Source organism: Pseudomonas sp. TNT2022 ID1044, from assembly GCF_028656895.1.
In the GTDB taxonomy this organism is placed as follows: Bacteria; Pseudomonadota; Gammaproteobacteria; order Pseudomonadales; family Pseudomonadaceae; genus Aquipseudomonas; species Aquipseudomonas reinekei.
Genome location: NZ_JAMDHB010000008.1, coordinates 113243 through 167172, shown reverse-complemented (window position 1 = coordinate 167172; position 53930 = coordinate 113243). Strand labels below are relative to the sequence as shown.

Annotated in this window: 63 protein-coding genes and 1 pseudogene (2 of these 64 running past the window's edge); 45 read left to right on the top strand and 19 right to left on the bottom strand. The window is 59.8% G+C overall.

Translation table 11 applies throughout. The annotated features are described in order from the left end of the window. From rpsC to bfr, 23 genes are all read left to right on the top strand, one after another. Nucleotides 1-327, top strand: partial view of a 30S ribosomal protein S3 gene (gene rpsC, locus M5G20_RS12690; protein ID WP_003176422.1) — the final stretch only. The gene continues 360 nt to the left of window position 1, outside the view; only the last 327 of its 687 coding nucleotides appear in the window; its start codon lies beyond the left edge, outside the window; the stop codon is at nucleotides 325-327. A gap of 12 nt (nucleotides 328-339) precedes the next feature. Then, nucleotides 340-753: a 50S ribosomal protein L16 gene (gene rplP / locus M5G20_RS12685; RefSeq protein ID WP_003228729.1), complete on the top strand. Its 414-nt coding sequence runs from the start codon at nucleotides 340-342 to the stop codon at nucleotides 751-753. Continuing rightward, nucleotides 753-944, top strand: a complete 192-nt coding sequence (gene rpmC / locus M5G20_RS12680; RefSeq protein WP_002555481.1) for a 50S ribosomal protein L29 — start codon at nucleotides 753-755, stop codon at nucleotides 942-944. Before rplP ends, rpmC begins: the two co-directional genes overlap by 1 nt. Before the next feature lie 2 nt (nucleotides 945-946). Then, the gene (gene rpsQ, locus M5G20_RS12675) at nucleotides 947-1213 is read left to right on the top strand and encodes a 30S ribosomal protein S17 (RefSeq protein WP_003176419.1); all 267 of its coding nucleotides are present in this window, start codon (nucleotides 947-949) and stop codon (nucleotides 1211-1213) included. Nucleotides 1214-1236: 23 nt separating this feature from the next. Next, a complete protein-coding gene (gene rplN / locus M5G20_RS12670; RefSeq protein ID WP_002555479.1) occupies nucleotides 1237-1605 on the top strand; it encodes a 50S ribosomal protein L14 in 369 nt (122 codons plus the stop codon). Nucleotides 1606-1616: 11 nt separating this feature from the next. Then, nucleotides 1617-1931, top strand: coding sequence for a 50S ribosomal protein L24 (gene rplX, locus M5G20_RS12665; protein ID WP_003186046.1), 315 nt, complete (start codon nucleotides 1617-1619; stop codon nucleotides 1929-1931). A 20-nt stretch (nucleotides 1932-1951) separates the two neighbouring features. Then, complete coding sequence (rplE, locus tag M5G20_RS12660) at nucleotides 1952-2491, top strand: 50S ribosomal protein L5 (RefSeq protein WP_003210069.1); 540 nt, start codon at nucleotides 1952-1954, stop codon at nucleotides 2489-2491. A gap of 13 nt (nucleotides 2492-2504) precedes the next feature. Then, nucleotides 2505-2810 (top strand): 30S ribosomal protein S14, encoded by a 306-nt coding sequence (rpsN, locus tag M5G20_RS12655; RefSeq protein ID WP_003176414.1) that lies wholly within the window; start codon nucleotides 2505-2507, stop codon nucleotides 2808-2810. A 210-nt stretch (nucleotides 2811-3020) separates the two neighbouring features. Then, nucleotides 3021-3413, top strand: a complete 393-nt coding sequence (gene rpsH, locus M5G20_RS12650; RefSeq protein WP_017848802.1) for a 30S ribosomal protein S8 — start codon at nucleotides 3021-3023, stop codon at nucleotides 3411-3413. Between the two features lie 12 nt (nucleotides 3414-3425). After that, nucleotides 3426-3959 carry a 50S ribosomal protein L6 gene (gene rplF, locus M5G20_RS12645; RefSeq protein WP_003176412.1) on the top strand — a complete coding sequence of 178 codons (534 nt, stop codon included), beginning with the start codon at nucleotides 3426-3428 and terminating at the stop codon, nucleotides 3957-3959. 10 nt (nucleotides 3960-3969) lie between these two features. Then, complete coding sequence (gene rplR / locus M5G20_RS12640; RefSeq protein ID WP_003186037.1) at nucleotides 3970-4320, top strand: 50S ribosomal protein L18; 351 nt, start codon at nucleotides 3970-3972, stop codon at nucleotides 4318-4320. A gap of 3 nt (nucleotides 4321-4323) precedes the next feature. Continuing rightward, nucleotides 4324-4824: a 30S ribosomal protein S5 gene (rpsE, locus tag M5G20_RS12635; protein WP_003186035.1), complete on the top strand. Its 501-nt coding sequence runs from the start codon at nucleotides 4324-4326 to the stop codon at nucleotides 4822-4824. A gap of 2 nt (nucleotides 4825-4826) precedes the next feature. Then, nucleotides 4827-5003 carry a 50S ribosomal protein L30 gene (rpmD, locus tag M5G20_RS12630; RefSeq protein WP_003176408.1) on the top strand — a complete coding sequence of 59 codons (177 nt, stop codon included), beginning with the start codon at nucleotides 4827-4829 and terminating at the stop codon, nucleotides 5001-5003. 3 nt (nucleotides 5004-5006) lie between these two features. After that, entirely contained in the window at nucleotides 5007-5444 is a 438-nt protein-coding gene (gene rplO, locus M5G20_RS12625; RefSeq protein ID WP_003228720.1) for a 50S ribosomal protein L15, read from the top strand. Next, nucleotides 5445-6773 carry a preprotein translocase subunit SecY gene (secY, locus tag M5G20_RS12620; protein WP_015097035.1) on the top strand — a complete coding sequence of 443 codons (1329 nt, stop codon included), beginning with the start codon at nucleotides 5445-5447 and terminating at the stop codon, nucleotides 6771-6773. A 27-nt stretch (nucleotides 6774-6800) separates the two neighbouring features. Further along, nucleotides 6801-6917, top strand: coding sequence for a 50S ribosomal protein L36 (gene rpmJ / locus M5G20_RS12615; protein ID WP_002555468.1), 117 nt, complete (start codon nucleotides 6801-6803; stop codon nucleotides 6915-6917). A gap of 130 nt (nucleotides 6918-7047) precedes the next feature. Then, complete coding sequence (rpsM, locus tag M5G20_RS12610; RefSeq protein WP_009045849.1) at nucleotides 7048-7404, top strand: 30S ribosomal protein S13; 357 nt, start codon at nucleotides 7048-7050, stop codon at nucleotides 7402-7404. A gap of 30 nt (nucleotides 7405-7434) precedes the next feature. Continuing rightward, complete coding sequence (rpsK, locus tag M5G20_RS12605; protein ID WP_002555466.1) at nucleotides 7435-7824, top strand: 30S ribosomal protein S11; 390 nt, start codon at nucleotides 7435-7437, stop codon at nucleotides 7822-7824. 18 nt (nucleotides 7825-7842) lie between these two features. Beyond that, complete coding sequence (rpsD, locus tag M5G20_RS12600; protein ID WP_003176404.1) at nucleotides 7843-8463, top strand: 30S ribosomal protein S4; 621 nt, start codon at nucleotides 7843-7845, stop codon at nucleotides 8461-8463. A 22-nt stretch (nucleotides 8464-8485) separates the two neighbouring features. Further along, the gene (locus tag M5G20_RS12595) at nucleotides 8486-9487 is read left to right on the top strand and encodes a DNA-directed RNA polymerase subunit alpha (protein WP_007970428.1); all 1002 of its coding nucleotides are present in this window, start codon (nucleotides 8486-8488) and stop codon (nucleotides 9485-9487) included. A gap of 42 nt (nucleotides 9488-9529) precedes the next feature. After that, nucleotides 9530-9916, top strand: coding sequence for a 50S ribosomal protein L17 (gene rplQ, locus M5G20_RS12590; RefSeq protein WP_007970429.1), 387 nt, complete (start codon nucleotides 9530-9532; stop codon nucleotides 9914-9916). Nucleotides 9917-10125: 209 nt separating this feature from the next. Further along, a complete protein-coding gene (locus tag M5G20_RS12585; protein WP_273919369.1) occupies nucleotides 10126-11580 on the top strand; it encodes a catalase in 1455 nt (484 codons plus the stop codon). A gap of 149 nt (nucleotides 11581-11729) precedes the next feature. Further along, entirely contained in the window at nucleotides 11730-12194 is a 465-nt protein-coding gene (gene bfr / locus M5G20_RS12580; protein WP_025109504.1) for a bacterioferritin, read from the top strand. Between the two features lie 65 nt (nucleotides 12195-12259). On the opposite strand, the gene uvrA is transcribed toward bfr, so the two are convergent. Beyond that, the gene (uvrA, locus tag M5G20_RS12575) at nucleotides 12260-15094 is read right to left on the bottom strand and encodes an excinuclease ABC subunit UvrA (RefSeq protein ID WP_150734588.1); all 2835 of its coding nucleotides are present in this window, start codon (nucleotides 15092-15094) and stop codon (nucleotides 12260-12262) included. Between the two features lie 191 nt (nucleotides 15095-15285). Here uvrA and M5G20_RS12570 point away from each other — a divergent pair, with 191 nt between their 5' ends. The 3 genes from M5G20_RS12570 (at nucleotide 15286) to M5G20_RS12560 (ending at nucleotide 18231) form a co-directional block, all read left to right on the top strand. Then, the gene (locus M5G20_RS12570; protein WP_273919368.1) at nucleotides 15286-16683 is read left to right on the top strand and encodes an MFS transporter; all 1398 of its coding nucleotides are present in this window, start codon (nucleotides 15286-15288) and stop codon (nucleotides 16681-16683) included. A gap of 9 nt (nucleotides 16684-16692) precedes the next feature. Continuing rightward, entirely contained in the window at nucleotides 16693-17208 is a 516-nt protein-coding gene (locus M5G20_RS12565) for a single-stranded DNA-binding protein (RefSeq protein WP_273919367.1), read from the top strand. Nucleotides 17209-17364: 156 nt separating this feature from the next. Continuing rightward, complete coding sequence (locus M5G20_RS12560; protein ID WP_273919366.1) at nucleotides 17365-18231, top strand: helix-turn-helix transcriptional regulator; 867 nt, start codon at nucleotides 17365-17367, stop codon at nucleotides 18229-18231. A 35-nt stretch (nucleotides 18232-18266) separates the two neighbouring features. Here the strand turns inward: M5G20_RS12560 and M5G20_RS12555 are convergent, their stop codons facing one another. Together M5G20_RS12555 and M5G20_RS12550 are read right to left on the bottom strand one after the other, a co-directional pair. Continuing rightward, the gene (locus tag M5G20_RS12555) at nucleotides 18267-18764 is read right to left on the bottom strand and encodes a YkgB family protein (RefSeq protein ID WP_273919365.1); all 498 of its coding nucleotides are present in this window, start codon (nucleotides 18762-18764) and stop codon (nucleotides 18267-18269) included. 225 nt (nucleotides 18765-18989) lie between these two features. Next, on the bottom strand, nucleotides 18990-19538 hold the full coding sequence (locus M5G20_RS12550; RefSeq protein WP_273919364.1) for a cysteine hydrolase family protein: 549 nt from the start codon (nucleotides 19536-19538) through the stop codon (nucleotides 18990-18992). A 102-nt stretch (nucleotides 19539-19640) separates the two neighbouring features. On the opposite strand from M5G20_RS12550, the gene M5G20_RS12545 reads away from it, so the two are divergent. The 3 genes from M5G20_RS12545 (at nucleotide 19641) to M5G20_RS12535 (ending at nucleotide 22699) form a co-directional block, all read left to right on the top strand. Further along, the gene (locus tag M5G20_RS12545) at nucleotides 19641-20633 is read left to right on the top strand and encodes a GlxA family transcriptional regulator (RefSeq protein WP_273919363.1); all 993 of its coding nucleotides are present in this window, start codon (nucleotides 19641-19643) and stop codon (nucleotides 20631-20633) included. Between the two features lie 232 nt (nucleotides 20634-20865). Then, nucleotides 20866-21951 carry a DUF3182 family protein gene (locus M5G20_RS12540; protein ID WP_273919376.1) on the top strand — a complete coding sequence of 362 codons (1086 nt, stop codon included), beginning with the start codon at nucleotides 20866-20868 and terminating at the stop codon, nucleotides 21949-21951. Continuing rightward, a complete protein-coding gene (locus M5G20_RS12535) occupies nucleotides 21941-22699 on the top strand; it encodes an alpha/beta hydrolase family protein (protein ID WP_212626442.1) in 759 nt (252 codons plus the stop codon). Before M5G20_RS12540 ends, M5G20_RS12535 begins: the two co-directional genes overlap by 11 nt. A 45-nt stretch (nucleotides 22700-22744) precedes the next feature. On the opposite strand, the gene M5G20_RS12530 is transcribed toward M5G20_RS12535, so the two are convergent. The 5 genes and pseudogenes from M5G20_RS12530 to M5G20_RS12510 form a co-directional block, all read right to left on the bottom strand. Next, on the bottom strand, nucleotides 22745-23731 hold the full coding sequence (locus tag M5G20_RS12530; protein ID WP_273919362.1) for a lysylphosphatidylglycerol synthase domain-containing protein: 987 nt from the start codon (nucleotides 23729-23731) through the stop codon (nucleotides 22745-22747). Next, nucleotides 23718-25010: a cardiolipin synthase ClsB gene (gene clsB / locus M5G20_RS12525; RefSeq protein WP_273919361.1), complete on the bottom strand. Its 1293-nt coding sequence runs from the start codon at nucleotides 25008-25010 to the stop codon at nucleotides 23718-23720. The genes M5G20_RS12530 and clsB overlap by 14 nt, the downstream gene beginning before the upstream one ends. After that, entirely contained in the window at nucleotides 25007-25804 is a 798-nt protein-coding gene (locus M5G20_RS12520) for an endonuclease/exonuclease/phosphatase family protein (protein WP_273919360.1), read from the bottom strand. Before M5G20_RS12520 ends, clsB begins: the two co-directional genes overlap by 4 nt. A 41-nt stretch (nucleotides 25805-25845) precedes the next feature. Then, nucleotides 25846-25938: pseudogene (locus M5G20_RS12515) on the bottom strand (DUF72 domain-containing protein); the annotation flags it as partial. A 242-nt stretch (nucleotides 25939-26180) separates the two neighbouring features. Beyond that, entirely contained in the window at nucleotides 26181-30485 is a 4305-nt protein-coding gene (locus M5G20_RS12510; RefSeq protein WP_273919359.1) for a DEAD/DEAH box helicase, read from the bottom strand. Nucleotides 30486-30796: 311 nt separating this feature from the next. On the opposite strand from M5G20_RS12510, the gene M5G20_RS12505 reads away from it, so the two are divergent. Together M5G20_RS12505 and M5G20_RS12500 are read left to right on the top strand one after the other, a co-directional pair. Then, nucleotides 30797-31681 carry a sugar nucleotide-binding protein gene (locus M5G20_RS12505; RefSeq protein ID WP_273919358.1) on the top strand — a complete coding sequence of 295 codons (885 nt, stop codon included), beginning with the start codon at nucleotides 30797-30799 and terminating at the stop codon, nucleotides 31679-31681. Next, nucleotides 31674-32603, top strand: coding sequence for an NAD-dependent epimerase/dehydratase family protein (locus tag M5G20_RS12500; RefSeq protein ID WP_273919357.1), 930 nt, complete (start codon nucleotides 31674-31676; stop codon nucleotides 32601-32603). The genes M5G20_RS12505 and M5G20_RS12500 overlap by 8 nt, the downstream gene beginning before the upstream one ends. A gap of 86 nt (nucleotides 32604-32689) precedes the next feature. Here the strand turns inward: M5G20_RS12500 and M5G20_RS12495 are convergent, their stop codons facing one another. The 5 genes from M5G20_RS12495 to M5G20_RS12475 form a co-directional block, all read right to left on the bottom strand. After that, on the bottom strand, nucleotides 32690-33388 hold the full coding sequence (locus tag M5G20_RS12495) for an OmpW/AlkL family protein (protein ID WP_273919356.1): 699 nt from the start codon (nucleotides 33386-33388) through the stop codon (nucleotides 32690-32692). 221 nt (nucleotides 33389-33609) lie between these two features. Beyond that, nucleotides 33610-34128: a DUF3299 domain-containing protein gene (locus M5G20_RS12490; RefSeq protein ID WP_273919355.1), complete on the bottom strand. Its 519-nt coding sequence runs from the start codon at nucleotides 34126-34128 to the stop codon at nucleotides 33610-33612. 11 nt (nucleotides 34129-34139) lie between these two features. Beyond that, a complete protein-coding gene (locus M5G20_RS12485; RefSeq protein ID WP_273919354.1) occupies nucleotides 34140-35405 on the bottom strand; it encodes an ABC transporter permease in 1266 nt (421 codons plus the stop codon). 1 nt (nucleotide 35406) lies between these two features. After that, nucleotides 35407-36117 (bottom strand): ABC transporter ATP-binding protein, encoded by a 711-nt coding sequence (locus tag M5G20_RS12480; protein WP_273919353.1) that lies wholly within the window; start codon nucleotides 36115-36117, stop codon nucleotides 35407-35409. Nucleotides 36118-36192: 75 nt separating this feature from the next. After that, nucleotides 36193-36783: a DUF2796 domain-containing protein gene (locus M5G20_RS12475; RefSeq protein ID WP_273919352.1), complete on the bottom strand. Its 591-nt coding sequence runs from the start codon at nucleotides 36781-36783 to the stop codon at nucleotides 36193-36195. A gap of 134 nt (nucleotides 36784-36917) precedes the next feature. Between M5G20_RS12475 and M5G20_RS12470 the strand changes: the two genes are divergently transcribed. Continuing rightward, nucleotides 36918-37256 (top strand): hypothetical protein, encoded by a 339-nt coding sequence (locus M5G20_RS12470; protein ID WP_150734608.1) that lies wholly within the window; start codon nucleotides 36918-36920, stop codon nucleotides 37254-37256. Nucleotides 37257-37279: 23 nt separating this feature from the next. Here M5G20_RS12470 and trxA read toward each other — a convergent pair whose 3' ends face one another. The 3 genes from trxA to M5G20_RS12455 all read right to left on the bottom strand — a co-directional run bounded on the left by trxA (nucleotide 37280) and on the right by M5G20_RS12455 (nucleotide 39439). After that, a complete protein-coding gene (trxA, locus tag M5G20_RS12465; RefSeq protein WP_273919351.1) occupies nucleotides 37280-38152 on the bottom strand; it encodes a thioredoxin in 873 nt (290 codons plus the stop codon). 169 nt (nucleotides 38153-38321) lie between these two features. Then, nucleotides 38322-38978, bottom strand: a complete 657-nt coding sequence (locus M5G20_RS12460) for a class I SAM-dependent methyltransferase (RefSeq protein ID WP_273919350.1) — start codon at nucleotides 38976-38978, stop codon at nucleotides 38322-38324. Further along, a complete protein-coding gene (locus M5G20_RS12455) occupies nucleotides 38975-39439 on the bottom strand; it encodes a hypothetical protein (protein ID WP_273919349.1) in 465 nt (154 codons plus the stop codon). The genes M5G20_RS12460 and M5G20_RS12455 overlap by 4 nt, the downstream gene beginning before the upstream one ends. A 127-nt stretch (nucleotides 39440-39566) precedes the next feature. Here M5G20_RS12455 and nrdR point away from each other — a divergent pair, with 127 nt between their 5' ends. The 13 genes from nrdR (at nucleotide 39567) to M5G20_RS12390 (ending at nucleotide 49703) form a co-directional block, all read left to right on the top strand. Continuing rightward, nucleotides 39567-40031, top strand: a complete 465-nt coding sequence (nrdR, locus tag M5G20_RS12450; RefSeq protein ID WP_003228656.1) for a transcriptional regulator NrdR — start codon at nucleotides 39567-39569, stop codon at nucleotides 40029-40031. Next, complete coding sequence (ribD, locus tag M5G20_RS12445; RefSeq protein WP_273919348.1) at nucleotides 40028-41161, top strand: bifunctional diaminohydroxyphosphoribosylaminopyrimidine deaminase/5-amino-6-(5-phosphoribosylamino)uracil reductase RibD; 1134 nt, start codon at nucleotides 40028-40030, stop codon at nucleotides 41159-41161. Before nrdR ends, ribD begins: the two co-directional genes overlap by 4 nt. Nucleotides 41162-41208: 47 nt before the next feature. After that, nucleotides 41209-41871, top strand: a complete 663-nt coding sequence (locus M5G20_RS12440) for a riboflavin synthase (protein WP_273919347.1) — start codon at nucleotides 41209-41211, stop codon at nucleotides 41869-41871. A 30-nt stretch (nucleotides 41872-41901) separates the two neighbouring features. Then, the gene (gene ribBA / locus M5G20_RS12435) at nucleotides 41902-42993 is read left to right on the top strand and encodes a bifunctional 3,4-dihydroxy-2-butanone-4-phosphate synthase/GTP cyclohydrolase II (RefSeq protein WP_273919346.1); all 1092 of its coding nucleotides are present in this window, start codon (nucleotides 41902-41904) and stop codon (nucleotides 42991-42993) included. Between the two features lie 91 nt (nucleotides 42994-43084). Next, a complete protein-coding gene (gene ribH / locus M5G20_RS12430) occupies nucleotides 43085-43561 on the top strand; it encodes a 6,7-dimethyl-8-ribityllumazine synthase (protein WP_003228649.1) in 477 nt (158 codons plus the stop codon). Next, complete coding sequence (gene nusB / locus M5G20_RS12425; protein WP_003185935.1) at nucleotides 43558-44058, top strand: transcription antitermination factor NusB; 501 nt, start codon at nucleotides 43558-43560, stop codon at nucleotides 44056-44058. The genes ribH and nusB overlap by 4 nt, the downstream gene beginning before the upstream one ends. Before the next feature lie 18 nt (nucleotides 44059-44076). Beyond that, nucleotides 44077-45042, top strand: coding sequence for a thiamine-phosphate kinase (thiL, locus tag M5G20_RS12420; protein WP_273919345.1), 966 nt, complete (start codon nucleotides 44077-44079; stop codon nucleotides 45040-45042). Beyond that, nucleotides 45039-45542: a phosphatidylglycerophosphatase A family protein gene (locus M5G20_RS12415; RefSeq protein WP_273919344.1), complete on the top strand. Its 504-nt coding sequence runs from the start codon at nucleotides 45039-45041 to the stop codon at nucleotides 45540-45542. Before thiL ends, M5G20_RS12415 begins: the two co-directional genes overlap by 4 nt. Nucleotides 45543-45565: 23 nt before the next feature. Continuing rightward, the gene (locus M5G20_RS12410) at nucleotides 45566-46306 is read left to right on the top strand and encodes a substrate-binding periplasmic protein (RefSeq protein WP_273919343.1); all 741 of its coding nucleotides are present in this window, start codon (nucleotides 45566-45568) and stop codon (nucleotides 46304-46306) included. 166 nt (nucleotides 46307-46472) lie between these two features. Continuing rightward, entirely contained in the window at nucleotides 46473-47090 is a 618-nt protein-coding gene (ribA, locus tag M5G20_RS12405; RefSeq protein WP_075948644.1) for a GTP cyclohydrolase II, read from the top strand. After that, a complete protein-coding gene (locus M5G20_RS12400) occupies nucleotides 47087-47506 on the top strand; it encodes an MFS transporter (protein WP_150734617.1) in 420 nt (139 codons plus the stop codon). Before ribA ends, M5G20_RS12400 begins: the two co-directional genes overlap by 4 nt. Further along, entirely contained in the window at nucleotides 47506-48306 is an 801-nt protein-coding gene (locus M5G20_RS12395) for a cobalamin-binding protein (protein ID WP_273919342.1), read from the top strand. The genes M5G20_RS12400 and M5G20_RS12395 overlap by 1 nt, the downstream gene beginning before the upstream one ends. A 215-nt stretch (nucleotides 48307-48521) precedes the next feature. Next, on the top strand, nucleotides 48522-49703 hold the full coding sequence (locus M5G20_RS12390) for a pyridoxal phosphate-dependent aminotransferase (RefSeq protein ID WP_273919341.1): 1182 nt from the start codon (nucleotides 48522-48524) through the stop codon (nucleotides 49701-49703). Between the two features lie 70 nt (nucleotides 49704-49773). Here M5G20_RS12390 and M5G20_RS12385 read toward each other — a convergent pair whose 3' ends face one another. From M5G20_RS12385 to ispA, 3 genes are all read right to left on the bottom strand, one after another. Further along, nucleotides 49774-51657, bottom strand: coding sequence for a TonB-dependent receptor domain-containing protein (locus M5G20_RS12385; RefSeq protein WP_273919340.1), 1884 nt, complete (start codon nucleotides 51655-51657; stop codon nucleotides 49774-49776). 114 nt (nucleotides 51658-51771) lie between these two features. Next, nucleotides 51772-53670: a 1-deoxy-D-xylulose-5-phosphate synthase gene (gene dxs / locus M5G20_RS12380; RefSeq protein WP_273919339.1), complete on the bottom strand. Its 1899-nt coding sequence runs from the start codon at nucleotides 53668-53670 to the stop codon at nucleotides 51772-51774. A 91-nt stretch (nucleotides 53671-53761) separates the two neighbouring features. Continuing rightward, nucleotides 53762-53930, bottom strand: the 3' portion of a protein-coding gene (gene ispA, locus M5G20_RS12375; protein ID WP_273919338.1) for a (2E,6E)-farnesyl diphosphate synthase. Its footprint extends 719 nt past the window's final position; only the last 169 of its 888 coding nucleotides appear in the window; its start codon lies beyond the right edge, outside the window; the stop codon is at nucleotides 53762-53764.

The window sequence follows — 53930 nt, the reverse complement described above, 5'->3', positions numbered from 1 at the left end:
GCTCAGCAGCTGGAGCGTCGCGTAATGTTCCGTCGCGCTATGAAGCGCGCTGTACAGAACGCCATGCGCATTGGTGCCAAAGGCATCAAAATCCAAGTGAGCGGTCGTCTCGGCGGTGCTGAAATCGCACGTACTGAATGGTATCGCGAAGGTCGTGTGCCACTGCACACCCTGCGTGCCGACATCGACTATGCCAACTACGAAGCTCACACCACTTACGGTGTGATCGGTGTAAAGGTTTGGATCTTCAAAGGCGAAGTAATTGGTGGTCGCCAAGAAGAACTGAAACCACAAGCACCAGCGCCTCGTAAAAAAGCTGCTAAGTAAGGGGTACGCCAAATGTTGCAACCAAAGCGTACGAAGTTCCGCAAGCAAATGACTGGTCACAACCGTGGCCTGGCATTGCGCGGTAGCAAAGTCAGCTTCGGCGAGTTCGCGCTGAAGTCTGTTGCTCGTGGTCGTCTCACCGCTCGTCAGATCGAGTCAGCGCGTCGTGCTCTGACCCGTCACGTAAAACGTGGCGGCAAGATCTGGATCCGTGTATTCCCGGACAAGCCGATTTCCAAAAAGCCTCTCGAGGTTCGTATGGGTAAAGGTAAGGGTAACGTGGAATACTGGGTTGCCCAGATTCAGCCAGGCAAAGTCCTGTATGAAATCGAGGGTGTTTCTGAAGAGCTGGCGCGTGAGGCTTTCGCCCTGGCTGCTGCAAAGCTGCCGCTCGCCACCTCCTTTGTTAAACGGACGGTGATGTGATGAAAGCGAATGAACTTCGTGAAAAATCCGCACAGCAGCTGAACGAGCAACTGCTCGGCCTGCTGCGCGACCAGTTCAATCTGCGTATGCAGAAAGCAACTGGCCAGTTGGGGCAGTCTCATCTGCTCTCGCAAGTTAAGCGTGACATCGCTCGCGTGAAGACTGTGCTCAACCAGCAGGCAGGTAAGTAATCATGGCTGAAGCCGAAAAAACTGTCCGTACGCTGACTGGCCGTGTTGTCAGCGACAAGATGGACAAAACCATCACCGTTCTGATCGAGCGTCGCGTTAAGCACCCGATCTACGGTAAATACGTTAAGCGTTCGACTAAGCTGCACGCGCACGACGAAACCAATCAGTGCCACATCGGCGACAAAGTCACTATTCGTGAAACTCGTCCTTTGGCCAAGACCAAGTCTTGGGCGCTGGTTGATGTTCTCGAACGCGCTGTGGAAGTCTAAGGACTAGGGGTCGGAGAAATTATATGATTCAGACTCAATCCATGCTCGATGTGGCCGATAACAGCGGCGCTCGCCGTGTTATGTGCATCAAGGTGCTGGGTGGCTCCCATCGTCGTTACGCTGGTATCGGTGACATCATCAAAGTTACCGTCAAGGAAGCAATTCCTCGCGGTAAAGTGAAAAAAGGCCAAGTGATGACTGCTGTTGTAGTCCGCACTCGTCACGGCGTACGCCGTGCTGATGGCTCCATTATCCGCTTTGATGGCAACGCTGCTGTTCTTCTGAACAACAAGCAAGAGCCGATCGGCACCCGTATCTTTGGGCCAGTGACCCGTGAACTTCGTACTGAGAAGTTCATGAAGATCGTCTCGCTCGCCCCAGAAGTGCTGTAAGGAGATCCGACATGCAAAAGATTCGTCGTGACGACGAGATCATCGTGATCGCCGGCAAAGACAAAGGTAAGCGCGGTAAGGTGCTGAAGGTTCTTGCTGACAACCGTCTGGTTGTTGGTGGTCTGAACCTGGTCAAGCGCCATACCAAGCCTAACCCGATGTCGGGCGTACAAGGCGGTATCGTCGAGAAAGAAGCGCCACTGCACGCTTCCAACGTCGCCATCTTCAACGGCGAAACCAACAAGGCTGACCGCGTTGGTTTCAAAGTAGAAGACGGTAAGAAAATTCGTGTCTTCAAGTCGACCCAAAAAGCGGTTGATGCTTGAACACTGCTAGGTAGAAGACCATGGCACGACTAAAAGAGATTTACCGGAAGGAAATCGCTCCGAAACTTAAGGAAGAACTTAAGCTTTCGAACGTGATGGAAGTTCCGCGCGTTACCAAAATCACCCTGAACATGGGTCTGGGCGAAGCGATCGGCGACAAAAAAGTCATCGAGCACGCTGTTGCTGACCTGGAAAAGATCACCGGCCAGAAAGTCGTTGTGACCTACGCTCGTAAATCCATCGCTGGCTTTAAAGTCCGTGAAGGTTGGCCGATCGGCGTCAAAGTGACTCTGCGCCGTGAGCGTATGTACGAATTCCTGGATCGTCTGCTGTCGATCTCCCTGCCTCGGGTTCGCGACTTCCGCGGCCTGAATGCCAAGTCCTTCGATGGTCGTGGTAACTACAGCATGGGCGTAAAAGAGCAGATCATCTTCCCGGAAATCGACTACGACAAGATCGATGCTCTCCGCGGTCTGGACATTACCCTGACCACCACTGCCAAGAACGATGATGAAGGCCGCGCTCTGCTGCGTGCGTTCAAATTCCCGTTCCGCAACTGATTGGAGTAGGACCATGGCCAAGATGAGCATGAAAAACCGCGAGCTGAAGCGTCAGCTCACGGTTGCCAAGTACGCCAAAAAGCGTGCAGCACTGAAAGCAATCATCGTTGATCTGAACGCAAGTCCAGAAGCGCGTTGGGAAGCTACAGTAGCCCTGCAGAAGCAGCCACGTGACGCAAGCGCTTCGCGCATGCGTAACCGCTGCCGCCTGACCGGTCGTCCACACGGCGTTTACCGCAAGTTCGGCCTTGGCCGTAACAAACTGCGTGAAGCGGCAATGCGTGGTGACGTACCAGGTCTGGTTAAAGCCAGCTGGTAAGTACTGTCAAAGTCTCGGTGTTCAGGTTCGCAAGATCCTGACCGCCGGTGGCCTTGAATCTGAATCAAGCCCCTTTTGGGGCTTGATTCATTTCTGGGGTGTGTCTAGAATACCCGGCTCGCCTGAGCCCGTGTTTTTATACGCTCGGAGATTCTCGGCGACACGTAGTAGCCGCAAGGCTAATTTTTCTGTATTAGGAGCGTCTAGCCCATGAGTATGCAGGACCCGTTAGCGGACATGCTAACTCGAATCCGTAATGCCCAGATGGCTGAAAAGTCCGTCGTAAGCATGCCATCTTCTACTTTGAAGGTAGCTGTTGCCAAAGTCCTGAAGGACGAAGGTTACATTGCGGGTTATCAGATCAGCAGCGAAATCAAACCACTGCTGTCTATCGAGCTGAAATATTTCGAAGGCCGTCCGGTTATCGAAGAAGTGAAGCGCGTTAGCCGTCCAGGCCTGCGTCAGTACAAGTCCGTCGAAGATCTGCCGAAAGTTCGTGGCGGTCTCGGTGTGTCTATCGTCTCCACCAACAAGGGTGTGATGACTGATCGTGCTGCGCGCGCTGCCGGTGTCGGCGGCGAAGTTCTTTGCACTGTGTTCTAAGGGGGGATAAGCATGTCTCGCGTCGCTAAGAACCCCGTTAAGCTGCCAGCCGGTGTCGAAGTAAAATTCGCAGGCCAACAGCTTTCGGTGAAGGGTGCCAAGGGCACTCTCGAACTGAACATCCATTCGTCCGTTGAGATCGTTGAAGAAGCCGGTGAGCTGCGTTTTGCTGCTCGCAATGGCGATCAACAGACTCGCGCAATGGCTGGTACCACTCGTGCGTTGGTAAACAACATGGTCCAAGGCGTAAGCCAAGGCTTCGAGCGTAAGCTCCAGCTGGTCGGTGTTGGTTACAAAGCGCAAGCTAAAGGCACAGTGCTGAACCTGGCTCTTGGCTTCTCGCACCCAGTGGATTACGAACTGCCGGAAGGCATCACCGCTGAGACTCCTAGCCAGACCGATATCCTGATCAAGGGCATCGACAAGCAGCTGGTAGGTCAAGTGGCCGCCGAGATCCGCGACTTCCGTCCACCAGAGCCGTACAAAGGCAAAGGTGTGCGCTACGCGGACGAAGTCGTCCGTCGTAAAGAAGCCAAGAAGAAGTAGGGCATAGCAAATGACCGACAAAAAAGTTACTCGACTGCGTCGCGCTCGCAAAGCACGCCTGAAAATGCACGAACTCGAAGTCGTGCGTCTCTGCGTGTTCCGCTCTTCGCAGCACATCTACGCCCAGGTCATTTCGGCCGACGGCAACAAAGTCCTGGCAAGTGCCTCGACTTTGGATAAAGAACTGCGTGATGGCGCCACTGGCAACATCGACGCGGCCACTAAGGTTGGCCAGCTGGTCGCTACGCGTGCTAAGGCCGCTGGCGTCTCGCAGGTGGCTTTCGACCGCTCTGGCTTCAAGTACCACGGCCGCGTTAAAGCGCTGGCTGATGCTGCTCGTGAAGCTGGGCTGGAGTTCTAAGTTATGTCAAATAACGACCAAAAGCGCGACGAAGGCTACATCGAGAAGCTGGTTCAAGTTAACCGCGTAGCCAAAACCGTTAAAGGCGGCCGTATCTTCACTTTCACCGCGTTGACCGTGGTTGGTGATGGTAAAGGCCGTGTTGGCTTCGGCCGTGGCAAGTCGCGTGAAGTGCCTGCTGCGATCCAGAAGGCAATGGAAGCTGCTCGCCGCAACATGATCCAGGTTGATCTGAACGGCACCACTCTGCAGTACGCAATGAAGTCCGCTCACGGCGCTTCGAAGGTGTACATGCAGCCTGCTTCTGAAGGTACCGGTATCATCGCTGGCGGCGCAATGCGTGCCGTTCTCGAAGTTGCTGGCGTTCAGAACGTTCTGGCCAAGTGCTACGGCTCGACTAACCCGGTAAACGTGGTTCACGCCACTTTCAAGGGTTTGAAAGCAATGCAGTCTCCTGAATCCATTGCCGCCAAGCGTGGCAAAAGCGTCAAGGAGATCTTCTGATCATGGCTACCGTTAAAGTAACGCTGATCAAAAGCATGACCGGCCGCATCCCTAACCACAAACTGTGCGTTAAGGGTCTGGGTCTGCGTCGCATCGGTCACACTGTAGAAGTCCAGGATACTCCCGAGAATCGCGGGATGATCAACAAGGCTTACTACATGCTGCGTGTCGAGGGTTAATCGATGAAACTCAATGATCTGAGTCCAGCGCCGGGTTCCCGTCGCGAAAAGCATCGTCCGGGCCGTGGTATCGGTAGTGGTTTGGGTAAGACTGGTGGCCGTGGTCACAAAGGTCAAACCTCCCGCTCCGGTGGCACCATTGCTCCAGGCTTTGAAGGCGGTCAACAGCCGCTGCATCGTCGCCTGCCGAAGTTCGGTTTCGTTTCCCTGAAAGCCATGGACCGCGCAGAAGTGCGTCTGTCCGAGCTGGCTAAAGTGGAAGGCGACATCGTCACCGTGCAGTCCCTGAAAGATGCCAACGTGATCAACGTCAACGTACAGCGTGTGAAAATCATGCTGTCCGGTGAAGTGACTCGCGCTGTCACTATCGGCAAGGGAATCGGCGCCACCAAAGGTGCGCGTGCGGCTATCGAAGCAGCTGGCGGCAAGTTCGAGGAATAAATGGCTAAGCAAGGTGCTCTCTCTGCGCTCGGCAAAGGCGGTATGTCTGAACTCTGGGCTCGTCTGCGTTTTCTGTTCCTGGCGATTATCGTCTACCGAATAGGCGCACACATCCCGGTTCCAGGTATCAACCCGGACCGACTCGCGGACCTGTTTCGACAGAATGAGGGGACCATTCTTAGCTTGTTCAACATGTTTTCCGGCGGCGCGCTGGAGCGGATGAGCATCTTTGCACTGGGGATCATGCCGTACATTTCGGCATCGATCATCATGCAACTGATGACCGCCGTCAGCCCGCAGCTGGAACAGTTGAAGAAGGAAGGTGAAGCTGGCCGTCGCAAGATCAGCCAGTACACCCGCTACGGCACTGTCGTCCTCGCTCTCGTTCAAGCCATTGGCATGTCCATCGGCTTGGCGGGGCAGGGCGTTTCGTTCACTGCTGACTTCAGCTTTCATTTCGTTGCGGTAACCACATTTGTGGCTGGTGCGATGTTCATGATGTGGCTGGGTGAGCAGATCACTGAGCGCGGTGTAGGCAACGGTATCTCGATGTTGATCTTCGCAGGTATCGTCGCCGGTCTTCCGAGAGCGATCGGGCAGTCTTTCGAGTCTGCACGTCAGGGTGATATCAACATCTTCGCCCTGGTTGCCATCGGTTTGCTGGCAGTAGCGATTATCGGTTTCGTGGTGTTCATTGAGCGTGGTCAGCGTCGTATTGCTGTTCACTACGCCAAGCGTCAGCAAGGCCGTAAGGTGTTTGCTGCGCAGACTAGCCACTTGCCGCTGAAGGTGAACATGGCCGGTGTTATTCCGGCTATCTTCGCGAGCAGCATTTTGCTGTTCCCGGCTTCGTTGGGTGCCTGGTTCGGTCAGTCTGAAGGTATGGGCTGGTTGCAGGACATCTCGCAGTCGATCGCTCCTGGTCAGCCGTTGAATATTCTGCTGTTTAGTGCAGGGATTATTTTCTTCTGCTTCTTCTATACGGCGTTGATGTTCAATCCGAAAGACGTAGCGGAAAACCTGAAGAAGTCCGGTGCCTTTATTCCGGGCATCCGTCCAGGTGAGCAGTCTGCGCGCTACATTGATGGCGTTCTGACTCGCTTGACCATGTTCGGTGCTCTTTACATGACGGCCGTGTGCCTGTTGCCCCAGTTCCTGGTGGTTGCAGCCAACGTTCCGTTCTACCTTGGCGGGACCTCGTTGCTGATCGTCGTCGTGGTTGTGATGGACTTCATGTCCCAAGTACAATCGCACCTCGTTTCGCACCAGTACGAATCCCTGATGAAGAAAGCCAACCTGAAGGGTTACGGCAGCGGCATGTTGCGCTGAGTACCCATAAGGTTCGAGGAGTTGGTGATGAAAGTTCGTGCATCGGTGAAAAAGCTGTGCCGTAACTGCAAGATTATTCGCCGCGAAGGTGTTGTTCGAGTAATTTGCAGCGCGGAACCGCGTCACAAACAGCGCCAAGGCTGAGTGTGATTGTGCTTCAAGCCCGGTAGCTAGTGCGCTACCGGGTTGATTATTTGTTATTACAGCGATATTATCTCGCGCCCTATTTCTTGGCTTCCGGGGCGTAGGTAGCTGTCAATTGGAGTCCCACTGAATGGCCCGTATTGCAGGCGTTAACATTCCAGATAACAAGCATACTGTTATCTCGCTGACCTACATCTATGGTGTTGGTCGCACTACTGCACAGAAAATTTGTGCAGAGACTGGGGTAAACCCAGCAGCAAAGATCAAAGATCTGAGCGACGAGCAAATTGAACAGCTGCGTGGCGAAGTGGCGAAGTTCACCACTGAAGGTGATCTGCGTCGCGAAATCAACATGAAAATCAAGCGCTTGATGGACCTCGGTTGCTATCGCGGTCTGCGTCATCGTCGCGGTCTTCCAGTACGCGGTCAGCGTACCAAGACCAACGCGCGTACCCGTAAAGGTCCGCGTAAGCCGATCCGCAAGTAATCGCCCCAGCGAATCGACAGGAATTTAATCATGGCAAAACCTGCTGCTCGTCCTCGTAAAAAAGTTAAAAAGACCGTGGTTGATGGCATCGCCCACATCCATGCATCTTTTAACAACACCATCGTGACCATTACCGACCGTCAAGGTAACGCTCTTTCCTGGGCTACCTCCGGTGGTTCGGGTTTCCGCGGTTCCCGCAAGTCCACCCCGTTTGCTGCTCAAGTAGCTGCTGAACGTGCTGGTCAAGCTGCGCTGGAATACGGCCTGAAAAACCTCGACGTTAACGTCAAAGGTCCAGGTCCAGGTCGTGAATCCGCAGTCCGCGCTTTGAACGGCTGTGGCTACAAGATCGCCAGCATCACCGACGTGACGCCAATCCCGCACAACGGGTGCCGTCCGCCGAAGAAGCGCCGCGTGTAATCCAGGAGATTGTAAAGAATGGCTCGTTACATTGGTCCAAAATGCAAACTCGCTCGTCGCGAAGGCACCGATCTCTTCCTGAAGAGCGGCGTGCGCGCGATCGAATCGAAGTGCAACATTGAAGCAGCACCTGGTATCCACGGCCAACGCCGCGGTCGCCAGTCCGATTACGGCACCCAACTGCGTGAAAAGCAGAAGGTCCGTCGTATCTACGGCGTTCTCGAGCGTCAATTCAGCGGCTACTATAAAGAAGCTGCTGGCAAGAAAGGTGCAACCGGTGAAAACCTGCTGCAACTGCTCGAATGCCGTCTGGACAACGTTGTATACCGTATGGGCTTCGGTTCGACTCGTGCCGAATCCCGTCAGCTGGTATCGCACAAGTCGATCAGCGTAAACGGTCAGACCGTTAACGTTCCGTCCTACCAGGTTCGTGCTGGTGACGTGGTTGCTGTTCGCGAGAAAGCAAAAAACCAACTTCGCATTGTCCAAGCTCTCGATCTGTGTGCCCAACGTGGCCGCGTAGAATGGGTAGAAGTAGACACTGAGAAGAAGTCGGGCGTTTTCAAGAACGTTCCAGCTCGCAGTGATCTGTCCGCCGACATCAACGAAAGCCTGATTGTCGAGCTCTACTCCAAGTAAGGGCTAGAAAATAGGTGCATCCATGCAGATTTCGGTAAATGAGTTCCTGACACCCCGCCACATTGATGTGCAGGTTGTCAGTCCAACCCGCGCCAAGATCACTCTCGAGCCTCTCGAGCGTGGTTTTGGCCACACCCTGGGCAACGCGCTGCGCCGCATCCTGTTGTCCTCAATGCCTGGCTGTGCAGTAGTCGAGGCCGAGATTGACGGTGTGCTCCACGAGTACAGCGCCATCGAAGGTGTACAGGAAGACGTAATTGAAATCCTGTTGAACCTTAAAGGTCTGGCTATCAAGCTGCACGGCCGTGACGAAGTTACGCTGACCTTGTCGAAGAAGGGTTCGGGGGTGGTTACCGCTGCCGATATTCAGCTGGATCATGATGTCGAGATCGTTAATCCCGATCACGTAATCGCTAACCTGGCGTCTAACGGCGCCCTGAACATGAAGCTCGTAGTAGCTCGTGGTCGTGGTTATGAACCAGCCGACTCGCGTCAGAGCGATGAAGACGAAAGCCGCAGCATCGGTCGCTTGCAGCTTGACTCTTCGTTCAGCCCGGTTCGCCGTATCGCATACGTGGTGGAAAACGCCCGTGTCGAGCAGCGTACCAACCTGGACAAGCTGGTTATTGATCTGGAAACCAACGGTACTCTGGATCCTGAAGAGGCTATCCGCCGCGCTGCAACCATTCTGCAACAGCAGTTGGCTGCGTTCGTCGACCTCAAAGGTGACAGTGAGCCAGTGGTTGTCGAGCAGGAAGACGAGATCGATCCGATCCTGCTTCGCCCGGTTGACGATCTGGAACTGACTGTACGTTCGGCTAACTGCCTTAAGGCGGAAAACATTTACTACATCGGCGACCTGATTCAGCGTACCGAAGTAGAACTGTTGAAGACTCCGAACCTGGGCAAGAAATCCTTGACTGAAATCAAGGACGTTCTGGCCTCCCGCGGTCTGTCCCTCGGCATGCGCCTCGACAACTGGCCGCCTGCAAGTCTTAAGAAGGACGACAAGGCGACTGCCTGATCGTCGTAATCACCGAACGTAGTGTTTGGTAAGGAATGAACCATGCGTCATCGTAAAAGTGGTCGTCACCTGAGCCGCACCAGCTCGCACCGCAAGGCCATGTTCCAAAACATGGCGGTGTCGCTGTTCGAGCACGAGCTGATCAAAACTACTCTGCCAAAAGCTAAAGAACTGCGCCGCGTTGCCGAGCCGCTGATCACTTTGGCCAAGACAGATAGCGTTGCTAACCGCCGTCTGGCTTTCGACCGTACTCGTTCGAAAGCTATCGTTGGTAAGCTCTTCAACGACCTGGGCAAGCGTTACGCTACCCGTGAGGGTGGCTACCTGCGCATCCTCAAGTGCGGTTTCCGCGCTGGCGACAACGCGCCTATGGCGTACGTCGAGTTGGTTGATCGTGCTACTGCTGGCGAAGCTGTATCTGCCGAGTAAGACGTCAGTCTGAAACAAAGAACCGGGCCTAGTGCCCGGTTTTTTGTGCGCGTTCGAAAGTTCGCCGGGCGGATTGATCGCTGGCATACCGGTTAGGTTTTTTCTATCGATTGGTAACAGTCAATGAATTAGAAGATGTCATCTCGATCATCAATACTTCCTCTCAGCCGATTAGCCGGCAGTTCTAGACCGACAAAGGAAGAGATCGCATGAGCCAAAATAAAACGCTTACCACCGCCAGTGGCGCTCCTGTCGCCGACAACCAGAATTCCCGCTCTGCCGGCCCTCGTGGCCCGCTGCTGCTCGACGATTTTCATCTGATCGAGAAGCTCGCCCACTTCAACCGCGAAAACATCCCGGAACGCCGTGTGCATGCCAAAGGCTCGGGCGCCTACGGGACCTTCACCGTGACGCGTGATGTCACTCAGTACACCAGCGCCAAGCTGTTCGAGGCTGTAGGCAAGCAGACTCCGACGTTTCTGCGTTTCTCCACTGTAGGTGGTGAGCGTGGTTCTGCTGACACTGAGCGTGACCCCCGCGGCTTTGCCTTGAAGTTCTACACCGAAGAAGGCAACTGGGACATTGTCGGCAATAACACGCCCGTATTCTTCATTCGTGATCCGCTGAAATTCCCGGACTTTATCCACACGCAAAAACGTCTGCCGCAGAGCAACCTCAAAAGCGCTCAGGCGATGTGGGACTTCTGGTCGCATTCTCCAGAGGCGCTGCATCAGGTCACGATCCTGTTTTCAGATCGCGGCATCCCTGATGGTTACCGTCACATGCACGGCTTTGGTAGCCACACTTATAGCCTGATTAATGCCAACGGCGAGCGTCATTGGGTCAAGTGGCACTACAAGACCCAGCAAGGGATCAAGAACCTGGCACCCGCAGATGCTGCGCGCCTGGCTGGCACGGATCCGGATTACGCTCAGCGCGACCTGTTTGAGGCTATCGAGCGCGGTGACTTCCCGAAATGGAGCGTGTGCATCCAGATCATGACCGAAGCCCAGGCAGCCGCTCATTATGAAAACCCGTTTGATGTCACCAAGACCTGGTCGCAGAAAGAGTTTCCGCTGATCGAAGTCGGCGTGCTGGAGCTCAATCGCAACCCGCTCAATTACTTCGCTGAAGTTGAGCAAGCCGCTTTCGGTCCTAGCAACATGGTGCCGGGTGTAGGCCTGTCGCCGGATCGCATGCTGCAGGGTCGTGTTTTCGCCTATGCGGATGCGCACCGCTACCGTGTAGGCACTAATCACCAGCAACTGCCGGTGAATGCGCCTCGCAGTCCGGTAAACACTTACCAGCGTGATGGCTCGATGGCGTTTGGCAGCAATGGCGGCGCAGCACCGAACTACGAGCCGAACAGCTACGCGGAGTCGCCTAAGCAGGCACCTCGTTATGCCGAGCCTGCATTGGCGTTGAGCGGCGCTGCTGATCGCTACGATCATCGTGCGGATACCGACTACTACAGCCACGCCGGTGCGCTGTTCCGGTTGATGAGCGATGAACAGAAAAACCTGCTGGTCAGCAATATCGCGGGAGCAATGGCGGGCGTTTCGAGTGACGTGATCGACCGTCAGTTGCAGCATTTCTTCAAGGCCGACCCGGCGTATGGAGAAGCAATCGCAAAGCTGCTCAACGTACAGCTTAACGAAGTCTAAATGAGAAGCAGAACCGCCCTTAATTGGGCGGTTTTTGCGTTATTTTGGCTGGTTTTCTCAGAATTTCTTCGCTTTTATTGCGTCTGTCGAGTGACGAGATGGCCCGGTTGGTTCAAACTACAGACTTTCAAGCAGGGAGATGTAGGGCGATGCAAGGCCACCCAGACGTTATCGATTACCTCAACACGTTGCTGACCGGCGAACTGGCCGCGCGTGATCAATATTTCGTCCATTCGCGGATGTATGAGGACTGGGGTTTCACCAAGCTCTACGAACGTATCAACCACGAGATGGAAGAAGAAGCAGGTCATGCTGATGCTCTGATGCGCCGCATCCTGATGCTCGAAGGCACGCCACGGATGCGTCCGGATGACCTCGATGTCGGTACAACCGTACCGGAGATGCTCGAAGCGGATCTGCGCCTTGAATACAAAGTCCGCGCCGCGCTGTGCAAAGGCATTGAGCTCTGTGAGCAGCACAAGGATTACGTCAGTCGTGAAATCCTGCGTATTCAACTCAACGATACCGAAGAAGATCACACTTACTGGCTGGAAAAGCAGTTGGGTCTTATCAAATTGATCGGCCTCGAGAATTACCTGCAATCGCACACCTGATTGCTGCGGATATAAAACAGCCCCTGTCACTACTGAAGTGACAGGGGCTTTTTCTTGTCCCGGGTTCAGGCCCGATCACGTTCCAGCAGCGGTTTCAGGTAGAAGCCGGTATGAGATTGCTTCATTTCGGCCACGTCTTCCGGTGTGCCCACTGCGATGATCTGCCCGCCCTTGGAGCCGCCTTCCGGCCCAAGATCGACCAGCCAGTCGGCAGTCTTGATCACGTCCAGGTTGTGCTCGATCACGACGACCGTGTTGCCGTGGTCGCGCAATCGATGCAGTACATCGAGCAGTTGCTGGATGTCCGCGAAGTGCAAACCGGTGGTTGGCTCGTCGAGGATGTACAGGGTCTTGCCGGTATCGCGCTTGGACAGCTCGCGGGACAATTTCACCCGTTGGGCCTCACCACCGGACAAGGTTGTCGCTGATTGCCCCAGTTTGATGTACGACAGGCCGACGTCCATCAACGTTTGCAGCTTGCGCGCCAGCGCCGGCACCGCATCGAAGAACTCACGTGCTTCCTCGATGGTCATCTCGAGGGTTTCGTGGATGTTCTTGCCCTTGTATTTGATCTCAAGGGTTTCACGGTTGTAGCGCTTGCTCTTGCAAACGTCGCACGGCACATAGATGTCGGGCAGGAAGTGCATTTCGACCTTGATCAGGCCATCGCCCTGGCAAGCTTCGCAGCGCCCACCCTTGACGTTGAAGGAGAAACGCCCCGGACCATAGCCGCGTGAGCGCGACTCAGGTACGCCAGCGAACAGCTCGCGAATCGGCGTGAACAAACCGGTGTAGGTCGCCGGGTTGGAACGAGGTGTACGACCGATCGGGCTTTGGTCGATATCGACGACCTTATCCAGATGCTCCAGGCCTTTGATGCTGTCATGGGGCGCGGCTTCCAGCGTTGTCGCGCCATTGAGAGCCGTGGCGCTCAGCGGGAAGAGCGTGTTGTTGATGAGCGTCGATTTACCCGAACCGGAGACGCCGGTCACGCACGTCAGCAGGCCGATTGGAATTTCCAGGTCAACGTTGCGCAAGTTGTTGCCGCGAGCGCCCTTGAGCGACAACGACAGCTTCTTGTTGCGGGGCGTGCGTTTGGCGGGCACCTGGATTTTCACCCGGCCCGACAAGTACTTGCCGGTCAGGGAGTCCGGGTGCGCCATGACCTCGGCCGGCGTGCCTTCGGCGACGATATGACCGCCGTGCACCCCGGCCCCCGGGCCGATATCGACCACGTAGTCGGCCAAACGGATAGCATCTTCGTCGTGCTCGACGACGATCACCGTGTTGCCGATGTCGCGCAGGTGCTTCAGGGTGCCGAGCAGTCGGTCGTTATCACGTTGGTGAAGACCGATCGATGGTTCGTCGAGGATGTACAGAACACCCACCAGGCCCGCGCCGATCTGGCTGGCCAGGCGAATACGCTGTGCCTCACCGCCGGACAATGTGTCCGCGCTGCGATCCAGCGACAGATAGTCGAGCCCGACGTTGACCAGAAATTGCAGGCGTTCGCGGATTTCCTTGAGGATCTTGTCGGCGATTTCACCGCGACGACCGGTCAGTTTCAGTCCGCCAAAGTAATCGCAGGCGTCGCCGATCGGCAGATTGGTCACCGCCGGCAACGTTTTCTCGCCGACCCACACGTGCCGCGCCTCACGACGCAAGCGGGTGCCGCGGCAGTCCGGGCACGACTGGGTACTGAGGAACTTGGCCAGCTCCTCACGCACCGAGGCAGACTCGGTTTCGCGGTAGCGACGCTCCAGGTTCGGCACGATGCCTTCGAACGGGTGCGAGCGTTTGACGATGTCGCCACGGTCGTTCAGGTATTTGAAGTCGACGTTTTGCGAACCACTGCCGTGCAGGATTTGTTTCTGCTGATCGGCCGGCAGCTCGTTGAACGGCACTTCCAGGCTGAACTTGAAATGCGACGCCAGCGACCCGAGCATCTGGAAGTAATAGACGTTGCGCCGGTCCCAGCCGCGAATCGCCCCTTCGGCAAGCGTCAGCTCGCCATTGACCAGCCGCTTGATATCGAAGAACTGCTTCACGCCCAGGCCATCGCAGGTCGGGCAAGCGCCGGCCGGGTTGTTGAAGGAAAACAGTTTCGGTTCGAGTTCGCTGATGGCGTGGCCGCAAATCGGACAGGCGAAGCGCGCGGAGAAGATCATCTCTTCGCCGGGCTCGTCGTCCATCGGTGCCACCAGGGCAATGCCGTCCGCCAGCTTCAGGGCGGTCTCGAAGGATTCGGCCAGACGTTGCTGCAGGTCGGCACGGACCTTGAAACGGTCGACCACCACATCAATGGTGTGTTTTTTCTGCTTGTCGAGCTTGGGCGCTTCGTCCAGCTCGTAAAGCTTGCCGTTGATCCGGGCGCGAACAAAGCCTTGGGCACGCAGCTCTTCAAAGACCGACAGGTGTTCGCCTTTACGCTCGCGGATCACCGGGGCCAGCAACATCAGTTTGCTGCCCTCCGGTTGTGCCAGGACAAGGTCGACCATCTGGCTGACAGTCTGCGCTTCCAGCGGAATATCGTGATCCGGGCAGCGCGGAATACCCACGCGGGCATACAGCAGGCGCAGGTAGTCGTAGATTTCGGTGATGGTGCCGACGGTCGAGCGCGGGTTGTGCGAGGTCGATTTCTGTTCGATGGAGATCGCCGGCGACAGGCCTTCGATGGTGTCGACGTCGGGTTTTTCCATCATTGACAGAAACTGGCGGGCATAGGCCGACAGCGATTCGACGTAACGGCGCTGACCTTCGGCGTACAAGGTGTCGAAAGCCAGGGACGACTTGCCGGAGCCCGAGAGGCCGGTGATGACGATCAGCTTGTCCCGTGGCAGGGTCAGGTCGATATTCTTCAGGTTGTGGGTTCGAGCCCCACGAATCAGGATCTTGTCCAAAGTGGCCTCGCTTGGCGGGCGTCGAAAACGTAGGAGTATACGGCCAAATACTGGATGGATGCACACTATCGAATGATGTCATTGCAGGCTTACATGAAAGCTCTGTCATCTACACGCGGCAAAGCGTCGCGATATACCCTGCCAATCGATGGGACTGGTAGAATCGCCGCCGGTTCACATGAGGTTTTTCCATGCACGATCCCCACAGCGAACGCATGAGTGGCAGCGAGACCCGCGCGGCGAGCGGTCTGGCCCTGGTGTTCGCCTTCCGTATGCTTGGCATGTTCATGGTGTTGCCGGTATTGGCGACCTACGGCATGGACCTGGCAGGCGCGACCCCGGCCCTGATCGGGTTGGCGATTGGCGCTTATGGCCTGACCCAGGCGATTTTCCAGATTCCGTTTGGTTTCATTTCCGACCGCATCGGCCGCCGTCCAGTGATTTACCTGGGGCTGATCGTCTTCGCCCTCGGCAGCGTGTTGGCGGCCAACGCCGATTCGATCTGGGGCGTGATCGCCGGACGCATCCTGCAGGGCGCCGGGGCGATTTCCGCCGCGGTCATGGCGTTGCTGTCGGACCTGACCCGCGAACAGCATCGGACCAAGGCCATGGCCATGATCGGCATGACCATCGGGTTGTCGTTCGCCGTCGCCATGGTGGTCGGGCCCTTGTTGACCAGCGTCTTCGGTCTGTCCGGGCTGTTTCTCGCCACGGGCGGCTTGGCGCTGTTCGGCATCGTGATCGTGATGTTCATGGTGCCGCGCTCCACCGGGCCGTTGCAGCATCGCGAATCCGGCGTGGCGCGCCAGGCTTTGATTCCGACCCTCAAGCATCCGGACCTGCTGCGTCTGGACCTGGGCATTTTCGTCTTGCACGCGATGCTGATGTCGAGCTTCGTTGCCTTGCCGCTGGCGTTGGTGGAAAAGGCCGGGCTGCCCAAGGAGCAGCATTGGTGGGTGTATCTGACCGCGCTGTTGATTTCCTTCTTCGCCATGATTCCGTTCATCATCTACGGCGAGAAGCGACGCAAAATGAAACGAGTTTTACTCGGCGCCGTCGTGACGCTGATGCTCACTGAGCTATTCTTCTGGCAGTTCGGCGATAGCTTGCGGGCTCTGGTGATGGGTACCGTGGTGTTCTTCACCGCGTTCAATCTGCTGGAAGCTTCGTTGCCGTCGCTGATCAGCAAGGTTTCACCGGCAGGCGGCAAAGGCACGGCGATGGGGGTTTATTCCACCAGTCAGTTCCTCGGATCGGCACTGGGGGGTATCCTCGGCGGCTGGTTGTTCCAGCATGGCGGTTTGTCGGTTGTGTTCCTCGGTTGCGCCGGGCTGGCTGCACTTTGGCTAGTCTTTGCTGTTACCATGCGTGAACCTCCCTACGTGACAAGCCTGCGCTTGCCGTTGTCGCCCGAGGCGATCCGCGAAGCGGGTCTGGTCGAGCGCCTGAAGGCCGTCGTAGGGGTAACAGATGCAGTGATAGTCGCTGATGAAGCGGCCATTTACATCAAATTGGACACCGAACTATTGGATCGCACCACCCTTGAGAGCCTGGTGAACAACCCGGCCGGGGCAGCGTGCGTAGCCTAGGAGAACGTAATGGCCCGTGGGGTTAACAAAGTCATATTGGTCGGCACTTGCGGCCAGGATCCTGAAGTTCGCTACCTGCCGAATGGCAACGCCGTGACCAACCTGAGTCTGGCGACCAGCGAGCAATGGACCGACAAGCAAACCGGTCAGAAAGTCGAAAAAACCGAATGGCACCGTGTGTCGATGTTCGGCAAAGTCGCGGAAATCGCTGGCGAGTACCTGCGTAAGGGTTCGCAGGTTTACATCGAAGGCAAACTGCAGACCCGCGAGTGGGAAAAAGACGGTATCAAGCGTTACACCACTGAAATCGTGGTGGACATGCAAGGCACCATGCAATTGCTGGGCGGCCGTCCTCAGGGCGACCAACAGGGCCAGGGCGGCGGTAACAACTACCAGCAATCCGCTCCGCGCCAGCAGGCTCCACGCCCTGCACCGCAACAGCAGCCACAGCGTCCAGCCCCACAACAGGCTGCAGCGCAACCGGCTCCGGATTTCGACAGCTTTGATGACGATATCCCGTTCTGATTCCTGCAACCCGGAATAGAACCTGAAAAGCCCGGCCTCCGAATGGATGCCGGGCTTTTTTTTAACCTGACAAAACTTGCCGGGGTCCAGTCCCGGCCAACCCTCTACGTGCGGTGATACTCTCCATCAGGTGTAGTCCCTGTGAAGAGTTGCCCCATGGATCGCCTTTCCACGTTGTTGTCACAGTTCGGCGTACGAGCAAACCTGTTTTACAGCGGCAAGCTGTGTGGTGTGTCTTCCTATGATGGGGCCGATCAACGCGGTCTTATTCATCTGTTGCAAGGTGGCACTGTCACGCTCAAAGGGCCTGGCAAAAGTGACTTGCTCCTGGTTCGCCCGAGCCTGATTTTCCTGCCGCGCCCGAGTCGTCATCAGCTCATCGCCAGTGAGGTAGAAGGTGCTCAACTGTTGTGCGCGTCGATGCTGTTTGACGGCGGCGTCAGCAATCCGATATGTGCTTCGCTTCCCGAGCTGCTGGTGCTGCCCCTGGATGAGCTGCCACAACTGGCGGACACCTTGAGATGGCTGTTCAGTGAGGCCTCGGGGGGGCATTGTGGCCGGGAGGCGGTACTTGATCGACTGTTCGAACTGTTGATCATCCTGCTGTTCCGGCATTTGCTCGACCATCAGCAGTTGAGTACCGGGATGATGGCTGGATTGGCCGACGTGCGCCTGGCGCGGTCGCTGATGAAGATGCACAACGAGCCTCAACGGCCTTGGTCCGTGGCCGAACTGGCGGACGAATCGAACATGTCCCGCGCCGCCTACGCAGTGCATTTTCGTGCAGTCCTGGGACAAACCCCGCTGGATTATTTGTTGAGTTGGCGGATCAGTCTGGCGCAGAAGCGTCTGCGCGAGGGGCGGCCGATCACGCTGATCGCCGATGAGGTGGGCTATGAAAGTCCATCGGCGCTTGCCCGTGCCTTTCGCCGCAAGACCGGCTGCAGTCCACGGGACTGGATGAAATCACTGACCGTTGAGGGAGCGGTACTTGCCGAAGGCGGCGATGACCTGAATCCATGAACTGATACAGGTCATCGGTGGGCGACGTTGTCAGTTCAAGGCGTCTCCAGTCGGGTCAGCGAGTGGCCCGCCACGAACAGGGACGCAGCAAGCAAACCGATGTCCTTGAGGAGGAACTGGCCTGGCGCTACGGTAATGGCCGGGAAACCAAGACCGGGCTCAATCACGCCGGGTGTCGAGAACATGAAACTCAACGTGGTGAGAAACAGCACGGCCGACAAGGCTCCTCCGATCAATGAGAGTTTTGGCGAGAGCAAACGACCGGCAATCAGTACGCCGATCGAAACCTCCAGGACACCCAGCAAACTGGAAAACAGATCGACACTGAAAAGCTGATAGACCCAACCCAGGAACGGGCTGTTGCTCACCAGCGGCACCAGCCCCTGTGCTTCGTAGTGGGTGAATTTCATTCCGCCGAACCAGAAGTAGATAACGATGAGGGCGAAGTAGATGCCGTAGGTCCCGATCGCCATGGTGGTCAGACCGAGGTTTTTTTTCGTCAGGCTGTCAGTGCTAATAGTCGTGCTGTTCATTGTTCAGGCTTCCAGTGAGTTGTCTTGGACGTGGCATGGGTGAAAGCAACACTCCTGCGCGGATGCGTTGGGAGAGGGGATATTGTTGGCTTCGGCATGACTCTTCAGGGTTCTGGCAGTATTGCGTTCGATGCAGATCGTCCAGACTCACTGGTAAAAAGCCCATGGCATTGCGGCCATGGGCTTTTGCTTTTTTGATGCGGGCTAGCCCTGGCAAGCGCTCAATTAACGGGCGAGGAACTCATCGGTGGACACCACGCTGGCATAGGCAAAGCCCAGGGCCGACATGAAGGCGGCATGAACATGTGCCGCTGGAACGGTTACGCCGTTGAATTCGAGGTCACGTGAGGCACACGCATCGTGGATCACCGTGACGCTGTAGCCGAGGTCGTTGCCGGCGCGGGTGATGCCATCGATGCACATATGGCTCATGCTGCCGACGACCACCAGTTCCTTGATGCCTTGCTCGTCGAGGATTGACTGCAGTTCGGTTTCGCGGAACGAGTTGACGAAGTGCTTGAGTACCACGGGCTCGTTGGCCTGGTTGAGGACTTTGGGGTGAAGTTTTGCGCCTTCGGAGTTCGGGGTGAAAAAAGGTGCTTGCTCGGAGGTGAATTCGTGGCGGATGTGCACCACCGAATCACCCGCTTCGCGGAAGGACTTGAGCAGGCGAACGGCGTTGTCTGCGGCGGCATCGGCGCCGACCAGCGGCCACTTGCCTTGTGGGAAGTAGTCGTTTTGGATATCAACTACGATGAGTGCTTGTTTGGCCATGACTGTGTCCTCGAAGTGCGGTTTGGGTGTGGAATGAAGTATTGGCTTTGGCAGGCCTTTCGAGGATTGGCCGCACCGACAATAGAAGGGGGAAAACTGACAATGGACGCACAAAGGGCAATCGCCGAACTGGGCGTGTTGATCTATCCCGGCGCGCAGATGGCGGCGGTGCATGGGTTGACGGACCTGTTCGGGGTGGCCAACCGGATCGCCGAGGAGCATCAGGCCACGCATTTGCCGTTGTTGCGCGTCAGCCATTGGCAGGTCGAGGGTGATCAGGCGCCGGTGCGGGTCTACGACAGCCACCCCGGTACCGACCGCGCATTGGTGGCGGTGATGATTCCTCCGTCGATCGCCGGGTTCTCCGAAGGCCAGGCGCCGCAAAAATTGCTGGGCTGGCTTCGCCAACAACACGCCAGCGGCGCGACCCTCGGCGGTGTCTGCGTGGGGTCGCTGCTGTTGGCCGAAAGTGGTCTGCTCGACGGTCGCAGCGCCACGACCCACTGGACCTCGGCCAAAACCTTTGCCGAGCGCTACCCGGCGATCAAGCTCAAGGCCGATACGCCGATTGTTGACGATGGTGACCTGATCACCACCGCCGGGCTGATGGCCTGGTCCGAGCTGGGCCTGCGTCTGGTGGATCGTCTGCTGGGACCGAGCATTGCCACGGGCACCGCGCGTTTTCTGGTGGTCGAGCACAGCGACAGCGCCAGCGAGTGCGGCAGCAACTTTGCGCCGATCCTCAACCATGGCGACGGGGCGATCCTCAAGGTCCAGCACTGGCTGCAAAGCACCGGCGCCACCGACGTTTCGCTCCCGACGATGGCTGAGCGGGCCGGGTTGGAGGAGCGCACGTTTTTGCGCCGGTTTCGTGCGGCCACGGGGCTCAAACCCACCGAATACTGCCAGCATTTGCGCGTCGGCAAGGCCCGGGAAATGCTTGAATTCACCAATGGCACCATCGATCACATTGCCTGGACCGTGGGCTATCAGGATCCGGGGGCCTTCCGTTCGACGTTCAAGAAAATTACCGGGCTGGCGCCGAGTGATTACCGGACGCGGTTTGGGGTGACGCCGAGTGTCGCGGCTCGGTAGAGGCATCACTACCAATCCCCTGCAGGATTGTGTTGACCCCAATCGTGCAAATTGCAGGAAATGGCGTAGCGGTCGTGCAGAATAAAGCAGGCGTCCTGCCATCACCGATCCTGCAACCGACTGATTGGAAAAACCTTTTTCAACCGCTTCGGTTGGCCTGATCTCTGCACCCCCAACCACTACATTCATCTAGCGCCGAGGGGGATGCATGACCCCACCCAACCGCTAGAAACTGGTGGTCGCCCACTCTGTGCACGCCGATGCGCCGCTGCATGAAGTCGAAACCAACCGCGCACTGGCCCGCTGGCTGGCGCAAATCCTTGGGCTCAAATTCGCTGGCAGCTACGACCCGCAACAGCATGACGGTCGCGATCTTTACCTGCTGCCAACCCAAACCCTGGTGGGCGCCGAGGCCGCTCGGCAATTGGGCGTCAAGGGCCCGGAAGATTTATGGGGCGGGTATGTCGAGCATGATTTCATCTGTACCAAAGCCATCAGCCACGGTTTATTGAACCATCACGCCCATGCGCCGAAAGGCTGGGCGCCGCTGTTTTCCGAACGGGTGCGCAGTGTCGTACTCGACGGCCTCAGCGTGTTTTCTTTCGAAGATGCACGGCCGGCGGCGGAGCACTTGCTGTACACCGGGCCCATCCGTCTCAAGCCCATTCATGCGTGTGCCGGGCGCGGTCAGGAAGTGATCAGCAGCCTCGATGAATTTGATGAGGTCCTCGCGCGCCCCGAGGCCAACGCATTGTTCACCGAAGGTGTCGTGCTGGAGCAGGACCTGGACCAGGTGATCACCCACAGCGTCGGTCAGAGTTTTATCGGCGGCAAAGTGCTGAGTTATTGCGGTGATCAATACTTGACCAAAGACGCCCACGGCGAAGAGGTCTATGGTGGTTCCAACCTGCTGGTTGTGCAGGGCGACTATGACGAGTTGCTGAAACTGCACTTGCCGGAGGATGTGCAACTGGCGATTCATCAAGCGCAAGTGTTCGACAGCGCCGCTGATGAAGCCTATCCCGCGTTTTATGCCTCGCGGCGCAACTACGACATCGCCCAAGGCGTGGCCAGCGACGGCAAGCAGCGCAGCGGCGTGCTCGAACAATCCTGGCGCATGGGCGGTGCCAGCAGCGCCGAAGTGGCGGCGTTGCAGGCCTTTTTCAATGACCCGGGAATGCGCGCCATTTGCGTGTCCTCGGTGGAAACCTACATCGACCAGCCGCTGCCTGCGGATGCCATCGAGGTGTACCGGGGACCTGCGCACGACAGTGAATTTCTTCTCAAGTACGTAACGGTCAAATCCTATGACGGCTAGAAGCGAAAGCATTCAAATCGACATCGACGATGAACAAATGAGCGGGACGTTCCTCAGTCCCAAATCAAAGGTCCCCGGCGTGCTGTTTGTGCACGGCTGGGGCGGTAGTCAGGAGCGGGACCTGGAGCGGGCCAAGGGGATTGCAGGCCTGGGATGTGTCTGTCTGACGTTCGACCTACGCGGCCACACCGGCGGCACCGGCATTCCCCTGTCGCGGGTGACCCGCGAAGATAATCTGCGTGACCTGCTGGCGGCCTACGATCGCTTGCTGGCGCACCCGGCGCTCGATACGTCGGCCATTGCCGTGGTGGGCACCAGTTACGGCGGTTACCTGGCCTCGATCCTGACGTCGTTGCGCCCCGTGCGATGGTTGGCTCTGCGGGTGCCGGCGCTGTATCGCGACGATAAATGGCACACGCCAAAGCGGGATCTGGACAAGCTCGACCTGCGCGATTACCGCAGTACGCTGGTGCGCGCCGACAGCAATCGCGCCTTGCATGCTTGCTCGGCATTCACCGGGGATGTGTTGCTGGTGGAATCGGAAACCGATGACTACGTCCCCCACGCGACCATCATGAGTTACCGCGCGGCGTGCCAGCAGACGCATTCGTTGACCCACCGGATTATCGACGGTGCTGATCACGCACTGAGTGATCCCGTTTCACAGCAGGCTTACACCTCGATCCTCGTGGACTGGATCACGGAAATGGTGGTGGGTGAGCGGTTGAGCATTATTCAGTCCAAGTGATGTTCTGGTGTTCTTTTGGACACCTTCGCGAGCAGGCACCGCTCATCACTTGGGTTTCTTCGAAATCCGCAGCGACTTGGCCTTGGCCTCCACCAGCAAATACATCACCACCGTGATCAACAGCGGCAACAGAAAATAAATCGCCCGATACGCCAGCAACCCCGCCACCAGACTCCCCTGTGATGCCTCGTGCTGCAGCAACGCGACGAACACCGCCTCGAGCACGCCGAGGCCGGCGGGGATGTGCGTGATGACCCCGGCGATGGCGCTGATCAGCAACACGCCAAGCACCAACGGATAATCCAGTTTGCTCGGCAGTAAAGTGAATATCACCGCCGCCATCAGTGACCAGTTCAAGGCACCGAGGGCCAGTTGCAGGATCGCCATGCGCAGCGACGGCAGATTGATTTCCACGCCGCGAATCGACCACTGCCGACGCCTGGAAAACTGGCACGCCGCCAGATACCCGGCACTCACCAACAGCAGCAGCACGCCCACCGCTTGCAGGGCACCGCTGCTCAGTTTCCAGCCGGGCGGCATCCGCACCAGTCCGCTGCTGAACACCACACCCGCGATCAGCATGTAGCCGAACCAGTTGGTTGCCAGGCTCAGGCCGAGGATTTTCGCAATGTTGGCTTTGCTCACTCCAAGCCGCGAATACAGGCGATAACGCATGGCGATGCCACCCACCCAGGCGCTCAGGTTGAGGTTGAAGGCGTAACTGATGATCCCCACCGGCAGGATCTGTTTCCACGTCAGGTCCTGGCGGATGTAAGTGCGGCCGATCAGGTCGAAACAGGCATACACCAGAAAACTCACCGCGGTCAGGCTCGACGCGATGATCAAGGTGCGCATTTTGAAATCAGCCAGGGTTTCGAGCACTTCGGCCCATTCGATGCGCTGGGCAAACATCGTCAACAGGACGATCAGCGCCAGAAAAAACAGCAGGGTCAGCGGTCTTTTCCAGCGGCCCAGACGCGACTTGGCCGGGTGATCGGCGTGGGGCGCCGCGTGCGCTTCAGTGCGGCTCATGTTGATCGCTCCCGGTCGGAGGGGTGAACGCTTTCAGATGTGGTTTATGGGCGGGCAACCACCCGGCCCAGGCCGGAAAATGCCGCAGGAAGTGGAACACCAGAAACCCCACGGTCATGTGCCAGATGCGCCCGCGCGGAGCCTTGTCCACCGACATGGCCTGGCAATGGTTGTCGCTGAGTTCTTCGAGCCGTTCGAACAGGTCACGGTTGAACGCTCGGTCGCGGATCAACACGTTGGCCTCCAGGTTCATCGACAGGCTCAACGGGTCCAGGTTGCTGGAGCCGACGGTGCTCCAGTCTTCGTCCACCAGTGCGACTTTGCCGTGCAGTGGCCGGTCGCAGTATTCGAAAATTTTCACCCCGGACTTGAGCAGGTAATCGTAGGTCATGCGCGCTGCCAGTTTGGCCACCAGCATGTCCGGCTGCCCCTGCAGAATCAGGCGCACTTCAACCCCGCGTCGAGATGCGTTGCGGATTTCCCGCAGCAACCGGTAGCCGGGAAAAAAGTACGCATTGGCGATGACCACGCGCCGCTGCGCCGTGCGCAACGCCAGGCGGTAAACCTCTTCGATGTCGGTCGAGTGCTCGGCGTTATCGCGGTACACCAGACGCACCTGGCCATCGTGATCAGTCACGGCCAGTTCCGAGCGACGTTGTCGTCGACGTTGCCACCAATATTTGGCACGCGCCGGGCGACCGCATTGCAGCAGGGCGAAGTGATGAATGTCGGCCACCGCCGGGCCTTGCACTTCAACCGAATAATCCTGCTTGGCCTCGGGACCGAAATCGGCCAGATGGTCGGCGGAAAAATTGATCCCGCCGATGAACGCGATCGTCCCGTCCACGACCACGATCTTGCGGTGCAGGCGCCGGAACCAATTGGTGCGAATGCCCAAACGCTTCGGTGCCGGGTCGAACATTTGCAAGTGCACGCCGGCACCGCTCAGGGCGGTGAGAAAAGCGGTGCTCAGTTCGCCGCAGCCAAACCCGTCGAAACTCGCGGTGACGCGCACGCCCCGTTGAGCCGCTTCGATGAGCACCTCCTTCAATTCATTGCCGACCTTGTCCTCAAAGACAATGAAGGTTTCCAGGAGGATTTCGGTTTTGGCCTGGCGCATCGCCTCGAACACCCGAGGGAAATAGGCTTCGCCGTTTTCCAGCAGTTCGACCCGGTTATTGCCTTGCCAGCCGTACTCGACGTCGACCGCCGTCGGCGCACTCGTGGGGGGCGTAGCAATCGTTTCCAGCGTGGTTTTTTCCATCGACGGGATGCTCATAGCTCGATCTCCACCGAGAGCGGTGCGTGATCCGAAAGGTGGGACCAGGGCCGGGTCGTCAGCACTTGCGGACGGCTGGCCTTGAGGTTGCGCACATAGATGCGATCCAGGCGCAGGGCCGGCAGACGTGCCGGAAAACTGCGCGCCGGTTTGCCGTGGTGCTGGGCGAACACTTCGTGCAGTCCGCAGGGTTTGAGCAGGTCATCGGCGCGCTGGCGCCAGTCGTTGAAATCGCCGGCGACGATCACTGGCGCATCACTTGGCAGTTCCTCCAGGCGCCGGGCGAGCAACTTGAGTTGTTCATTGCGGTGGGTTTCACGCAGGCCCAGGTGAACACAGATTGCGTGGACCTCCGGCCCTTCACCGGGCAGGCGCAGTACGCAATGCAGGATGCCGCGATTCTCATGACCGCTGATGGACACGTCGAGGTTGTCATGGCGAACGATCTGGAATTTCGACAGCAGCGCGTTGCCGTGATCGCCCGCCGGATAAACCGCATTGCGTCCGTAGGCAAACTGCGGCCACAGCGTGTCGGCGAGAAATTCATACTGCGGCATCGCCGGCCAATTGCTGTAGCGCTTTGGGTGCTGTTCGTGCGTGCCGTGGACTTCCTGTAAAAACACCACGTCAGCAGAGACGCTGCGCACCGCTTCACGCAACTCCGGCAAAATGAAACGGCGATTCAATGCCGTGAACCCCTTGTGTGTGTTGACCGTCAGCACGGTAAACCGGTGCACCGCGGTGTTGACGGACGTTTGCTCGTCCGTGACGCCGATCGGCTCGGAAATGCTCATGGCAGCACTCCTTCGACCACGGGTTGGCCGGGAGCGGTGAGCAGATTGCGCTTCTGGGGTAAGCCCTTTGGGTTGAAATCCCCCCGCCAGGACGTGTAGCGCCAACCTGAAATTCCGATGTGAATCACCGCCATGTCGCCTCCCGTCTGAGTGCCCCATTCTTTTCCTGACTGCGGGGCGGTGACGAAAGTTTCGGTGGGGCTATAAACGGTATGCGTTGGCGAGATTGCCACATCACCTGCAGGCGCCGGCTTGCGGGCGATAGCGCGAAGATCGCCGGGCAGTTACGAGCCGCTGGCAAGCCAGCTCCCACAGAGATTTCTGTTGTTCACAAAACCCTGTGGGCTTGCCCGTGAAGAGGCCGGCCCGGACAACATCAATGCCGGATCAGCTTGTTACTGATCTCGGCACTGACCGACTGTTCCAGTTCCATCCAAAAAACCTGCTTGCCCGCAATCTCGGCCGCCACCGGCAACCCATCGCGATACACCAGACGATTACTCGCCAGCGCCGGCACCTTAGGGCCCGGCAAAAGCGTGCCGGCCAGGTTCATCGGATCGACCCCGCACACCGCGATCAAACTGCCGTCATGGGGCCGACGTCGGACTTCCCGCAGCAACGGTATGGCCTCAGGCAACGCAAATTGTTCGCCCGCCAGGCCACTGACAAACCGCCCGCCACGAATCTCGCCCCGGGCTTCCAGGCGATGGAAAGTGCGCAGCAATTCCCGCCAGCTCGGCAACCAATCTGCCTCCCGCTCAAGCAATCGCCAGAACACCACGCCATAGCGACGTAACAAGGTCATGGCGATGTGTTCCAGGGTCTCGGCGTGTGCCGTCGCCGGACGCGGGTTATCCACAACCGGCACAGCGACACCACGCCTGAGTAACGCCCAGCGCCCGGCGTCATCCATCCCCCCGACAAAGGCCCCGCGCCCGCGGCGGCTGCTGCGGTTCTGCCGCTTACTGGCCGGAGTGATCAACGCCCGCAGACCGGCAAAGCTGTCAGCGTTCACCAGCCCGGCACCGACCAGCTCCTGCAAGGCGATTTCCAGTTCCGAGCGCAGCAGGTGTGCTTCATGAGTCAGCTCGTCAAAAAACAGTGCGCCATGCTGACTGAGGGTCGCGTGGACCTTTTGTGTTTTCGGTGACAGTTCGCTGACCGGCGTCTGTTCGGTCAACTCGCTCCAGATCCCGACCCGGTTGCGCGGCAACAACACAATGGGCGTACTGCGCAGGGCGGTGCCAGCGCTCTTGTTGTGCGCGCTTAGGCGGGTCCACACCAGTCTGCCGCTGCGGCACAGCTCATCGAGCCAGGTCGGTGAATAGTCCTTGATGCGCGCCGGGAGGATGTCGCTGTCCCAGGCTGATGCGGCGGCGGGGTAGCCTTCGAATTGCGCGATGATCGCCGGCAACACCGCAGTGCCCTGACCTTGGGTCGCGCTGGACAGATGCTGCCAGTCGAACAGAAACCGCATGAAATCCTGCAACGCCACGGGCTCGATTTCCCGCCGCAGACGCTTGACCGTGTAGCGGTGAATCCGCGCGAGCAGGTGCCGTTCGCACCACTCTTCTTCGGCGCAGCCCGGGGTGAATCGGCCTCGCAGCACGTAGCCTTCGCGCTCCAGTTGCGCCAAGGCCTGGTTGACTTGAATCGTCGCTAACCCGAGCGGTCCGGCAATCGCCTTCAGCGGCAATGGGCCGAAAGCGCTGAGCCGCGCACGAAGCACTTCCAGCACGGCGTCGTCCACTTCCCAAGGCTCATCAAAACCCGGCAACGCTCCCAGCTCCGGCGACATCTCAGCCTGTGGATAGATTGCCCGCAGGCAGGTCAGGCGTTCCCGTGGCAGCCACAGGGCACGATTGATCTGGCAGGCGCGTCCGCTGTCGGCCAGGGTTTGCAGCCAGTCGAGCCAGTGCGGATTGGCTTGGGCCTCAGTGTCGGTGATGCACGCCAGGCTCATCATTGCCTCGTGCATTTCATCGACGTTGCCGGGTGTCGGCCAGGCTTCTTCGCCCACTGCGGCAATCGCCTCGGCATCCAGCGCGCCGAGGTCGTCGGTAGATTGCGGATCGCTCCAGCGTCGGTTGAGCACCGCTTGCGTGCGGCGCTCCTCAAGCGGCGCATCGTCGAGAAAGGTGTAGGGGCGAGCGCTGAGGATTTCTGCAGCCAGCGGCGAGGGCGCCGGCAAGTCGCGGCTGATCAGGCGGACTTCGCCGCGCTCCATGCGCCGCAGCAAGGCCAGCCAGCCTTCGCAGTCCATGGCTTCGTGCAGGCAATCGTCGAGGGTTTGTTCCACCAGCGGATGGTCGGGAATTTCCCGCTCCCCGGCGAGGTTTTCCACGCAGGCGATCTGGTCGGGAAACACGCTGGCGATCAGGTCCTCACTTTTCATTCGCTGGATTTGCGGCGCCACTTTACGTCCGCCGCTGTAGCGCGGCAGGCCCAGGGCGATCCCGGCATTCCAGCGCCAGCGCACGCCGAACAACGGTGCGTCGAGTACCGCTTGAATCAGAAGGTGCTCGGCACTGTTGCTGTGCAGGTAGCGCCAGACGTCGTCCAGCCCGAAGCTGTGGCTGGTGGACAGCGACAGTACAATGGCATCTTCGCTGGCGGCGGCCTGCAGTTCGAAGTTGAAGGTACGGCAGAAACGCTTGCGCAGGGCCAGGCCCCAGGCGCGGTTAATGCGGCTGCCGAACGGGCTGTGAATGATCAATTGCGTGCCGCCGGACTCGTCGAAAAAACGCTCCATCAGCAGCGTATCTTGCGATGGCAGGGCGCCGAGGGTCTGGCGCGCCTGGGCGAGGTATTCGACCAATTGCCCGGCGCTGGCCAGGTTCAGGCCGAGGGTATTCGTCAGCCAGTCGAGGCTCGGTTGCAAGTTGCCCGGCGTGGCGCCCAGCAACTCATCGAGACGCGCTTGCAGACGAGCCACGGCCACCGACAATTCGGCACTGCGTCCCGGCGCCTCGCCGAGCCAGAACGGAATGGTCGGCGGCTGGCCCTGTGCATCTTCGACCCGCACTTTGCCGGTATCCACGCGCAGGATGCGATAGGACGTATTGCCCAGCTGAAAGACATCCCCGGCGATGCTTTCCACGGCAAAGTCTTCGTTGACGCTGCCGATGTTCAGCCCTTGGGGTTCGAGCAGCACGCTGTAGTCGGCGTTGTCCGGAATGGTCCCGCCGCTGGTCACCGCCGTCAGCTTCGCGCCACGGCGCCCGCGCAGGCTGCGGGTGACGGCGTCGCGGTGCAGGTAAGCGCTGCGGATACCCTGACGGCCGTTGTAGCCTTCGGCAAGCATGTGCAGGAGTGCCTGATAGTGTTTGTCGTCGAGTTCGGCGTAGGGCGAAGCGCGGCGCAGCATCTCCAGCAGCGCCTGTTCCTGCCATTCCTGACAGCTGACTTCGGCGATGATCTGTTGCGCCAGAACGTCCAGCGGTGCCACGGGGATCAATAATGTATCGAGCTCGCCCCGGCGGACGCAGTCGAGCAGTGCGGCGCATTCGATCAGGTCGTCGCGGGTGGTGGCGAACAAACGACCCTTGGGCGTGCCGCCCACCTGGTGTCCGGAGCGGCCAACCCTTTGCAGAAACCCGGAGATCGAACGCGGCGAGGCGATCTGGCACACCAGGTCGACATCGCCAATGTCGATACCCAGTTCCAGCGATGCCGTGGCGATCAGCACTTGCAAGTCGCCGCGCTTGAGCCGCTGCTCGGCGTCGAGGCGAAATTCCTTGGCCAGGCTGCCGTGGTGGGCGGCCACGGCCTCCTTGCCCAGGCGTTCGCTCAGGTGTCGGCTCAAGCGTTCGGCCAGGCGTCGGGTGTTGACGAAAATCAGCGTGGTGCGGTGATCCCGGGCGAGGGCGGCGAGGCGGTCGTAGACCAGCTCCCAGACATCATTGGCCATCACCGCCGACAACGGCACGGGCGGCACTTCGATGTCCAGATCCCGTGGGCGGGCGTGGCCGATGTCGACGATTTCGCAGGGGCGGTCGTGGCCTGCGAGAAAGCGCGAGACCGCGTCGATGGGTTTCTGCGTGGCCGACAGGCCGATGCGCACCAGCGGTTCGGCGCATAGCGCCTGCAAGCGTTCGAGACTCAAGGTCAGGTGACTGCCGCGTTTGCTGGCGGCGATGGCGTGGATTTCGTCGACGATGACCGTGCGCGTGGAGCTGAGCATTTGTCGGCCGGAATCGGAACCGAGCAGCACGTAGAGCGATTCCGGGGTGGTCACCAGAATGTGCGGTGCGGTTTTGCGCATCGCCGCGCGGTCTTTTTGCGGCGTATCGCCAGTCCGCACGGCGGTGGTGATCTGTAATGGCGGCAGGCCCATCAGGGGCAATTGTTCGGTGATGCCGGCGAGCGGGTTTTGCAGGTTGATGCGAATGTCGTTGGACAGTGCCTTGAGTGGCGAGATGTAGACCACCAGGGTTGCGTCGGGCAGGCCTTCGGGGCTTTCCAGGCCGCGCTGCACCAGGTCGTCGATGACGGCGAGGAAAGCGGTGAGGGTCTTGCCGGAACCGGTGGGCGCCGCGATCAACGTCGAGCGGCGCTGGCGAATCAACGGCCACGCCCGGGCCTGAGCGGCGGTGACCGCGGGAAAGGTGTGATTGAACCAGGCACTGACGGCAGGGTGGAAGCCGTTCAGGGCGCTGTCTGCGGGGATGGGCAGGTTCATGGAGTGATTTATGCGGGTGGGGGCGGGAAGTTGCAAGTACCGCTCGGTTTATTAATCCCCCCTGTGGCGAGGGAGCTTGCTCCCGTTCGACTGCGTAGCAGTCGCCAGCAATTTGGGGCCGCTTCGCAGCCCGGCGGGAGCAAGCTCCCTCGCCACAGGGGGCGCACTGAAATCCCGGACATCTACACTTTACGGATGACGGTTGCGCACTAAACCCGCAAAATGCAACGATTCCGGCATCTATCAACGGCATCGCCCGTGGGCGTTGTCGATACAGCCATTGTTTCAATCAGACTGGGCCTGCTGACTCTATGCGAATGCGCCTTATGTTACTGGGCGGCGGAAATGCCCTTGGGCAGGCGCTGATTCGCCTCGGTGCAGAGGAAGACATCGGTTTCCTCGCCCCCCGCCCGCCGCAAGACGGCTGGGACGCCGCGAGCCTGACGCAACTGCTCGACGACACGCGCCCGGACGCGTTGATCAATCTCGCCTATTACTTCGACTGGTTCCAGGCCGAGGCGGTCAGCGAGCAGCGTCTGGCCGGGCAAGAGCGCGCGGTCGAGCGTCTCGCCGAGCTGTGCCAGCACCACAACATCGTGTTGTTGCAGCCTTCGAGCTATCGCGTGTTCGATGGTTCGCGCGCTACCGCCTACAGCGAAAAAGACGAACCGGTGCCCTTGGGCCTGCGCGGTCAGGCGTTGTGGCGGATCGAACAAAGCGTGCGCGCCACTTGCCCGCAGCACGTGCTACTCCGTTTCGGCTGGCTGCTCGATGACAGTCCCGATGGCAGCCTCGGACGTTTCCTCGCACGGGCCGAGCAGCCTGACGAGCTGTTACTGGCCGACGACCGTCGGGGTAATCCGACGCCGGTGGACGACGCTGCCCGGGTGATCATTTCGGTGCTCAAGCAACTCGACTGCGCCGCGCCGCTGTGGGGGACCTACCACTACGCCGGGCACGAGGCGACCACGCCGCTGGCGCTGGGGCAGGCTATCCTCACTGAAGCGCGGGCCTTGCATGCGCTGGCCATTGAAGCACCGACCGCCCAGGCCCACGCCGCGCGCCCGGACGCCGCCGAAGAGCCGCAACACGCGGTGCTGGCCTGCAAGAAAATTCTGCACACTTTTGGCATCAAGCCACGCGCCTGGCGTGCGGCACTTCCCGGACTACTGGACAGGTTCTATCGCCATGGCTGACAGTCCCGTTTTAATCACCGGCGGCGCCGGGTTCATTGGCTCGCACCTGACCGACGCGTTGCTCGCCAAGGGCCATTCGGTGCGCATCCTTGATGATTTATCGACCGGCAAGCGCAGCAACCTGCCGCTGGACAATGCCAAGGTCGAATTGATCGTCGGCGACGTCGCCGATGCCGCGCTGGTGGCTCGGGCTGTGGCCGGTTGCAGCGCCGTGGCGCACCTGGCGGCCGTGGCGTCGGTGCAGGCGTCGGTGGACGATCCGGTGAAGACGCACCAGAGCAATTTCATCGGTTCGCTGAATGTCTGCGAAGCCATGCGCCAGGCGGGCGTCAAGCGCGTGCTGTTTGCTTCCAGCGCTGCGATATATGGCAATAATGGCGAAGGCGAGTCGATCGATGAAGACACGCCCAAGGCACCATTGACGCCCTACGCCTCGGACAAGTTGGCGAGCGAGCATTACTTCGATTTCTACCGGCGCGAGCATGGTCTTGAACCGGTGATTTTCCGCTTCTTCAACATCTTCGGCCCGCGCCAGGATCCGTCCTCGCCGTACTCCGGGGTGATCAGTATTTTCAGCGAGCGCGCGCAGAACGGTTTGCCGATCACCGTGTTTGGCGACGGTGAGCAGACCCGGGATTTTTTCTACGTCGAAGATCTGGTCAAGCTGCTGATGCAGGGCATCGAAAAACCGCAGGCTGACGTCGGCGCAGTGAACGTTGGCTGGAATCAGGCGACCAGTCTCAAGCAATTGCTCGCCGCACTTGAGGAAGTGGTCGGCCAGTTGCCGCCCGTGAGCTACAGCCCGGCGCGCTCCGGGGACATACGCCATTCGCGGGCAAACAACCGGCGATTGCTGGAGCGTTTCAAAGCCCCCGCGCAAACACCGATAAGCGTTGGCTTGGCGCGGTTGTTGGGACAATAGAAAAAGGCGCCTGACAGGCGCCTTCTTTTGTTGCTGATCGTTCCCGTGCAGGGCGTGGAACGACCCATTCACCACCACGTGAATCCTTAGAACTTGTAACCCAGACCAACCATGTAGATGAACGGATCGACGTCCACGTTCACCCGTGCCCGGGTGCCCGGTGCCACTGCGTTGTTTTCCACGGTCGCGCGGGTGTCGATGTCGATGTAGCGCACCTGGCCGTTGATCATCACGTTATCGGTCAGCATGTAGTCCGCGCCGACCTGCCAGGCCATGCCCCAGGAATTCTTCGCCTTGAAGTTGCTGAAACCGGCGGCACTGGCTTCGCTGCCAACGTGTTCGTCGTAGATCCAGGTGTAGTTGATGCCTGCGCCTACATACGGCTGGAAGTCGGATTTAGCGTCCAGCGGGTAGTACACAACGCTCAGGGTCGGCGGCAGGTGTTTCAGCGTACCCAGTTTGCCGTTGGCGGCGCTCAGCGCGGTGTTTTTCAGCTTCACGTCATGCTCGAACGGCGTGGCCGCGAGCAGTTCGATACCCCAGTTGCTGGTGAACATGTAGGCGAAGTTAAGGCCCAGTTGCGTGTCACTGCTCATGGTCGCCTTGCCACCCAGGTCGGCGCCGCTCAGCGGGCCTTGATCGACCTTGACGCTGGAGCTGTCAGCGGTCGGGTTGGTGGTGATCGCGCCGGCACGAAGGATGATGTCGCCCGCCTCGTGGGCGTGGGCAAGCGGGGCTGCGAGCGCGAGGGCAACCAGCGAGGCACCGAGCAAGGACTTGTTCATGGGGGCTCCAAAGGACGTTAAAAATTTTCGATGTCCAATGGTAAGCCGGCTAACTATTCGGTCTTTTGACGCAGCTCAATGAAAGTGGGATGGGGTTGGTTTTGTGGTGTTTTTGATGTCCCCATCGCGAGCAGGCTCGCTCCCACAGGAAAATGCATTCCAAATGTGGGAGCGAGCCTGCTCGCGATGACGGTGTTACTGACTGCGCAAACCTGCCGGATTCACTCCGGCAATTCATACACGTAAATCTTCTCCGCCTCCATCTGATACCCGGCATCCGCCAGTTCACTGGTCGACGCTTTGACCTGCATCGGCCCTTCGATCCAGTACGGCTGATACAACTCATCGAGCTTCACGCCGACCTCGCTTTTGACATGCACGATCTGGTTCGACGGCGGTGGCGGCACGTGAATGCAGGCGCCGAAATACGGCACCAGCAGGAAGTCCGTGGTGCGGCCGTCCTCACTCACTTCCAGCGGCACGATGTAGCCCGGCAGGCGAATGTTCTGGCCGTCGAGCGCTTTGACGACCGGCGCGTTGGGCATGTCCTGCCTGGCTGCCGGCGCCGACTCGGCGGACAGTGCATCGCTCATCTTCGACAGGTCGTGCAGCGGTGTCATGTTCGGCACTTCCGGCGGCGCGTCCGGTGGAATCATTTCCGACCAGGTCAGCTCTTTCGGCTCGGCCGCCCACAGGGGCAGGGCGACCAGCATCAACAGCGCAAGGAAAGCGCGGGGCATTTTCAAAGTCCTCATAGACGGATCGACAGGCCATCGGCCAATGATTGGCGATAAGCGCGCCAGGCCGGCACGCTGCCCATCAGCAGCGCGGCGAGCAGAATGCCACCGAGTAGCGTCCATTCATATTCGCTGGGCCAGGCCAACGGTAAAAACAGCCCATAGTTGGCTTGCACGTAACCTTGGGCCACGGCGATGCACGCATAAAGCAGGGCCACACCTGCCACTACGCCGGACAGCGCCAGGGCAAACGCCTCAAGCACCAGCAACGTCGCAACATGCCATGGCCGCGCGCCTACCGACCGCAGAATCGCCATCTCGCGGCGGCGTTCGTTAAGGCTGGTGAGAATCGCCGTGAGCATGCCGATCAACCCGGTCAGCACCACAAACAGCGACACCACGAACAAGGCTTTTTCCGCCGTGCTCACCAGGCTCCACAACTCTTGCAGCGCTACGCCCGGCAGGATCGCCAGCATCGGTTCGCCACGGTATTCGTTGATCTCGCGCTGTAAGGCGAAGGTTGAAATCTTGCTGTTGAGGCCGAGCATGAACGCGGTGATCGCTTGCGGCGTCAGGTCCATGTTGCGGGCCTGCTCGGCACTGATCCGCCCGTTGCCCCGGGCCGGTACACCGTTGTGCCAATCGATGTGAATCGCCTCCATGCCGCCGAGGCTGATGTGCAGTGTGCGGTCCACCGGTGTGCCGGTGCGCTTGAGAATGCCGACCACGGTGAACGGTTTGTCATCGTGCTTGACCAGGCTGATCGCCGCTACACCGTGGGCCAGCACCAGTTTTTCACCGAGTTTGTAGTGCAGCGCCTGCGCGACTTCGGCGCCGAGCACCACTTCGAAGGGGTCGGTGGCGAAGGCTCGGCCGTCGGCCAGTTCCAGGTGTTGTTGGCGGCCGTACTGGTAATGCTCGAAGTAGGCCTCGGTGGTGCCCATCACCCGATAGCCGCGATGGGAATCACCGAGGGACATCGGGATCGCCCACTTCACTTTCGGGTTGTTGGCAAAGTGTTCGAAGCTGTCCCAGCGGATGTTGTTGGTGGCGTTGCCGATGCGGAACACCGAGTACAACAACAAGTTGACCGAGCCGGAGCGCGCACCGACGATCAGGTCGGTACCGCTGATGGTGCTGGCGAAACTGGCCTTGGCTTCGGTGCGCACGCGCTCCACGGCCAGCAGCAGGCACACCGACAGGGCAATGGCGAACGCGGTGAGGATCGCAGTGAAGCGGCGGTTAGCCAGGCTGGCCATGGCTAGACGAAACAAATACATCTCAGACCTCGGACGGGGTGGCGGCGCGATTAAGCTCGGCCAGCGACAGGTTGCGATCAAACAGCGGCGCCAGGCTCTGGTCATGACTGACGAACAACAGGCTCGAGCCGGCTTCGCGGCACTCGGCGAACAGCAGGCGAATGAAGTTTTCCCGGGCGTCGTAATCGAGCGCCGAGGTCGGTTCGTCGGCGATCACCAGTTCCGGCTGACCGATCAATGCACGTGCTGCGGCCACCCGTTGCTGCTGGCCGATGGACAGCGAATCGGCACGTCGACCGAGGATGTTTTCATCTTTCAGGCCCAGGTGGGCGAGCAGGGTGGCGGCGGCTTTATCAACACTGCCGTGACGCTGTTTCGCCCGTTCGGCGCGCAGTTTCGAGAAGTGGCAGGGCAGTTCGACGTTCTCGCGCACCGACAGAAACGGCAGCAGGTTGAACTGCTGGAAAATGTAGCCGGTGTGATCGACACGGAAATGATCGCGGGCACCTGCCGAGAGTTCGGTCAGCTCCTGGCCGAGCAGGCGGATGCTGCCGCGGTCGGGTTTTTGCACGCCGCCGAGCAAGCCAAGCAGGGTGGTCTTGCCACTGCCGCTGGGGCCTTTGAGAAACAGGGTTTCGCCCGGTTCCAGGCGAAACGCCGGGATGTCCAGCAGCGGCGGGTGACCGGGCCAACTGAAGCCCAGGTCGGACAGTTCGATGAGTGCTTGGGTCATATGGAGCCGGTCTGTTGAGAGATGAGCCCATGTAGGAGCGAGCTTGCTCGCTTCTACACGGGATCTTCAGTGGATTCAGAGTTTCAGGCTGGCAGCCTTGGCCGTCACTTCAACCCCTTGCTGCCCGCTCGGGCCGATCAGTTGTACCTGAATTTTCTGGGTCGCCGGGAAGGCGTTGAAAATGTTCGCCAGGTCCAGGGTCTTCAGCGCCGCTGGTGTGGCACAGGTGAACTGGTAGTGAGCGTGGATTTCGCTGTGATCGTGGTGATGCTCATCCTTGGCGTCCTCGTCGTGGTCATCATCGACTTGCGGTTTATCGCCAAACAGCGGGCTTTCCAGTTCCTGGTTTTTCACCACGCAGCCTGCGGCGTTCGGCAGGTTGAACAGGGCCAGTGGTTTCTCCAGCTGAGTACGAACGGCGGCGACTTTGGCTTTGTCGGCGTCGCTGGTGGCGGCGTGCTCGAAACCCACCAGGTTCATCGCCGGGCTTTGCAGTTCCAGCTCCAGGGTTTGACCGTCCAGTGCTGCGTTGAGGCGACCGACACCGTGCTCGTGGGCGCCAAGGCTGCCGTGTTCATGATCGTGATCGTGGTCATGCTCCTCAGCCGCATGGGCGACAGCCAGGGGCAACAAGGCAAACGGCAAAACGAGCAGCAGACGACGCATGGCGAGTCTCCGAAGGTTAAATGAAGAGTTTGTTATGTAATCTTATAACGTAAGTGGGCAGAGTTTGACTGGCTGCTTGGCGTTGCACAAGTCCCATGGGAGCATGCAGGTCAGAAATGTGCAGGAGCAGACTCATGTTGCGAATTCGCGGAAGCATCGGCGACTGGCCGGTGGATTTGACCCTGGAGATGGATGACGCCGACTGGGCGAAGCTGGGTGCGCAGTTGACCGTGGAAAAAACCGAGGTCAGCGCCGCGCCGGCCAAACCGCAGAATCAGGACGATGCGCTGTGGCAGATCGCCAGGGACTTGCTGCGCAAGGCAGGGCAGTTGAGTGGGCCGGATTTGCTGGAGCAACTGGAAGGGCTGACCGGCAATGCGTCGGCGGGCAAACGTCTGTTGGTACGTTTGCGCCATAGCCCGGACGTGAAGGTGGAGAGCGGCGGGGATACACCGCTCTACCGCTGGCTGTAGGAGCCGGCTCCTACAGGTCGAGATCAGTACAGGGCAGCAAACAACTTGCGGCGGTAAGTGGTCACCAGCGGGTGATCGTTGCCGAGCAGTTCGAACACCTGCAGCAAGGTCTTGTGAGGCAAGCCTTCGCTGTAGCTGCGGTTACGGATGAACAGCTTGAGCAGGGCATCCAGTGCGGCGTCGTATTGCTGACGGGCCAGTTGCTGGATCGCCAGTTGATAGACCGCTTCATCGTCCTGCGGGTTTTTTGCCAGGCGCGCTTTCAGGTCGGCGGCGTCGGGCAGATCCTTGGCCTGACCGAGAAACTTGATCTGCGCCTTGGCTCCGGCGAGGGCTGCCTTGTGCTCATCGCTCTTGACCGCGTCGAGCACCGTCTGCGCTTCGCCCAGCTCACCGCGTTCGGTGAGGCAGCGGGCGTACAGGATCAGCGCCTTGGCGTTGGTGTTGTCTTCGCCCAGGATCACTTTGAGCAAGGCTTCGGCATCGGCAAAGCGGCTGTCGTCAAACAGCTCCTGGGCCTGTTCGAACGGATCGGCGGCGGCCGGTGGCGGCATTTGCACATGGGGTTCGAGCAGGGCGCGTACGGCCGATTCCGGCTGCGCTCCGGCAAAACCGTCGACCGGTTGACCGTCCTTGAACAGCACCACGGTCGGCAGGCTACGGATACCGAAGCGGGCGACGATGTCTTGTTCGATGTCGCAGTTGACCTTGGCCAGCAGCAACTCGCCCTGATAGCTCTCGGCGATGGTCTGCAGCATCGGCATCAGTACTTTGCACGGCGCACACCATTCGGCCCAGAAATCCACCAGTACCGGTTTGTGGAAAGAGTTCTCGATCACTGACTGGTCGAAATCGGCAGTCGTGGCGTCGAAGATGTACGGCGTTTCCTGACTCATGGGCAATCTCGTAGAAGCGTGAATGGGGCAACTATACGGCTTGGCGGGGTCGCGCCGGAAGCGGTGTGGTCGTTAGAGATGTTTCGTTTGACAGGACGTCATCGCGAGCAGGCTCGCTCCCACACTGGAATGCATTCCCTCTGTGGGAGCGAGCCTGCTCGCGATGCTTTTAGCTGCGGCTGGCGTGGTACAGGCTCACATGCCGAAATTCTTCCGGCTCAGCCAGATCCGGCAAGGTCATCGCTTCAAGCATTTCGATACGCCGGTACAGTGGATGACGAAAATCCCGTACCCGAGAATCCGCCACCAGCGCTTCGCGGCCACGACTGAGAAACTCATCGAGCAGCGGCAGATTAGCCCGGTCGTACAGCACGTCCGCCACCAGGATCAGATCAAAGCGATCAGCCTCGGCAAAAAAGTCCGTCGAGTAGCTGAGCTGCACATTATTGAGTTCGGCATTCGCCCGACAGGCGGCAATCGCCAGCGGGTCGAGGTCACAGGCCACCACTTCCAGCGCCCCGGCCTTCACTGCGGCAATTCCCGCCACGCCAGAACCGGCGCCGAAATCCAGCACCCGCTTGCCTTCGACCCAATGGCGGTTTTCGGCGAGGTAACGGGCCACGGCCAACCCGCTGGCCCAGCAGAAACTCCAATAGGGCGGCTCGTGCAGGATGCGCCGGGTTTCTTCCGGGCTGAAGGCGCGGTCCATGTTGTCGCCATCGATCAGCCACAGCTTCAGGTCGGTCTGCGGAAGCTCACAGGCGACCAATTGCGCATCACCGAGCAACTCACCCAATGCCTGTTGCAGGTCGAGCGGTGCACTCATGGGGCTTTGACGAACTGCAGCTGGCCCAGTGTCTGGGTCGTCGGCTGGCTGATCAGTTGCGACGGCAGGTGCAGGATCAACTGACCGGACTGGCTGGCGCGGCCACGCAGTTCAACCCGGGCACCCACTGGAAAGGATTCCGGATTAAAGCGCAGGTGGAACGGCAATATCTGGTTGTTGCCGATCAGGCTGGAACTGGCGAGCAATTGTTGCGGCCGGTCTTTGTCGTCGATCACCAGCAGCGCGAGTTCGACCTCAGCGCCGCTCGGCACACCCTGAAGGGTGCCGCTCAGCTCGCGCTGGTACGCGGGCAACGGGCCGAGCTCGGCGGCCTCCTTGGCTTTTTTCTGCGCTTGTTGCGGCGCAGGGCCCGGGGTCGGTGGCTGGGGCTGCGGTGCATCGCTGCTGCAGGCCACCAACAGGCTGAAAAGACTGAGCAAAACGAGCGGACGTAACGACATTGGCAGCTCCGGAATGATGAAATCCATGGATCAAGTGATCATCCCGTCTGTATACCGCAAACCCTATGGCTTGTCTTGCCACCGGGATGCGCTACCATGGCCCTCCCTTTTTTTGTTGCCTGCCACCATGCACTGTCCCTTCTGCGGTGCCAACGACACCAAGGTCATCGACTCGCGTCTGGTCGCCGAGGGCGAACAGGTGCGCCGCCGGCGTGAATGCCTGGCCTGCGGCGAACGTTTCACGACGTTCGAGACGGCTGAACTGGTGTTGCCGCGCCTGATCAAAACCGACGGCAGTCGCCAGCCGTTCGACGAAGAAAAACTCCGCGCCGGCATGCAGCGCGCGCTGGAAAAGCGCCCGGTGAGTGTCGAGCGCCTCGAGTCGTCGCTGGTGCACATCAAACACAAACTGCGCGCCACCGGCGAACGCGAGGTCAAATCCCTCGTGGTCGGTGAGCTGGTAATGGCCGAGCTGCAGAAGCTCGATGAAGTCGCCTATATCCGCTTCGCTTCGGTGTATCGCCGCTTCCAGGACCTCAACGAGTTCCGTGAAGAGATCGATCGCCTGGCCCGTGAGCCGGTGAAAGAATGACCACCACCCCGGAACAATCCATCCTCGACGCCCATTACATGGCCCGCGCGCTGGAACTGGCGCGCAAAGGTCACTACACGACACACCCCAACCCTCGGGTCGGCTGCGTGATTGTGCGTGACGGGCAGATTGTCGGCGAAGGCTGGCATGAGCGTGCCGGTGAACCCCATGCCGAAGTCCATGCCTTGCGCGCCGCCGGTGAGCGATCCCGGGGCGCCACGGCTTACGTTACCCTCGAACCTTGCAGTCACCATGGCCGCACGCCGCCCTGCGCCGATGCGCTGGTGAATGCCGGTGTGGCGCGGGTGGTCGCAGCGATGCAGGACCCCAATCCGGAGGTCGCCGGTCGTGGCCTGCAACGTCTGGAACAGGCGGGCATCGCCACCGAAAGCGGCGTGCTGGAAAGCGAAGCGCGCAAACTCAATCAAGGCTTCCTCAAACGCATGGAGCACGGCTTGCCGTTCGTGCGGGTCAAGCTGGCCATGAGCCTCGACGGTCGCACCGCGATGCAAAGCGGTGAAAGCCAATGGATTACCGGCCCGGCGGCGCGTTCGGCGGTGCAACGCCTGCGTGCCCAGGCCAGCGTGGTGCTGACTGGCGCCGATACGGTGTTGGCGGACAACGCCCGTTTGACCGTGCGCGCCGATGAACTCGGTCTGGATGCCGAACAAACCGCACTGGCCATGAGCCGGCCGCCGCTGCGTGTGCTGGTCGATGGCCGCCTGCGGGTGCCGCTGGATGCGCCATTCTTCAAGGCCGGTCCGGCGCTGGTCGCTACCTGCGTGGCGGTGGAAGAGCAATACGCCAACGGCCCGGAATGCCTGATCGTGCCGGGTTACGATGGGCAGGTCGATCTTCGTCAGTTGCTGGTTGAACTGGCCAACCGTCAGGTCAATGAAGTGCTGGTCGAGGCCGGTCCACGGCTGGCGGGTGCCTTTGCCCAGCTCGGGCTGGTGGACGAGTTCCAGATTTTCATTGCCGGCAAGTTCCTGGGCTCTTCGGCGCGGCCGTTGCTGGAGTGGCCGCTCGCGCAAATGAAAGATGCGCCCGAGCTTAAAATCACCGAAATTCGCGCGGTTGGCGATGACTGGCGGGTCACTGCCATTCCTTTGCCAGCAGCCAGCGTATAATTCCCGGCCATCGCTATAGCGCTGGCTTTGTTCTCGAGGAGAACCTCATGTTTACCGGCATCATCGAATCCATCGGCAGTATTCGTGCATTGACCCCGAAGGGCGGTGATGTACGGGTTCACGTCGAAACCGGCAAGCTCGACCTGAGCGACGTCAAACTGGGCGACAGCATCGCGGTCAACGGCGTGTGCCTGACCGCCGTTGAACTGCCAGGCAACGGCTTTGCGGCGGACGTCAGCCGTGAAACCCTCGACTGCACCGCCATGAACGACCTCAAAAGCGGCAGCCCGGTCAATCTGGAAAAAGCCCTGACCCCGACCACGCGCCTCGGTGGGCACTTGGTCAGCGGTCACGTCGACGGCGTGGGCGAAGTGGTTGCCCGCACCGAGAACGCCCGCGCCGTGGAATTTCGCATCCGCGCGCCAAAAGAACTGGCCAGGTACATCGCCCATAAAGGCTCGATCACCGTCGACGGCACCAGCCTGACCGTGAACGCGGTCGATGGTGCCGAGTTCCTGCTGACCATCATTCCGCACACCCTGAGCGAAACCATCATGGCGTCGTACCAGCCGGGTCGCCGGGTGAACCTGGAAGTGGACTTGCTGGCCCGTTACCTGGAGCGCCTGTTGTTGGGCGACAAGGCCGCAGAGCCTGCTTCCAGCAACATCACTGAAAGCTTTCTGGCCGCCAACGGCTACCTCAAATCCTGAGCTCTAATTTCGAAAGAAGGGGGGTGCCTTGTGGCGCTCAATAGCATCGAAGAACTGGTTGAAGACATCCGCCAAGGCAAGATGGTCATCCTCATGGATGACGAAGACCGCGAGAACGAAGGCGACCTGATCATGGCCGCCGAGTGCTGCAAGCCCGAGCACATCAACTTCATGGCCAAGCACGCCCGTGGCCTGATCTGCATGCCGATGAGCCGCGAGCGTTGCGAACTGCTCAAGCTGCCATTGATGGCGCCGCGCAACGGTTCCGGGTTCGGCACCAAGTTCACCGTATCGATCGAAGCCGCCACCGGCGTGACCACCGGCATCTCCGCCGCCGACCGCGCGCGCACCGTGCAAGCGGCTGCGGCCCGTGATGCCAAGGCCGATGACATCGTCAGCCCGGGCCACATCTTCCCGCTGATGGCGCAGGCCGGCGGCACCCTGGCTCGCGCCGGCCACACCGAAGCCGCGTGCGACCTGGCGCGTATGGCCGGTTTCGAGCCGAGCGGCGTGATCTGCGAAGTGATGAACGACGACGGCACCATGTCCCGTCGTGCCGAACTGGAAGCGTTTGCCGCTGAGCACGACATCAAGATCGGCACCATTGCCGACCTGATTCACTACCGGATGATCCACGAACGTACCGTTCAGCGGATTGCCGAGCAGCCGCTGGACAGCGAACTGGGCCAATTCAACCTGGTGACCTATCGTGATTCCGTGGAAGGCGATGTGCACATGGCACTGACCCTGGGCAATGTCTGCGCCGAAGAACCGACCCTGGTTCGGGTGCACAACATGGACCCGCTGCGCGACTTGCTGATGGTCAATCAGCCCGGCCGCTGGAGCCTGCGCGCCGCCATGGCCAAGGTTGCCGAGGCTGGCAGCGGTGTGGTGCTGTTGCTCGGTCACCCGCTCGATGGCGATGTGTTGTTGGCGCATATCCGCGAAACCGCCGATCACACCCAGGTTAAAAAACCGACCACCTACAGCATTGTCGGTGCCGGTTCGCAGATCCTGCGTGACCTCGGTGTGCGCAAAATGCGCCTGATGTCGGCACCGATGAAATTTAATGCGATATCCGGTTTCGATCTGGAAGTTGTAGAATACGTGCCCTCCGAATAATGACCGGTTGTTTGCGGCCTTGAATTCGCGGTTCAAATATCACTGAGGGACGCGTACGAGACGCGTCCCGGCTCTTTAAGAGATCTAACGAATGACCCTGAAGACCATCGAAGGTACCTTCATCGCCCCTAAAGGCCGCTACGCTTTGGTAGTGGGCCGTTTCAACAGCTTCGTCGTTGAAAGCCTGGTCAGCGGTGCAGTTGATGCCCTGGTTCGCCACGGCGTGAGCGAAAGCGACATCACCATCATCCGCGCCCCTGGCGCCTTCGAAATCCCGCTGGTTGCGCAGAAAGTCGCTCAGAAAGGCGAGTTCGCAGCAATCATCGCCCTGGGCGCGGTCATTCGTGGCGGTACTCCGCACTTCGAATACGTGGCTGGCGAGTGCACCAAAGGTCTGGCCCAGGTGTCCATGGAGTTTGGCGTGCCGGTCGCTTTCGGCGTCCTGACCGTTGATTCCATCGAACAAGCCATTGAACGTTCCGGCACCAAGGCCGGTAACAAAGGTGCTGAAGCTGCCCTGTCCGCTCTGGAAATGGTCAGCCTGCTGGCGCAGTTGGAGGCCAAGTGATTAGCGACGAAAGCGATCGTTTCAACCCGCGCGATCCAAAGCCTGCGGATGCCGGCAAGCCATCGAAAAGCGTCAAGCGTCGCGAAGCCCGTCAGCTCGCGACTCAGGCGCTGTACCAATGGCACATGGCCAAGCAGTCGCTGAACGAGATCGAAGCGCAGTTCCGGGTCGATAACGATTTTTCCGATGTCGATGGCGCGTACTTCCGCGAGATTCTGCACGGGGTTCCGCAGTTCAAGACCGAAATCGACACCGCACTCACGCCTTGCCTCGATCTGACCATCGAAGAGCTGGACCCGGTTGAACTGGCGGTTTTGCGCCTGTCGACCTGGGAACTGCTCAAGCGCGTCGACGTGCCGTACCGCGTTGTGATCAACGAAGGTATCGAACTGGCCAAGGTCTTCGGTTCCACCGACGGTCACAAGTTCGTCAACGGTGTGCTCGACAAACTGGCCCCGCGTCTGCGTGAAGCTGAAGTCAAGGCGTTCAAGCGCTAACCAGCGCTTGATTCAGCAATGGGTGAGTTTGAACTGATCCGCAATTTCTTCGCCGCCGCGCCTTGTGCGCAGGGCGGCGAAGGCGTTGCTCTCGGGATCGGCGATGACTGCGCCTTGCTGGCTGTTCCTCCCGGGGAGCAGTTGGCGATTTCCACCGATACGTTAGTGGCCGGCGTGCATTTCGCTGACCCGTGCGATCCGTATCTGCTCGGTCAGCGCTCGCTGGCCGTGGCCGTTAGCGACCTGGCCGCCATGGGCGCCACTCCGGTTGCCTTTACCCTGGCCCTGACCTTGCCGACGGTGACCGCCGATTGGCTGCAAGCCTATGCCCGTGGTTTGAACCAGATGGCGCAAAGCTGCAGCGTGGCGTTGGTTGGCGGCGATACCACTCGCGGACCTTTGAGCCTGACCATGACCGTGTTCGGTCGCGTGCCGTCCGGCAAGGCGTTGACCCGTAGCGGTGCGCAGCCGGGCGATCTGTTGTGTGTCGGCGGCGAGTTGGGTAATGCCGCCGGCGCTTTGCCGCTGGTGCTCGGTCAGCGTACGGCAGAAGCGGCCATTACCGAGCCGTTGCTCGCGCACTATTGGTCGCCGCAACCACAGCTTGGTCTGGGCCAGGCTTTGCGCGGCAAGGCCACTTCGGCGATGGATATTTCCGATGGCCTGCTCGCGGATTGCGGGCATATCGCCCTCGCTTCAAAAGTCTGTCTTCAAGTTGAGCGTGACCGGTTGCCGTTGTCGCAGGCGCTGCGGGCATTCCTTGGCCAGTCCGATGCACAAAGCGCGGCCCTGAGCGGCGGTGACGATTACGTGCTGGCGTTCACCTTGCCGTCCGTCGAGTTGCCGGCGCTGCTGGCCAACGGCTGGCCGATTCATGTGATCGGCCGCGTCGTGATCGGGCAGGGCGTGACGCTGCTGGATGCCGATGGGCAGGACATCACCCCGCAAACCCGGGGTTACCAACATTTTCGGGAGTCACCGTGACAGATCATCCCAAACAGGTCCCGGCGGAATTCGTACCGCCGTCGGTCTGGCGTAATCCCTGGCATTTCCTGGCGTTCGGCTTCGGCTCGGGCACCCTGCCAAAGGCTCCGGGTACTTGGGGGTCGTTAGTTGCGCTACCTTTTATCCCGCTGTGGCAGATGTTGCCCGATTGGGGGTATTGGTTGATGCTGGGCATCACCATGCTGTTCGGCTTCTGGCTGTGCGGCAAAGTGGCCGATGATTTGCGTGTACACGACCATGAAGGCATCGTCTGGGACGAAATGGTCGGGATGTGGATTACCCTGTGGCTGGTGCCCGAAGGATGGCAGTGGTTGTTGGCGGGGTTCTTGATGTTCCGCTTCTTCGATATTCTCAAACCGTGGCCGATTCGCTGGATCGACCGGCACGTTCACGGCGGCGTCGGGATCATGCTCGATGACGTATTGGCCGGGGTGTTTGCCTGGCTGGCGATGCAAGGACTGGTGTGGGTTTTCGCCTAAGGGGTTAAGTGGGGGATCTAGGGATGGTTCGGCGCGGGTTGATGGCGATGGTGTTCGCCTTGTTTTGCTCATTCGTCCAGGCGGGTGAGGTGGCAACGACGGCGCCTTCGGTGATTCAGCTCGCCAGCGAAGAATGGGAAGACTACACCGCCGCCGATGGGCACGGTCTCGGTTGGGACGTGCTGCGCAAGGTCTTTGAGCCGGCAGGCGTCACGCTGAAGATCCGCACCGAACCTTATTTGCGCTCCATGGGCCTGGCCGAGCGCGGTGAAGTCGACGCCTGTGTCGGCTCCTACCGTGATGAATCGCCCGAGCTGATCTATCCCAAGTGGAATTTCGACACCGATCACATCTATGCCTTGGGCTTGGCCAGCAGCCCGGTGCCCACGCCGCAAACCCTGGGCGACTATCGATTGGCCTGGGTCCGGGGCTATGACTACCAGGATTATCTGCCCAACGTTCGCCGTTACAACGAAGTGCTGCGGCGTACCGGCATTGTCTCTATGCTGACTCAGAATCGTGCCGATTTTTACATCGATGCGCTGACAGAAGTCGATTTCGTGCGCAGTCGGGCCAAGGATCCATCGCAGTTGCGCAGCACCCATATCGCGGAATTGCCGTTGTACCTGTGTTTCGCCAAGACCCCCAATGCCCGCGCCCTGGCGAAGCTGTTTGATCAGCGCATGGAGGTGCTGGTGAAAAGTGGCGAGCTGAAGCCGGTCTTCGAACGCTGGAAACAACCGTATCCATTTGCAGAGTATTAACTCGGACTTTGCGGTCGGCGATTCCCCCCAAGGGATGGCGTTTGTCGGGGCGGACATCAAACTTTTTGATAGTTATTGCCGATAATTCAGCCTAAGCGTCGCCCGGAACGTGCTGTTACAATGCCGACCTGCGAATCTTAAGACTCTTTAGATCAGGAGCACACCGGTGCCTGTCGTTTTTGTCGCCGCTTCCAAGCTGCCAACGCCTTTTGCGCAATTCACCATGCACGGTTTTCTCGACGAAGCCACCGGCCGCGAGCACGTCGTGCTGAGCCTGGGTGAAATCGCCGATGGTGCACCGGTACTCGGCCGGTTGCATTCCGAATGCCTGACGGGCGATGCCTTGTTCAGCCAGCGTTGCGACTGCGGTTCGCAACTTGAAGCCGCCCTGCAGGCCATCGCCCGTGAAGGCCGCGGCGTGCTGCTGTACTTGCGTCAGGAAGGCCGTGGCATTGGCCTGCTGAACAAGATCCGCGCCTACGAATTGCAGGATGGCGGCGCCGACACTGTTGAAGCCAACGAACGCCTGGGCTTTGCCGCCGACCAGCGCGATTACGCCATGTGCCTGCCGATGCTGCAGCATCTGGGCGTCAAGTCCCTGCGTCTGATGACCAACAACCCGCGCAAGGTCAAAGCCTTGACCGACATGGGCATCGTGGTTGCCGAGCGCGTGCCGCTGCACACTGGCCATAACCCGCACAACAAACTCTACCTGGCGACCAAGGCCAGCAAGCTCGACCACATGATGGGCAACGAACATCAGGGCGAGGTAGATAGGGCGTGACGCGCGGTCAGGTACGGCGGCGGCTGTCCGTCAACTGGTGGCAATACCTGGCGCTGGCCTTGTTGCCGCTGTTCGTGATCAACGCTGTATTCGGCCAGAGCGAGGCGATTTTGCCGGTGCTGGCGATGCCGTTGTTCATCGCGGGTGTCGCCTCGATGTTTGTCAGCCTGAAATTTTTCGGTGGCTACAAACACGCATTGATCGCCACCCAGAAAGCCCTCGATACCCCTGAAGAGCCCGCCGCGTGGATCAGCCTGGCAGCCAAGCGCCGTACGGCCTTCCTCGCCGCCGGCCTGCCGGCATGGATCGGTGCACTGGCCGTGTTCGTGGGTCTTGAAGCGGTACCGCTGATGTTGCTGGCGCTGTCGACCACGGTGCTGTTCTATCTCTACCGTATTCCGCGTCAGCTCGGTTGATGCGTGCGATCTGGCTGACGGTTTTGCTGTTGGCCTTCAGCGGCTCGGCAGCCGCGGTCGAGCGAGTTGTCAGTCTCGCGCCTTCTCTTTCTGAAATCGTCGTTGAACTGGGTTCGGCCGACCTGCTGGTGGGCGTGCTGGATGCCGGTGAACGTCCCGCCGAACTCAAGCACCTGCCTTCTGTTGGCCGCTACGGCCAATTGGACCTGGAACGCTTGCTCAGCCTGCAGCCCGACTTGCTGCTGCTCTGGCCCGGCAGCGTCGGCCCGGCCCAGCGTGAACAACTCAAGCGCTTGAACATCCCGACCTTCGTCGCCGAACCCCACGATTTCAAACAGCTCACCGCGCAGATCGAAGCGATAGCCGCTCAGCTCGGGCGACCGGAGCGGGGCGCGGCACTGGCGACCGGTTTGCGTCAGCGACTGGCGGACCTGCGCCAACGCTATCGTCGGGATCAGCCGTTGCGGGTGTTCTACCAAGTGTGGGATCGGCCGCTGTACACCATCGGCGGTGGGCAGATCATCAGCGATGCGCTGCAAGTGTGCGGGGCGCGAAATGTATTCGACGAGCAGACATTGCCAGCGCCCCAAGTCAGTGTAGAGGCAGTGTTGCAGCGCAATCCCGAGGTGATTCTGGCCAGCGATCAGACGCAGCTCGATGCATGGAAAACCTGGCCGCAGGTGGCGGCTGTAAAACAGGGGCAGTTGCGACGGGTGACGGACAAAGGCCTGGAACGCCCAAGCGGGCAGATGATCGAGGCGACTGCCAGGCTGTGCCAGTTGATCGCCCCCGATCGCTAGGCCGAGGTGCAGCCAGCGCGCCACCTGTGTCTCACCGCTAACGGGAAACGACTGGCAAACTGTTCTGCCAGCGCCACCACGGTTGATCGCAGATTTCGTCGAACGAACTATTGTCATCGAACAGGACTTTGCTCGTATCAGCAAAACGCCCCAACGTCAGGCCTGACTTGAACATTGAAAGGAACGTCAACCCGAGGGTTTTCAAGGAGCTTCACATGAAATACTCGTCCATGGTCGAGCGCATCAGCGGCGAAACCGTCACAGCCTGGGACATCCACTACGCCGCATGCGATGCGCAGGCGCGGGGTGAAGATGCGATCGTGCTGAGCATCGGCGATCCGGATTTCGCCACTGCCGATGAAATTTGCGCGGCAGCGGTTCAGGCAATCAACGCAGGCGACACCCACTACACCCATGTGATCGGTCGCCCGGAACTGCGCGAAGCCATTGCCACGAAACAGTCGGCCTTGCTCGGCCAGCCAGTGTCCGCCGACAACGTAGCGCTGGTGGCCGGTGCGCAGAATGGCTTGTACGCGACCGCCATGTGCCTGTTCGAACAGGGTGATGAAGTGCTGGTGCCCGCACCGATGTACCTGACGTATGCGGCGAGCATTCAGGCCTCGGGGGCGCGGCTGGTACCGATTGCCCAGCCGGGGGGCGATGATTTTCGGCTGACCTTCGCGGCCATCGAAGCGGTGATCACCGACAAGACGCGCGGCATCGCCCTGGCTACGCCAAACAACCCCACCGGCAACGTCTACACCAAACAGGAGCTCGAAGCTGTGGCGCTGGTCGCTCAGCGTCACAACCTGTGGGTGATCAGCGATGAGGTCTACGGTCAGCTGACCTATGATCGTCCCCACCAGAGCGTGGCGAGCTTCGAAGGCATGGCCGACCGCACCGTGGTGCTCAATAGCTTGTCCAAGTCCCACGCCATGACAGGCTGGCGGGTGGGCTGGGTGGTGGGTCCGCCAGCGCTGATCGGTCATCTGGATAACCTGCTGCTGTGCATGCTCTACGGGCTGCCGGGATTTATTCAGGCGGCTGCGCTCAAGGCGTTGGAGCTGGATGAGCAGGTGGTCAGCCATGCGCGGGAACTGTATCTGCGACGTCGAAACCTGGTGGTCGAAGGCTTGCGCAATGTGCCGCTGCTCAAGTGCAAGGTGCCCGAGGCCGGCATGTTCATGTTGGTGGATGTACGCGAGTGCGGGCTGTCGAGCACCGAGTTTGCCTGGCAGCTGTTCCGTGCTACCGGGGTTGCGGTACTCGACGCCAGCGCGTTCGGCGCCGGCACCGCCGGATTTGTACGGATCTCGTTCACCGTTTCCGATGCCGCGTTAAGAGATGCCTGTCGTCGTATCGCAGGCTTCGTCGAAGGGCTTCAGGCGCGCGGCTGACACACTGATCTGAACGTTTCAGCGGGTGACTGGCCTCATGGGGGCCAGTCAAACCGTCACAAGTACAAGTTCAGATTTCCGGCGTCCAGGTCACCCCGAACATCCACGCCCGACCTTCTTCGCGATACCCGTACTGGCTGCCGTCATGGCTGTAGAGCGCGCGGCTGTAACCCTTGTCCAGCAGGTTATCCACCTTCAACTCCAGCTTGATCTCGCGATTGAGCACCCAACTGCTGCGTAACCCCAGCAAGGCATAACCGCCCAACGGCTGTTGATTGTTCAAGTCGTCGTAGCTGCTGCTCACTGCTTGCCAACTGGCACCGAGGCCCAGTCGATCGAACTGCCGATCCAGGTCCAGGCTCAAGGTACGTCGTGCGCGACGGGCCAGGGTATGCCCGGTGTCGCGATCCCGTGGGTCGATGATCGCCACGCCGAGGTTGCTCTGCCAGCCGAACAGATCCTGTTTCAATGCCGCTTCGAAGCCGTTGATCCGGGCCGAGGCGACGTTTTCCGGGCGCGAGTTACTGCCGAAGATGATTGCGTCTTCGAGATCCGTTCGGTACAGCGAGGCTTCCAGTCGGCTGCTCTCGGTCAATTGGCTGCGCCATTGCAGCTCATAACTTTTCGAGGTTTCCGGTTTCAGGTCAGGGTTGCTGAAGTCGGGGTAATACAGGTCGTTGAAGGTCGGTGCGCGGAAGCCTTCGCTGTAGGTCAGCAGCACATCGTTGTCCGGGTTCAGCGGCAGGGTGAGGGTCCCGCTCCAGCTGTTCTGGCCACCGAATTGCTGGTTCTGGTCGCGGCGCAGGCCCAGTTCGGTGGAGAACCTGTCCGCCTGATAACGGTGCTGGATGAATGCCGCACGGTTCCAGCGGCTGTCTTCGTCGAACGCGGTGCTGCTGTTAACCCGGTCTTCGTACCAGTCTCCGCCGAGGATCAAGCTGTTGCTTTCGTTGAGTGTCAGGTCGTTCTGCCAGTTCACCGTGTCGCGGTAGGTGTTGAATACGCTGCGTTCATCGCTGAGCTTGTCGAAGGTTTTCTCGCGGTTTTCGCTGTGGCCGAACTCGATCCGGGTTTTCCACAGGTCGTTGACCCGCGCGTCGACGTAGCTGCTGACGCTGCTCACATCGAATCTGTTGTACGGCTGCTCCTGGACGGACTCGAAGGTATTCAGGTCGAAGCGGCCGAACGGATTGTCGTATTCACTTTTGCCCCGGTTATCCAGCACGTTGGCGCCGATTTCGACGTCATCGCTCAAAGCATGGCTCACGCTCATGCTGAACGATTTATTGCGGTACGCGTCGTGATCGCTGTCGCTGGGGTACGACTCATGGGTGCGATCGATCCCGGCGGTTTCATCGAGGCTGGCGCCGAGATTGAAGCGAGTCTGCTCATTGCCGCCAGACAAATTAAGGCTGCGTTCCCAGGTCTGGTTGCTGCCAAAGCCGACGTGCATCTGTGGACGCAACCCCGGTTCGCTGCCACGCCGGGTAAAAATCTGGATCACCCCGCCAATCGCGTCGCTGCCGTAAATCACGGATCGCGAGCCGCGCAGCACTTCTACGCGCTCGACCTGTTCAATGTTGATGTGCTGCAGATTGCTGTCGCCCGAGGACGAATTGCCGATGCGTTGACCGTCCACCAGCACCAGGCTTTGCGCCGACTGCGTGCCGCGAATGTAGATCCCCGGCAGACTGCCACGCCCGCCGGTTTGCGCGACTTGCACCCCGGGCACCCGACGCAGCAGGTCGGTAACGCTGTTGGGTTGCAGGCGGTCGATGTCTTCGCGGGTGAACACGGTGTTGGCGGCGCTGCTGTCGTTGCGCGCTTCGACCTGGCGGTTGGCGCTGATCAGCACGTCGGGCAGTTTCAGGGCTTGATCGCGTTCGAAGGTGTCGGCCAGCAGTTGCCCGGCTGGCAGCAAGGTCAGCGTCAGGGCCAGGCGAGAGAAATTCATAGTTTTTCGTAGCAGCGAAGGGAGTACACAGTCCTGTAGGCGCCGGCTTGCTGGCGATAGCGCTTTCAAAAAGGCCATCGCCAGCAAGCCGGCTCCTACAAGAGCAGATCGGGTTTACAGATTGAGCAGTTGCAGGCGCTCGCGAATCGAAGCTTCGATGCCGGCCTCGTCCAGCCCACACTCAGCGAGCATCTGCGCAGGCTTGGCGTGTTCGACGTAGATGTCCGGCAAGCCGAGGTGCAGCATCGACTTGAGGATGTTCTCGCGGGCGAGGAACTCGCTGACCGCGCCACCGGCGCCGCCCATGATCGCATTCTCTTCGATGGTCACCAGCAATGTGTGGCTGCCAGCGATTTCGCGCACCAGGTCTTCATCCAGCGGCTTGACGAAACGCATGTCGACCACCGTTGCATCGAGCTTCTCTGCAACTTTCAGCGCCTCGGCCAACTGCACACCGAACACCAGCAGGGCGACGTTGCTGCCTTGACGGCGAACGATGCCTTTGCCGATTTCGATCGGTTCGAGGTCTTTCTCGATGGTTGCATTCGGGCCGTTGCCGCGTGGATAACGCACGGCCGCCGGGCCTTCGTAAAGGTGACCGGTGGTGAGCATTTTGCGCAGTTCGTTCTCATCGCTCGGGGTCATCACCAGCATGCCCGGGATGCAGCGCAGGAACGACAGGTCGAAGCTGCCGGCGTGAGTCGGGCCGTCTTCGCCAACAAGACCGGCGCGGTCGATGGCGAACAGTACGTCGAGGTTCTGCACGGCGACGTCATGTATCAATTGGTCGTAGCCGCGCTGCAGGAAGGTCGAATAGATCGCCACCACCGGTTTGGCGCCTTCGCAGGCCATGCCGGCCGCCAGTGTCACGGCGTGTTGCTCGGCAATTGCGACGTCGAAGTAGCGCAGCGGGAAGCGTTCGCTGAAGGCCACCAGATCGGAGCCTTCCTTCATTGCGGGGGTGATCCCGACCAGGCGCGGGTCAGCCGCCGCCATGTCGCACAGCCACTCGCCGAATACACCGGAATACTTCGGCCCGCTGGCCTTCTTCGGCGCAGCGGCCGGGGCGTCCAGTGGTTCGAGTTTGGTGATGGCGTGGTAACCGATCGGGTCGACTTCCGCCGGGGCGAAGCCTTTGCCTTTCTTGGTGACGATGTGCAGGAACTGCGGGCCTTTCAGATCGCGCATGTTGCGCAGGGTGGCGATCAGGGTCGGCAGGTCGTGGCCATCGATCGGGCCGATGTAGTTCCAGCCCAGCTCTTCGAACAGGGTGCCGGGAACCAGCATGCCTTTGGCGTATTCTTCGGTGCGCCGGGCGATTTCCCAGGCACCGGGCAGGCGCGACAACACTTTTTTGCTGCCTTCGCGCATGCTGGCGTAGGTGCGGCTGGAAAGAATCTTCGCCAGATAGTTCGACAGGCCGCCGACGTTACGCGAGATCGACATGTCGTTGTCGTTGAGGATCACCAGCATGTTGGCGTCCACTTCCGGCGCATGGTTCAGCGCTTCGAACGCCATGCCGGCCGTCAACGCGCCGTCGCCGATCACCGCGATCGCTTTGCGATCGCTGTTTTGCAGGCGGGCGGCAATCGCCATGCCCAGCGCGGCACTGATCGACGTGCTGGAGTGGCCGACGCCAAAGGTGTCGTACTCGCTTTCGGAGCGGCGCGGGAACGCGGCAATGCCGTCCTTCTGGCGCAGGGTGCCCATGCGCTCGCGGCGACCGGTGAGGATCTTGTGCGGATAAGCCTGATGACCGACGTCCCACACCAGCCGGTCGTCCGGGGTGTCGAAAACGTAATGCAGCGCGATGGTCAGCTCGATCACGCCCAGGCCGGCACCGAAATGCCCACCGGTCTGGCCGACCGTGTAGAGCAATTCCAGGCGCAACTCATCGGCCAGGGTTTCCAGCTCGGCTTCGCCTAACCGGCGCAGGCCGTCCGGCGTGTTCGCGCGGTCGAGCAGGGGCGTGGTCGGGCGCTTGCGGGGAATCTCATGAAACGTCGTGGGCATCAGGCGAATCGTTATAGGTATAAAAGATGCGGCAGTTTACCTGATGCATCGGCCCCTGCCCACGCGTTGGTCCTTTTTGGCGGATACGCCGTCAGCTGCGCCGGTCGACGATATACCGGGCCAGGTCACGCAACGGCTCTGCCGCCGCGTCAAACGGTCGCAGCGCGTGCAGGGCCTGATCGCGCAGTTCCAGCGCGTAAGCCTTGGCCGCGTCGAGGCCGAGCAGGGCCGGGTAGGTCGGCTTGTCCCGGGCAATGTCC

Excerpts from the sequence above, each read along its gene's own strand:
- rplP (WP_003228729.1), top strand. The coding sequence starts at position 340 with ATGTTGCAACCAAAGCGTACGAAGTTCCGCAAGCAAATGACTGGTCAC.
- rpmC (WP_002555481.1), top strand. The coding sequence starts at position 753 with ATGAAAGCGAATGAACTTCGTGAAAAATCCGCACAGCAGCTGAACGAG.
- rpsQ (WP_003176419.1), top strand. The coding sequence starts at position 947 with ATGGCTGAAGCCGAAAAAACTGTCCGTACGCTGACTGGCCGTGTTGTC.
- rplN (WP_002555479.1), top strand. The coding sequence starts at position 1,237 with ATGATTCAGACTCAATCCATGCTCGATGTGGCCGATAACAGCGGCGCT.
- rplX (WP_003186046.1), top strand. The coding sequence starts at position 1,617 with ATGCAAAAGATTCGTCGTGACGACGAGATCATCGTGATCGCCGGCAAA.
- rplE (WP_003210069.1), top strand. The coding sequence starts at position 1,952 with ATGGCACGACTAAAAGAGATTTACCGGAAGGAAATCGCTCCGAAACTT.
- rpsN (WP_003176414.1), top strand. The coding sequence starts at position 2,505 with ATGGCCAAGATGAGCATGAAAAACCGCGAGCTGAAGCGTCAGCTCACG.
- rpsH (WP_017848802.1), top strand. The coding sequence starts at position 3,021 with ATGAGTATGCAGGACCCGTTAGCGGACATGCTAACTCGAATCCGTAAT.
- rplF (WP_003176412.1), top strand. The coding sequence starts at position 3,426 with ATGTCTCGCGTCGCTAAGAACCCCGTTAAGCTGCCAGCCGGTGTCGAA.
- rplR (WP_003186037.1), top strand. The coding sequence starts at position 3,970 with ATGACCGACAAAAAAGTTACTCGACTGCGTCGCGCTCGCAAAGCACGC.
- rpsE (WP_003186035.1), top strand. The coding sequence starts at position 4,324 with ATGTCAAATAACGACCAAAAGCGCGACGAAGGCTACATCGAGAAGCTG.
- rpmD (WP_003176408.1), top strand. The coding sequence starts at position 4,827 with ATGGCTACCGTTAAAGTAACGCTGATCAAAAGCATGACCGGCCGCATC.
- rplO (WP_003228720.1), top strand. The coding sequence starts at position 5,007 with ATGAAACTCAATGATCTGAGTCCAGCGCCGGGTTCCCGTCGCGAAAAG.
- secY (WP_015097035.1), top strand. The coding sequence starts at position 5,445 with ATGGCTAAGCAAGGTGCTCTCTCTGCGCTCGGCAAAGGCGGTATGTCT.
- rpmJ (WP_002555468.1), top strand. The coding sequence starts at position 6,801 with ATGAAAGTTCGTGCATCGGTGAAAAAGCTGTGCCGTAACTGCAAGATT.
- rpsM (WP_009045849.1), top strand. The coding sequence starts at position 7,048 with ATGGCCCGTATTGCAGGCGTTAACATTCCAGATAACAAGCATACTGTT.
- rpsK (WP_002555466.1), top strand. The coding sequence starts at position 7,435 with ATGGCAAAACCTGCTGCTCGTCCTCGTAAAAAAGTTAAAAAGACCGTG.
- rpsD (WP_003176404.1), top strand. The coding sequence starts at position 7,843 with ATGGCTCGTTACATTGGTCCAAAATGCAAACTCGCTCGTCGCGAAGGC.
- M5G20_RS12595 (WP_007970428.1), top strand. The coding sequence starts at position 8,486 with ATGCAGATTTCGGTAAATGAGTTCCTGACACCCCGCCACATTGATGTG.
- rplQ (WP_007970429.1), top strand. The coding sequence starts at position 9,530 with ATGCGTCATCGTAAAAGTGGTCGTCACCTGAGCCGCACCAGCTCGCAC.
- M5G20_RS12585 (WP_273919369.1), top strand. The coding sequence starts at position 10,126 with ATGAGCCAAAATAAAACGCTTACCACCGCCAGTGGCGCTCCTGTCGCC.
- bfr (WP_025109504.1), top strand. The coding sequence starts at position 11,730 with ATGCAAGGCCACCCAGACGTTATCGATTACCTCAACACGTTGCTGACC.
- M5G20_RS12570 (WP_273919368.1), top strand. The coding sequence starts at position 15,286 with ATGCACGATCCCCACAGCGAACGCATGAGTGGCAGCGAGACCCGCGCG.
- M5G20_RS12565 (WP_273919367.1), top strand. The coding sequence starts at position 16,693 with ATGGCCCGTGGGGTTAACAAAGTCATATTGGTCGGCACTTGCGGCCAG.
- M5G20_RS12560 (WP_273919366.1), top strand. The coding sequence starts at position 17,365 with ATGGATCGCCTTTCCACGTTGTTGTCACAGTTCGGCGTACGAGCAAAC.
- M5G20_RS12555 (WP_273919365.1), bottom strand. The coding sequence starts at position 18,764 with ATGAACAGCACGACTATTAGCACTGACAGCCTGACGAAAAAAAACCTC.
- M5G20_RS12550 (WP_273919364.1), bottom strand. The coding sequence starts at position 19,538 with ATGGCCAAACAAGCACTCATCGTAGTTGATATCCAAAACGACTACTTC.
- M5G20_RS12545 (WP_273919363.1), top strand. The coding sequence starts at position 19,641 with ATGGACGCACAAAGGGCAATCGCCGAACTGGGCGTGTTGATCTATCCC.
- M5G20_RS12535 (WP_212626442.1), top strand. The coding sequence starts at position 21,941 with ATGACGGCTAGAAGCGAAAGCATTCAAATCGACATCGACGATGAACAA.
- M5G20_RS12530 (WP_273919362.1), bottom strand. The coding sequence starts at position 23,731 with ATGAGCCGCACTGAAGCGCACGCGGCGCCCCACGCCGATCACCCGGCC.
- clsB (WP_273919361.1), bottom strand. The coding sequence starts at position 25,010 with ATGAGCATCCCGTCGATGGAAAAAACCACGCTGGAAACGATTGCTACG.
- M5G20_RS12520 (WP_273919360.1), bottom strand. The coding sequence starts at position 25,804 with ATGAGCATTTCCGAGCCGATCGGCGTCACGGACGAGCAAACGTCCGTC.
- M5G20_RS12510 (WP_273919359.1), bottom strand. The coding sequence starts at position 30,485 with ATGAACCTGCCCATCCCCGCAGACAGCGCCCTGAACGGCTTCCACCCT.
- M5G20_RS12505 (WP_273919358.1), top strand. The coding sequence starts at position 30,797 with ATGCGAATGCGCCTTATGTTACTGGGCGGCGGAAATGCCCTTGGGCAG.
- M5G20_RS12500 (WP_273919357.1), top strand. The coding sequence starts at position 31,674 with ATGGCTGACAGTCCCGTTTTAATCACCGGCGGCGCCGGGTTCATTGGC.
- M5G20_RS12495 (WP_273919356.1), bottom strand. The coding sequence starts at position 33,388 with ATGAACAAGTCCTTGCTCGGTGCCTCGCTGGTTGCCCTCGCGCTCGCA.
- M5G20_RS12490 (WP_273919355.1), bottom strand. The coding sequence starts at position 34,128 with ATGCCCCGCGCTTTCCTTGCGCTGTTGATGCTGGTCGCCCTGCCCCTG.
- M5G20_RS12485 (WP_273919354.1), bottom strand. The coding sequence starts at position 35,405 with ATGTATTTGTTTCGTCTAGCCATGGCCAGCCTGGCTAACCGCCGCTTC.
- M5G20_RS12480 (WP_273919353.1), bottom strand. The coding sequence starts at position 36,117 with ATGACCCAAGCACTCATCGAACTGTCCGACCTGGGCTTCAGTTGGCCC.
- M5G20_RS12475 (WP_273919352.1), bottom strand. The coding sequence starts at position 36,783 with ATGCGTCGTCTGCTGCTCGTTTTGCCGTTTGCCTTGTTGCCCCTGGCT.
- M5G20_RS12470 (WP_150734608.1), top strand. The coding sequence starts at position 36,918 with ATGTTGCGAATTCGCGGAAGCATCGGCGACTGGCCGGTGGATTTGACC.
- trxA (WP_273919351.1), bottom strand. The coding sequence starts at position 38,152 with ATGAGTCAGGAAACGCCGTACATCTTCGACGCCACGACTGCCGATTTC.
- M5G20_RS12460 (WP_273919350.1), bottom strand. The coding sequence starts at position 38,978 with ATGAGTGCACCGCTCGACCTGCAACAGGCATTGGGTGAGTTGCTCGGT.
- M5G20_RS12455 (WP_273919349.1), bottom strand. The coding sequence starts at position 39,439 with ATGTCGTTACGTCCGCTCGTTTTGCTCAGTCTTTTCAGCCTGTTGGTG.
- nrdR (WP_003228656.1), top strand. The coding sequence starts at position 39,567 with ATGCACTGTCCCTTCTGCGGTGCCAACGACACCAAGGTCATCGACTCG.
- ribD (WP_273919348.1), top strand. The coding sequence starts at position 40,028 with ATGACCACCACCCCGGAACAATCCATCCTCGACGCCCATTACATGGCC.
- M5G20_RS12440 (WP_273919347.1), top strand. The coding sequence starts at position 41,209 with ATGTTTACCGGCATCATCGAATCCATCGGCAGTATTCGTGCATTGACC.
- ribH (WP_003228649.1), top strand. The coding sequence starts at position 43,085 with ATGACCCTGAAGACCATCGAAGGTACCTTCATCGCCCCTAAAGGCCGC.
- thiL (WP_273919345.1), top strand. The coding sequence starts at position 44,077 with ATGGGTGAGTTTGAACTGATCCGCAATTTCTTCGCCGCCGCGCCTTGT.
- M5G20_RS12410 (WP_273919343.1), top strand. The coding sequence starts at position 45,566 with ATGGTTCGGCGCGGGTTGATGGCGATGGTGTTCGCCTTGTTTTGCTCA.
- M5G20_RS12395 (WP_273919342.1), top strand. The coding sequence starts at position 47,506 with ATGCGTGCGATCTGGCTGACGGTTTTGCTGTTGGCCTTCAGCGGCTCG.
- M5G20_RS12390 (WP_273919341.1), top strand. The coding sequence starts at position 48,522 with ATGAAATACTCGTCCATGGTCGAGCGCATCAGCGGCGAAACCGTCACA.
- M5G20_RS12385 (WP_273919340.1), bottom strand. The coding sequence starts at position 51,657 with ATGAATTTCTCTCGCCTGGCCCTGACGCTGACCTTGCTGCCAGCCGGG.
- dxs (WP_273919339.1), bottom strand. The coding sequence starts at position 53,670 with ATGCCCACGACGTTTCATGAGATTCCCCGCAAGCGCCCGACCACGCCC.